Genomic DNA, 57,671 nt, shown 5'->3' with positions numbered 1-57,671 from the left:
ATGAACTGGACGAGCGGTCCCTGCGGCGGTTCATCGCCGTCCTGGCCGGCCGGGACGGCGAGGACCAGGTGGCGGTCCGCGCCTCGGGCGTGTTCGGCCGCAGGATGACGCCCGCACCCAGCACGGAGCGCCCCGGGGCCACCGAGGAGCGGTGGCAGCCGTCCGGCACCGTGCTCATCACCGGCGGTACGGGCGCGCTCGGCGCCCAGGTGGCACGTCGGCTGGCGGGCGAGGGCGTCCCGCATCTCGTACTGCTGAGCCGCCGTGGCCCCCAGGCGCCGGGCGCCGAGGAACTGCGGGCCGAACTGACCGCTCTCGGCGCGCGGGTCACCCTGACCGCCTGCGACGCCGCCGACAGGGACCAGCTGACGCGGGTCCTCGCCGCCGTCCCCGAGGACAACCCGTTGACGGGGGTGGTGCATACGGCGGGGGTCCTCGACGACGGGGTGCTCGGGGGGCTGACGGCCGAGCGGTTCGAGACGGTCTTCCGCGCCAAGGTCGCCTCGGCGCTGCTGCTCGACGAACTGACCCGTGACCTCGATCTCTCGGTGTTCGCGCTGTTCTCCTCGGTGGCGGGCGCCGTGGGCAACCCCGGCCAGGCCAACTACGCCGCCGCCAACACCGTTCTCGACGCACTGGCCGAGCGGCGCCGCTCGCTCGGTCTGGCGGCGACCTCGATCGCCTGGGGCGCGTGGGACGGCGGTGGCATGGCCGCGCACCCCGTCGCCGCCGCCCATCGGACAGGCCCTGGCGCGCTCGATCCCGCCCTCGCCGTCTCCGCACTGCTGCGCGTCGTGGTGGAGCCCGAACCGACCGTGGTCCTCGCCGACCTCCGGCAGCCGCGGCTGCTGAACGCCCTGCTGAGTCTGCGCCCCAGCCCGCTGCTCGCCGATCTGCCCGAGGCGCGCACGGCGCTGACGGCCGTACGGGCAGCGCGGCGTGAGAGCGAATCGGCCGCCTCCGGGCTCCGCGAGCGGCTGCGCGAAGCGGGCGGGGCCGACCGGACCGCCGCACTGCTCACCGTCGTCCGTGCCCAGGCGGCGGCCGTGCTCGGCCACACCGGGGCCGACGCGATCAGGGGCGACAGGGCCTTCCGCGATCTCGGCTTCGACTCGCTGACCGCCGTCGAACTGAGCAACCGGCTCTCGGAGATGACCGGTCTCGCCCTCCCCGCGAGCCTGGTCTTCGACTATCCGAACCCGCACGCGCTGGCCGGCCATCTCCACGCCGAACTGCTCGGCGGGGAGACCGGGGAGAGTGCGGAGACCGTGGCGTCGGCCGCCGCCACCGCCGCGGTCACCGACGACCCGGTCGTCATCGTCTCCATGGCCTGCCGCTTCCCCGGTGGGGTGCGCTCGCCCGAGGATCTGTGGCAGCTGCTCACCGAAGGCCGCGACGGCATCGCCGGGTTCCCCACGGACCGCGGCTGGAACCTCGACGTCCTCGCCGGCGACGGCCAGGGCCGCAGCGCGACACGCGTGGGCGGTTTCCTCTACGAGGCCGCCGACTTCGACCCGGGTTTCTTCGACATCTCGCCACGTGAGGCCCTTGCCATGGACCCCCAGCAGCGGCTGCTGCTGGAGACCGCCTGGGAGGCGTTCGAGCGCACCGGGACCGATCCGGCCTCGCTGCGCGGCAGCAGGACCGGGGTGTTCGTCGGCACGAACGGTCAGGACTACGCCCATCTGATCCTCCGGGCGAACGAGGACGTGGAGGGGCACGCGGGCACGGGTCTGGCGGCCAGTGTCATCTCCGGCAGGCTCTCCTACGCCTTCGGCTTCGAGGGCCCCGCCGTCACCGTGGACACCGCCTGCTCCTCCTCCCTGGTCGCGCTGCACTGGGCCGCCCAGGCGCTGCGCGCCGGCGAGTGCTCCATGGCGCTGGTCGGCGGGGTCACCGTCATGTCGACCTCGACCAGCTTCGCCGGGTTCACCCGCCAGGGCGGGCTGGCCCCCGACGGGCGCTGCAAGGCGTTCTCCGACTCGGCCGACGGCACCGGCTGGTCCGAGGGCGTCGGCGTGGTGCTCGTCGAGCGGCTGTCGGACGCCCGGCGGAACGGTCACGAGATCCTGGCCGTGCTGCGTGGTTCCGCCGTCAACCAGGACGGCGCGTCCAACGGACTCACCGCGCCCAACGGCCCCTCCCAGCAGCGGGTCATCCGCCAGGCCCTCGCCAGTGCCGGTCTGACCCCCGCCGACGTGGACGCGGTCGAGGCCCATGGCACGGGCACCACCCTGGGCGACCCCATCGAGGCGGGGGCCCTCCTCGCGACGTACGGACGTGACCGCGACCCCGAGCGGCCCCTGCTGCTGGGCTCGGTGAAGTCCAACCTCGGCCACACCCAGGCAGCCGCGGGCGTCGCGGGTGTGCTGAAGACGGTGCTGGCGCTCCGGCACGCCAGGCTGCCCAGGACGCTGCATGTCAGCGAGCCCTCGACCCGGGTCAACTGGGCTTCGGGCGCGGTGGAGTTGCTGACCGAGGAGCGGGAGTGGCCGGAGACCGGGCACGCCCGCAGGGCCGGTGTGTCGTCCTTCGGGATCAGCGGCACCAACGCGCATGTGGTCCTGGAACAGGCGCCGCCGGCCGAGCCGGTCGGGCCGGCCCCGGCCCCCGAGGTGGCACCGGCCTTCGTGCCCTGGCCCGTCTCCGCCAAGAGCGAAGCCGCGCTGGACGCACAACTGGACCGGCTGCGCTCCTTCGTGGCGGACCACCCCGGGCTCTCCTCGCTCGACCTCGGTCTCTCGCTGGCCCGGAGCCGGTCGGTCTTCGAACACCGGGCCGTGCTCATCGCCCCGGGCGGCGGCGCGGACGCGTCCGCGCCGCAGGTCGCCAGGGCAGTGGCGGTGGAGCGTCCGACGGCCGTCCTCTTCTCCGGCCAGGGCAGCCAGCGGCCGGGGACGGGCCGCGAGCTCTATGCGCGCTTCCCGGTCTTCGCCGACGCGCTGGACGCCGTACTCGCCCATCTGGAAGGGGAGTTGGACCGTCCGCTGCGCGAGGTGATCTGGGGCGACGACGCCGCGACGCTGAACCGCACCGCGTACACCCAGCCCGCGCTGTTCGCCATCGAGGTGGCGCTGTTCCGGCTGCTGGAGTCCTGGGGGGTGACCCCGGACTTCGTGGCCGGTCACTCGATCGGTGAGATCGCCGCGGCCCATGTGGCCGGGGTGTTCTCGCTGCCGGACGCGGCCCGGCTGGTCGCGGCCCGCGCCCGGCTGATGGAGGCGCTGCCCGAGGGCGGTGCCATGGTCGCCGTGGAGGCCGCCGAGGACGAGGTACGGCCGCTGCTCACCGCCGAGGTGGCGATCGCCGCCGTCAACGGCCCCACGGCGGTGGTGATCTCCGGCCCCGAGGAACAGGTCCTGACGACCGCCGGGATCCTGGCGGCAGGGGGACGCAGGACGACCCGGCTCCCGGTGAGCCACGCGTTCCACTCGCCCCTGATGGACCCGATGCTGGACGAATTCCGGGCGGTCGCCGCGCAACTCGCCTTCGAGGCACCCCGTATCCCGGTCGTCTCCCACCTGACCGGCGAGCCGGCCACGGCCGGTGAACTGTGCTCAGCCGACTACTGGGTACGGCACGTCCGCGAGGCGGTCCGCTTCGCCGACGGGGTACGGACCCTCCTCGGCGAGGGAGTCGGCACCTTCCTGGAACTGGGCCCGGACGGTGTCCTCTCCGCGCTGGTCCGCGCCTGCGCGCCGGACGACGCCGTGGTCGTACCCGTCCTGCGCCGGGACAGGCCCGAGGAGCTGACCGCCCTCACCGCGCTCGCCCAGGCGCACGCGCACGGTGTCACCACCGACTGGGCCGCGGTCTTCGCCGGTACGGGCGCCCGGCGGACGGAGCTGCCCACGTACGCCTTCCAGCGCGAGCGCTACTGGCCCTCGGTGTCCCCGGCCGCCCCGGGCGACCCCTCCGGCCTCGGTCTGGTGGCCGCCGGACATCCGTTGCTGGGCGCGGCGACGACGGTGGCGGGCTCCGACGATGTGGTGCTGACGGGCCGGCTGTCGCTGCCCGAGCAGCCCTGGCTGGCCGCGCACCGCGTCCCCGAGGGGCCCCTGCCGCTGCCCGCGGCGGCCTTCGCCGAACTGGCCGTACGCGCCGGTGACGAGGTGGGCTGTGAACGGGTCGAGGAACTGACCGTGGAGACCGGGCTGTTCGTGCCCGAGCGGGGCGCGGTACGGATCCAGGTGCGGGTGGGCGCCGCCGATGAGTCCGGCCGCCGCCCCCTGGACGTGCATGCCCGCCCCGAGGCGGGGGCGGAGCTGCCATGGACCCGGCACGCCACCGGCGTGCTGGCCGCCGCCGATGGGGCGGCGCCGGCGGACGGGGAGTTCGACACCTCCGTCTGGCCGCCCACGGGCGTCCAGACGCTGGACCTCGGGCAGGACGGCACCGGCCCGGGCACCGCCTGGCGGCGGGACGGCGTGGTGTTCGCGGAGATCGCGCTGGACGAAGAGACGGGTGGGGACGGCGCGTTCACGATCCATCCGACGCTGCTGGACACCGCCGTGCGCGCGGCGGCACTGCTGGCCGAGACCGAGACCGAGACCGAGACCGAGACCGAGACCGACACTGGCACCGACAGCACCGCCGCCGGGCACGTCGAAGCGTTCGCCTGGCACGGACTGACCCTGCACGCGAGCGCGGCCACGACCCTCCGGGTACGGCTGACCGCCACCGGCCAGGACACCGTCGCGCTGGCGGCCGTCGACGTGACCGGCGCACCGGTGATCTCCGTACGCTCGCTCGCCCTCCGCCCGGCCGTTGGCGCGGACTCCGTCCCGGCGCCCGCTGCGGCGGGCGCCACCGGAGAGCGGGACCCGCTGTTCGGGATCGTCTGGGAGGCGGCGTCCGCCCCGGTGGGCTCCGCGTCCCCGGCCGGGCTTCGCTGGGCGGTCGTCGGCGCGGACCCGGCGGGCCTGGCGGTCGTGCTGGACGCGGCGGCCCCGCTGGGCGCGGTGCCCGCCGTACGCGCGGCGTCGCTCGCCGAACTCCTCGACGGCGACGGGCCGTTGCCGGACCTCGTACTGGCCCCGGTCGGCGGCGACCCGTCCGGCACCGGGGACATCCCCGCGACCGCGCGTACCACCACGGCCACCGCCCTCGACCTGCTGCACACCTGGGCCGCCGATCGGCGGAGCGCGGGGTCACGGCTGGTGTTCGTCACCCGGCGCGCGGTCGCCGTCGGGACCGAGGACGTACGGGACCTGGCCGCCGCCCCGGTATGGGGCCTGGTCCGCACCGCCCAGTCGGAGGAGCCGGACAGCTTCCTGCTGCTCGACATCGACGGCGACGACCGCGCAGGTCCCGATGCCCTGGGCAGGGCCCTCGCCGCCCTGCCCGGGCTGCTGGACGCCGGTGAGACCCAGGCGGCGCTGCGCGACGGCGCCGTACGGGTCGCCCGGCTCGCCCGGCTGCCCGAGAGCGGTGTCACCGCGCCCCAGGACCGGGTCAGGTCCTGGGACCGCGACGGTACGGTGCTGATCACCGGCGGCACCGGCGGCCTCGGCAGCGCGCTCGCCAGGCATCTGGTGACCGCGCACGGCTTCAAACATCTGCTGCTCGCCGGGCGGCGCGGCCCCGAGGCGCCGGGCGCCGCGGCACTGCGGGCCGAACTGAGGGCCCACGGCGCCGAGGTGACCGTCGCCGCCTGCGATGTCGCCGACCGTACGGCGCTCGACGGGCTGCTCGCCGCCGTACCGGCCGGGCACCCGCTGACCGCCGTGGTGCACACCGCCGGAGTGCTCGCGGACGCCACGATCGGCTCGCTCACCCCCGAGCTGGTCGAGCGGACAGCGCGCCCGAAGGCGCACGCCGCCTGGCAGTTGCACGAGGCGACCCGTGAACTGGCCCCCGAACTGGCCGGGTTCGTCCTGTACTCCTCGGTCGCGGGCGTCACCGGGGGACCGGGACAGGGCAACTACGCCGCCGCCAACACGTTCCTGGACGCGCTGGCCGCGCACCGCACCGCCCTCGGCCTGCCCGCCGTATCGCTCGCCTGGGGCCCCTGGACCTCGGACACCGGGATGACGGGCACCCTGAGCGACGCCGATCTGCGGCGGATGGCCCGCTCGGATCTCGCCCCGCTGTCGGTGGAACAGGGCCTCGCGCTGTTCGACGCGGCGAGCGGCCGCGACGAGGCACTGGTCGTAGCGGCCAGGATCGCCGCCGTCGGCACGGGCCCGCGGACGGCGCACGCGGCGGCCGAGGTCCCCGCGCTGCTGCGCGCACTGCCGCGCGCCGGGCGCCGCACGGCCGCCCATCGGAGCCGGGCCACCGGAGCGACCCGGCGCCTGGACGGGCTCGACGCCCGGGAGCGGGAAGCGGCCCTGGTGGAGCTCGTAAGGACCGAGACCGCCGCCGTACTGGGACACACCACCCCGGACGCCGTCCCCGCCGACCGGGACTTCAGCCGACTGGGCTTCGACTCGCTGATGGCGGTCGAGCTGCGCACCAGGCTGACCGCGGCCACGGGCGTACGGCTCTCTGCCACCCTCGTCTTCGACCACCCCACCCCGCTCGCCGTCGCCCGGCATCTGATGTCGGCGCTGTTCGGCGCGGACACCCCCGGCACGGACGGCTCTCCGCTCGCGGTGCTCGACCAGTTGGAGGCCGCGCTCGCCGACGGCGAACTCGACGAGGTCACCAGGTCCGGCGTCGCCGGACGGCTGCACCGGCTCCTCGCGCGCTGGGACAAAGCCGCCCAGGAGACCGGCGCGGCCGTGGTCACCGAACGGATCGAGGCCGCGAGCACCGACGAGATCCTCGCCTTCATCGACAACGAACTCGGCAGGTCGACGGATTCCTGACAGGGGCCCACTCCCTTCGCACGCGACACATCTGAGGAAGGTTCACGGACGATGCCGGACGAACAGAAACTCGTCGAATACCTGAAGTGGGTCACGGCGGATCTGCACCAGACCCGCCGACGACTCGAAGAGGCCGAATCCGGCCGTCACGAACCGGTGGCGATCGTCGGGATGGGATGCAGGTTCCCCGGCGGGGTCCGCTCTCCCGAGGAGCTGTGGGAACTGCTCGCCGACGGCCGCGGCGCCCTCTCCGGATTCCCCGACGACCGCGGCTGGGACCTGGATGTGCTCGCCGGGGACGGCGAGGGACGCAGCGCCACCCAGGAAGGCGGCTTCGTCCACGACGCGCCGTGCTTCGACCCGGGATTCTTCGACATCTCGCCGCGCGAGGCCCTTGCCATGGACCCGCAGCAGCGATTGCTCCTTGAGGTGGCCTGGGAGGCCATCGAGCGCTCCGGCATCGACCCGGCCACCCTGCGCGGCAGCAGGACCGGCGTGTTCGTCGGCACCAACTCCCAGGACTACGCGCATCTCGTGCTCGCCGCGCGCGACGACATGGGCGGTTACGCGGGCAATGGCCTCGCGGCGAGCGTGATGTCCGGCCGGCTCTCCTTCGTCCTCGGACTCGAAGGCCCCGCGGTCACGCTCGACACCGCGTGCTCGTCCTCACTGGTGACCCTGCATCTCGCCGCGCAGGCCCTGCGCGACGGCGAATGCTCGCTGGCGCTGGCCGGCGGGGTGACCGTGATGGCGACGTCCGCCGGCTTCGCCGGGTTCAGCGTCCAGGGCGGACTGGCCGCCGACGGGCGCTGCAAGGCCTTCTCCGACGCGGCGGACGGCACCGCCTGGTCCGAGGGCGCGGGTCTGCTGGTCGTCGAGCGGCTGTCCGACGCCCAGCGCAACGGACACCCCGTCCTCGCGGTGCTGCGCGGCAGCGCGGTCAACCAGGACGGCGCGTCGAACGGTCTGAGCGCGCCCAACGGCCCCTCCCAGCAAAGGGTGATCCGCCAGGCGCTGGCCGGGGCCGGACTCTCCCCGTCCGACGTGGACGTGGTCGAGGCGCACGGTACGGGCACGACGCTGGGCGATCCGATCGAGGCGGGCGCCCTGCTCGCCACCTACGGCCAGGGCCGCGAGCCGGACCGTCCGCTGTGGCTCGGCACGGTCAAGTCGAACATCGGTCACACCCAGGCGGCGGCCGGTGTCGCGGGCGTGATGAAGATCGTGCTCGCGCTCCGCAACGGCATGCTGCCCCGGACGCTGCACGTGGACGCGCCCTCCTCGCATGTGGACTGGACGGCAGGTGACGTACGGCTGCTGACCGAGCCGGTGCCGTGGCCGGCGGGCGACCGGGTGCGCCGCGCCGGGGTGTCGTCGTTCGGCATCAGCGGCACCAACGCGCATGTGCTCATCGAGCAGGCGCCGCCCGCCGGGGCCGAGACCGAGGCCGGGACTACGGACGGGACCGCGCCCGCGCCCACGTCCGCGACCACGCCCGCGCCGCCCGTCGTGCCGAAGGCCGTGCCCTGGCCGGTTTCGGGCCGCGGCGGCGCCGCGCTCGACGCCCAGCTGGACCGGATCCGCGCCTTCGCGCACACGCGCGGCGCCGACCCGCTCGACCTCGGCTTCTCGCTCGCCACCACCCGCACGGCGTTCGAGCACCGCTCGGTACTGCTGGCCACCGCGGGCACCGAGGACGGGGCGCCCGTCGAGGTGGCGCGCGGGGTCCGCGGCAAGGGCGCGCTCGCCGTGCTCTTCTCCGGCCAGGGCTCGCAGCGCCTCGGGACGGGCCGCGAGCTGTACGCGCGCTTCCCCGTCTTCGCGGCCGCCCTGGACGCCGTACTGGCCCAGCTGGACGGGGAGTTGGACCGTCCGCTGCGCGAGGTGATCTGGGGCGACGACCCGGCGGCGCTGAACGACACGGGGTTCACCCAGCCCGCGCTGTTCGCCGTCGAGGTGGCGCTGTACCGGCTGATCGCCTCCTGGGGCGTCACGCCGGACTTCCTCGCCGGGCACTCCGTCGGCGAGATCACGGCCGCGCATGTGGCCGGGGTGTTCTCGCTGGAGGACGCCTGCCGGCTGGTCGCCGCGCGGGCCCGGCTGATGCGGGCGCTGCCCGCCGGTGGCGCGATGGTCGCCGTACGGGCCACCGAGGACGAGATCACGCCGTTGCTGACCGGTCGGATGTCCGTCGCCGCGGTCAACGGCCCCGACGCGGTGGTCGTCTCGGGCGACGAGACCGCGGTGCTCGACCTCGCCGCCCGGCTGGCGGCCGAGGGACGCAAGACCACCCGGCTCGCCGTCAGTAACGCGTTCCACTCGCCACTGATGGAGCCCATGCTCGACGCGTTCCGCGCGGTCGTGGCGGGCCTGGCCTTCCAAGAGCCGTCCCTGCCGGTCGTCTCCAACCTGACCGGCGAGGTGGCCACCACGGCCGAACTCACCGACCCCGGCTACTGGGTGCGCCATGTCCGCGAGCCCGTGCGGTTCGCCGACGGGGTGCGCACGCTCGCCGGGCGCGGCGTACGGACCTTCCTGGAACTGGGCCCGGACGCCGTGCTCAGCGCCCTCGTGCCGGAGTCCGTCCAGGACCCGGCCGTGACGGCGCTGCCGGTCCTGCGAAAGGGCCGGTCCGAGGAGATCACGGCCGTCACCGCGCTCGCCGGGCTGTACGCCCGCGGTGTCGCGGTGGACTGGGCCGGACTGTTCGCCGGTACGGGCGCCCGCCGGGTGGAGCTGCCGACGTACGCCTTCCAGCGCGAGCGGTACTGGCCCACGGCCCGCGCGGTCGCCGGCGACGCCTCGGGTCTGGGTCTGGTCGCCGCCGGGCATCCGCTGCTCGGCGCGGCGGTCACGATCGCCGGGTCGGACGAGATCGTGCTGACCGGCAGGCTGTCGGCGCGGTCGCATCCCTGGCTCGCCGACCACCGGATCTCCGGCCGGATCGTGCTGCCAGGCGCCGCCTTCGCGGAGCTGGCGATCCGGGCGGGCGACCAGGCGGGCCGGCACCGCGTCACGGAACTGACGCTGTCCGCCCCTCTCGTACTGACCGGTCGCGACGCGGTCACCGTGCAGGTACGGGTGGGCGCACCGGACGACGCGGGCAACCGGGCGCTGACGGTGCACTCCCGCCCCGCCGACCGCGACACGGACGGATGGACACCGCACGCCCGAGGCGTGCTGGCGGCGGCCGGGCAGACCGCGCGGGCCGAGGGAACCGGCGGATTCGACACCACCGTCTGGCCGCCGCGCGACGCCAAGCCGGTCGCCCTGGCGGGACTGTACGAACGGCTCACCGGCGCCGGCCTCGCCCACGGGCCCGTGTTCCAGGGCCTGTCGGGCGTCTGGCGGCGCGACGGCGAGGTCTACGCCGAGGTGGCGCTGCCCCCGGCGGCCGAGGACGCCGGCGCGTACGGCATCCACCCGGCGCTGCTGGACGCCGCCGCGCGCGCGGCGTGCTTCCTCGACCCCGACGGCGCGCCCGCCGTCGTCCCGGTGTCCTGGAACGGGCTGACCCTGCACGCCGCGGCGGCCCGCGCCCTGCGTGTCCGGATCACCGCGACCGGCCCCGACGAGGTGGCGCTGAGCGCGGTCGACACGACGGGCGCCGCGGTGCTCTCCGTCGATTCGCTGGTGCTCGGCCCGCCCTCCGGCGAGCCCCGGCAGGCCGCGCCGACGGGCGGCGGCACCGAGCGGGGCGCGCTCCTCACGCTCGACTGGGTGTCCGTGCCCGAGCCGGTGGCCGCCACCGGCACCCGCTGGGCGGTCGTCGGCGTCGACGAACTCGACCTGGGCTACGCGATGCACCGCGCCGACGAGATCGTCAGCGGCTACGCGGAGTCCCTGACCGGCGCGGTCGGCGACAGCGGTGTCGCCCCGGACGTCTTCCTGGTGCCCGCGGTCGGCGACCCGGCGATGCCAGGACCCGAGTCGGTGCGCGCCCTGACCACCCTCGTCCTCGGCCTCCTCCAGGAGTGGCTGAACGAACCGGCGCTGGCCGGCTCACGGCTGGTCTTCGTCACCCGGGGCGCCGTCGCCGTCGACGGCGAGGACGTCAAGGACGTGGCCGCCGCCGCCGTCTGGGGCCTCGTACGGTCCGCGCAGACCGAGAACCCCGGCAGCTTCCTGCTGGTCGACATGGACGACACGTTCCTGTCCGCGGGGGTCCTGCCCGGTCTGCTCGGCCTCGACGAACAGCAGTTGGTCGTGCGCTCCCACACGGTCAGGGCCGGCCGGCTCACCCGGCTGCCCGAGAGCGACGAGACCTCCTCGGCCGGCGGCGCGGCACGCCCCTGGGACCCCGAGGGCACCGTACTGATCACCGGCGGAACCGGCGGCCTCGGCAAGGAACTGGCGCGCCATCTGGTCGCCGAACACGGCGTACGGCATCTCCTGCTGGCCAGCAGGAGCGGCCAGGACGCCCCGGGCGTGCCGGAACTGCTCGGCGACCTGGCCGAGCGGGGCGCCGAGGTCCGCGTGGTCTCCTGCGACCTGGGCGACCGGGAGGCGGTGACCGCGCTGCTCGCCGCCGTACCGGCCGGACATCCGCTGACCGCCGTCGTGCACACCGCCGGTGTGCTGGGCGACGCGCTCACCGGCTCACTGACGCCGCGGCTGCTGGAGCGCGTACTGCGGCCGAAGGCGGACGCCGCCTGGTATCTGCACGAGGCCACCCGCGATCTCGATCTGGCCGCCTTCGTGCTGTACTCCTCCGTCTCCGGTGTGCTGGGCAGCCCCGGCCAGGGCAACTACGCCGCGGCCAACGCCTATCTGGACGCACTCGCCCGGCACCGCACGAGCCGGGGGTTGCCCGCGCTCTCCCTCGCCTGGGGCCCCTGGGGCCGGGGCAGCGGTATGACCAGCCATGTCAGCACCGCCGATCTGGCGCGGATGGCCCGGGGCGGTATGCCGCCGCTGGCCATCGAGCGGGGACTTGAGCTGTTCGACGCCGCGCTCGCCCGGGACCGGGCCACGGTGGTGGCGACCCGGATCAATGTCGCCGGACTCCAGGAGCAGCAGGCCCTGCCGGCGCTCTGGCGGGAGCTGGTGCCCCGTACCCGCCGCACCGCCGCCGCGGCCGACCGCTCGCCGGTCACCCTGCGCGAGCGGCTGCGGCACCTGGCCGCACCGGAGCAGGAGAGTCTGCTCACCGAGCTGGTGGTGGGTTACTCCGCCGCGCTCCTCGGCCACCCCGACCCGAGCGGTGTCGACCCCGAACGCGGCTTCCTGGAGCTGGGGTTCGACTCGCTCGTCTCCGTCGGGCTGCGCAATCAGCTCGCCGAGGCCCTCGGGCTGCGGCTGCCCAGCTCGGTGGTCTTCGACAACGCGACCCCGGTGAAGCTCGCCCGCCGGCTCCACGGGGAGCTGGCCGGGCAGCTCGCCCCCGGTACCCCGGGCACCGCCGCCCCCGCCGCCGCGCGCGGCACCCAGAACCCGGAAGAGACACTGGAGGGCCTGTTCTACGCGGCGGTACAGGCCGGAAAGATGGTCGAGGGCATGCGCATGCTCAAGGCCGTCGCCAATACTCGGCCGACCTTCGAGACCCCCGCCGACCTGGCGGAGCTGTCGGCTCCCGTCGTCCTCGCGGACGGTCCGAGCAGCCCCCGGCTGGTCTTCGTCAGCGCCCCGGGCGCCACCGGCGGCGTACACCAGTACGCCCGCATCGCGGCGCACTTCCGCGGCAAGCGGCATGTCTCCGCCCTGCCGCTCATGGGGTTCGCCCCCGGTGAGCTGCTGCCGGCCACGAGCGAGGCGGCGGCCCGTATCGTCGCGGAGAGCGCCCTGCACGCCAGCGACGGCGAACCCTTCGTCCTGGTGGGCCACTCGACCGGCGGCTCCCTCGCCTATCTCGCCGCGGGCGTACTGGAGGCGACCTGGGGCATCCGGCCCGAAGCGGTGATCCTGCTGGACACCGCGAGCATCAGGTACCAGCCGGGCGAGGGCAAGGACCTCGACAGGACCACCCGGTACTACCTGGCCGACATCGACTCGCCGTCGGTGACACTGAACAGCGCCAGGCTCTCCGCGATGGCGCACTGGTTCATGGCGATGACCGACATCGAGACGGTGCCCACCACCGCGCCGACGATGCTGGTCCGGTGCGTGGAGTCGCTGGACGGCTTCCTGTTCGACACCGACGGCGTCCCCGCGGACGACATCCGTGAGATTCAGGCCAACCATCTGTCCCTCGCCAAGGAGCACTCCGCGCTGACGGCGCGAACGATCGAGGAGTGGCTGGGCGGCCTGCCCGCCGGCGAGGCCTGAACCCGGGCGGGGCCGGGCGGGACGGCGGCCGTACGGCCCGGCCCCGCCCGGCCCCCTCCCGTCCCCCAGCGAGCGGGCCCCACGCGCAACGGCACCCGCGCACCACCGTCCGACCGTCCAGAGGAGAGACCCGCCCATGACCACATCCCACGAGCCGCCGTCGCTCAAGGGCGTACCGCCGACCGTGCTGCGGCTGAGCCCGCTGCTGCGCGAGCTCCAGACCCGGAGCCCCGTCTGCAAGGTGCGCACCCCCGCCGGCGACGAGGGATGGCTGGTGACCCGCCACGCCGAACTCAAGGAACTGCTCCGTGACGAGCGGCTGGCCCGCGCCCACCCCGATCCGGCGAACGCCCCCCGCTATGTCCACAACCCGTTCCTGGACATGCTCGTCACCGACGACGCCGAGCTGGCGCGGAAGCTGCACACCGAGACCCGCGCGATGCTCACCCCGAACTTCTCGGCCCGGCGCGTGCTCAATCTGATGCCGAAGGTCGAGGCCATCGCGGAAGGTCTGCTGGAGAGCTTCACCGCCCAGGGGCCGCCCGCCGATCTGCACGGCGGGTTCTCCCTGCCGTTCTCGCTGTCCGTGCTCGGTGAACTCATCGGTGTGCCCGCCGAGGACCGGGCTCTGCTCGTCACCCTGCTGTCCCGGATGGGCGGTCTGGACGACCCGAACACCGTCCAGGACGGGCAACAGGACCTGTTCGGCTATCTGGTGGGGCTGGCGGGCCGCAAGCGGGCCCGACCCGGCGACGATGTGATCTCCCGGCTGTGCGCGAACGAGCCGTCGGACGAGCGCATCGGGCCGATCGCGGCCGGTGTGCTCTTCGCCGGTCTGGAGGCCGTGGCCAGCCATATCGATCTCGGGGTGGTGCTGTTCACCCTCCACCCCGAGCAGCGCGACGCGGCGCTGGGGGACCCGAAGCTGATGTCGGGCGCGGTGGAGGAGATCCTGCGCTCGGCGAAGGCGGGCGGCTCGGTGCTGCCGCGGTACGCCACCGAGGACGTCACGATCGGCGGGGTCACCATCCGCTTCGGCGATCTGGTTCTGCTCGACTTCACCCTCTCCAACTTCGACACCCAGGTCTTCGACGACCCCGAACTCTTCGACATCACCCGTTCGCCCAACCCGCATCTGACGTTCGGTCACGGGATGTGGCACTGCATCGGCGCCCCGCTGGCCCGTACGCAGCTGAAGACGGCGTATACCCTGCTTTTCACCCGCCTGCCCGAGCTGCGCCTCGCGCTCCCGGTCGAGGAACTCCAGGTGCTGGGCGGCCGGCTCACGGCCGGCCTCACCGAACTGCCGGTCACCTGGTAGCACCGCCGGTCCGGGCGGACAGGACGGCCAACGGGCTCTGCCCCCACCGACGGTGGGGGCAGAGCCCGTTGTGAGCGACGCCTCGGTCCGCCGCTCAGCTCTCCCGCACGGTGATCGCCTGGGACGGGCAGATCAGCCCCGCCTGCCGCGCGGCCTCCCGCCCCGGCTCGTCCCCCGGTTCCGCCAGGACCAGGACGATCCCGGAGTCGTCCTGGTCGAAGACATCGGGAGCCGACAGGACGCACTGCCCCGCTCCCACACAGCGTTCGGTGTCCACGCTGATGCGCACCATCATTCCTCCGTCGGTTGCCTGCGGTCGTACGTGTGTCCTCGCCGGGGGCGCCGGTCTACCAGCGCACGGGCAGCGCGTGCAGCCCGTACAGCACCCCGTCGTACTTGAGCGGCAGCTCCTCCACCGGCACGGCCAGTTCCAGGGCCGGGATCCGCTCGAACAGCGTCCGGTAGGCGATGTCCATCTCGACCCGGACCAGGTTCTGGCCGAGGCACTGGTGCACTCCGTATCCGAACGCCACATGCGAACGGGCGGACCTGCTCGGGTCGAACTCGTTGGGGCGGTCGAAGACGGTCCCGTCGTGGTTGGCCGCGGCGACCAGCGGGATGATGCCCTCGCCCGCCCTGATGAGCTGTCCGCCGATCTCGACGTCCTCGACGGCCACCCGGAAGGCGACCAGGTCGGCGACCGAGTAGTAGCGCAGCAGTTCCTCCACCGCCCGCTCGTCACCGATCCACCGCGGGTTGGACAGCAGCGTGACCACACCGAGTCCGATGTTGTTCGCCGTCGTCTCGTGCCCGGCGATCAGCAGCAGCATGGACACACCGGACAGCTCCTGCTTGCTCAGCGTCCCCTCGGCCAGCAGCTGACTGATCAGATCGTTGCCCGGCCGCTTCTGCTTGATGGTGATCAGCCGGTTGAGATAGCGCAGCAGCGCCATGGACGCCGCCTGCCGCTGCTCGTCCGTGGAGGTGAGCGTCACCAGCACCCGGGTCTTGGTCTCGAAGAAGTCCCGGTCGGCGTTGGGCACCCCGAGCAGACTGGAGATCACCAGGGACGGCACGGACAGCGCGAAGTCCGCGATCAGATCGGCGGTGTTCCCCGCCGCGAGCATGGCGTCGATACGCTCGTCGACGATCTGCTGGATGGCCGGCCGCATCTCCCTGACCTTGCGGACGGTGAACTCGGGGATCAGCGTCTTGCGGAACCGTCCGTGCTCCGGCGGGTCCAGCGCCACGAACCAGCCGGGCACCTCGTCCTGGGACGGGACACCGCCGGTCTTCGCCGCCCTGGGGAAACCGGGATGCGAGGGATTGGAGCTGATCCGCGGATCGGTGAGGACCGTACGCACGTCTTCGTGCCGGGTCACCAGCCACACCTGGACGCCGGAGGGCAGCGTCGTGCGCACCAGCCCGTCCTGTTCGCGGAAGTCCCGGTACTCCGGCGGCGGAAAGGACTGGCCGGGCCGCCGCAGCGGGAAGGCGACCGGGCACCTGTCGGTAGTCGTCATCTTCTCGATTCCCCTGGGCCTAGGCGCCGTAGAACTTGCGGATCGTGCCCGTGATGAACTCCTGGTCCTCCTCGGTCAGCCCGGTGTGGGTCGGGAGGTAGAAGCCGTCCTCGCTGAAGCGGCTGGCCTTCAGCGAGGGCCAGTCGGGGTGGAGATAGCCGGGCTGCCGGCTCATCGGCTTGAAGAAGACCCGTGTCTCGATGCCCTCGTCGGCGAGGAAGTCCCGCAGCTCCTCGCGGCGTTCGGCGCGCAGGTCGTACATCCACAGCACATCGCGCGGCGGCATCAGCGTGATCCCGTCGATACCGCTCAGGCCCTCGTCGTAGCGCCGCTCGATCTTCCGGCGGGTCTCCAGGATCGTGTCGAGCCGCTCGGTCTGCGCCAGGGCGACGGCCGCCTGCATGCTCGTCATACGGAAGTTGTAGGCCAGCTTCTTGTGCAGGAAGCTGTGGTCCTTGGTGAAGGCCATCGCCCGCAGATGCGCCATCTGATCGGCGAGACGCTTGTCGTCGGTGAGGCAGATACCTCCCTCACCGGCGGTGATGATCTTGTTGGCGAAGAGCGAGAAACAGGCGATGTCGCCCACCGGCCGTACGCCGTGCGCCTCGGCGGAGTCCTCCACCACCCGCAGGTTGTACTCATGGGCCAGTTCCATGATCCGGTCCATGTCGCACCGGCGGCCGTAGATGTGCACCGGCATGATCACCTTGGTGCGGGGGGTGATCTTCTCCTCGATGAGCGAGACATCGATATTGAGATCGTCCCCGCAGTCCACGAAGACGGGCGTGGCACCGGTGTAGGTCACCGCCCACGCCGTCGCGATCATCGTGAACTCGGGGACGATCACCTCGTCGCCGGGGCCGACACCGAGGGCGCGCAGGGCCAGCGTGAGCGCCGTCGTACCGGACGAGCAGGCGACGCCGTGCGCGGTGCCGTGGTAGCCGGCGAACTCGCTCTCGAACCTGGCGACATACGGCCCCTGCGAGGAGATCCAGCCGTCACTGACGGCGTCCGTCACATAGTCGAGCTCACGCCCGCCGAGCCAGGGCCTGGACACAGGATGGGTGTATGACATGGAATGCCTCCTTCAGTCGGTGGCGGCAGCCGGAGCGGTGGCGGGAGCGGGCTCGCTGAGGGCCGGCAGGCCCAGAATCAGATCCGCGGCAGCGGACCGGCCGCCCGCGGCACGCAGCAACTCAGCGAAGTGCTCGGCGCGCTCACGGAACGCGCCGTCGTCGAGCACCCGGGTGAGCTTGTCGAACACGTCGTCCGGATCGACGGTCTCCGGACGGTCGAGGGTCAGACTGACCCCGAAGTCCTGGCCGCGGACCGCCTGGTCGTCGCAGTCGACCCAGAGCGGACGCACCACCAGCGGCTTACCGAAGTACAGCCCCTCGTGATAGCCGTTGCCGCCGGCATGGGTGAAGAAGACCTTGACCTTCGGATGGGCCAGCACATCCAGCTGGGACGGGACCCAGCTCTCGATCCGCAGATTGGCGGGCAGTTCGTCCCGAGGCGGCAGCAACTCCTGCTGCTCCTTGGGCAGTTTCCACAGCACCGCCGCGCGCTTGCTCGCCAGCCGTCGCGTCACATCCACCAGCGCCCCGACCTGCTCCCCGGTCAGCCGGGTGATCGTGCCGAACCCCATGTAGACCACGGACTCCTGCGCGTCGAGCCACCCGGAGAGACCGTCGTCGTCCGGCGCCTGCGGCAGCGGCGGCACCATCGCGCCGACCAGCCGCATCTTCTCCGGCATCGGGAACGGGTAGTCCAGCTCGGGCACCGAGTAGCAGAGCACCATCTCCGCATGGTCGATCCTGGCCATCATCTGACGTGCCTCGGGCGCGATCCCCAGCTCCTCGCGGATCCGGTTGTCCTCCTCGACCACCTTGCGCATCGAGGACGTCATGAACATCCCCAGCGTCCGCAGCCGGAAGAACTGGTTCTCCACCCGCTGCGCGAACGTCATGTCCAGCGGCAGCCCCGAGTGCGGCACCGGGAAGCCGCCCGGGGTGTAGGACTTGGCGAACGGCACATGCGAGGTGAGCACATTGCTCGGCACGAACGGCACGCCGAGCACGAAGGGGATCTTCTTCGTGATGGCCAGCTCGTGCCCGAACTGGCACATCGACTCGATGACCATCAGAGCCGGCTTCACCTCATCGACGACGGCTTCGAGGCGCTTGTACTTCTCCACCCGGGACTCCGGGGCGAAGGAATGCCTGATGACCGCGCGATGCGCCTTGAACCGCGAACGCTGGGTCACCTCCCGATACGTCTCGTCGTCCCAGGTGACGGCCGACATCTCGGACACCACATCGCCCAGTGACGCGAACTCCACGGGCGTTCCCGCTTTGGCCGCCCCGATATCGGAGCGACCCTTTTCGTCGGTCGCGAACCACAGATCCTCCACCCCGCGGCGGGACAATTCCTCCGCCAGTACGAGCAGCGGGTTGAGAAGACCGCTTTCGGCATAGCTGACGAACAGGATCGGCCGCCGAATCGAGCTCATGGACAACACCCTTCGGAAGTGGCAGCCGGAGCGTTCGGTGCCACAGGTACCCACACGGCCGGTCGCCGGGTGGCCGCGCCGCGCGAGGAAGCGGAACAGTTACTTGGTCTCACGCCACGCTCCGGAGAATCCCTAGTCTTCCGCCGGGGGCCGCTGAATTCCTTAGGGAAAAGTACAGCGTTGACGCCCATACGATCCGGCACGGAGAGGTGTCCGAGGCCCGACTTTCCCTAGGGGTGTGCAACGTCATGACGATCGGAGCCGACGAAGACCCGGTAGTGGTCGTCGGGATGGCATGCCGCTGTCCTGGCGGCGTGCGCTCCCCCGAGGAGCTGTGGGAGCTGGTCCGCACGGGCCGTGACGCGATCTCCGGCTTCCCGGCGGACCGCGGCTGGGACCTGGACGCGCTGGCCGGCGAGGGACCGGGCCGCAGTGTGACCCGCCACGGCGGATTCCTGTACGACGCGGTCGACTTCGACGCCGGATTCTTCGGCATGTCACCCCGCGAGGCGGTGTCCACGGACCCGCAGCAGCGGCTGGTGCTCGAAACCTCCTGGGAGGCCGTCGAACGGGCCGGGATCGACCCGCACGCGCTGCGCGGCAGCCGCACCGGTGTGTTCGTCGGCACCAACGGCCAGGACTACGCCACCGTCACCCAGCGGTCAGGGGACGACCTGGCGGGCCACGCCATGACCGGACTCTCCCCGAGCGTCGCGTCAGGACGGCTCGCCTACACCCTCGGTCTCGAAGGGCCGGCGGTCACCGTCGACACCGCTTCCTCCTCCTCGCTGGTCGCCCTGCACTGGGCGGCGCGCTCCCTGCGCGCGGGGGAGTGCGCGATGGCGCTGGCCGGCGGCGTCACCGTGATGTCCACCCCGGTCGGCTTCGTCGGCTACTCACGGCAGGGCGGGCTGGCCCCCGACGGACGCTGCAAGGTGTTCTCCGACGACGCGGACGGCACCGCCTGGGCCGAGGGCGTCGGCATCGTCGTACTGGAACGCCTCTCCGACGCCCGCGCCCAGGGGCACCCCGTACTCGCCGTCATCCGCGGCAGCGCCACCAACCAGGACGGCGCGTCCAACGGACTGACCTCCCCGAGCGGCCGGGCACAGGAGGACGTCATCCGCCGGGCGCTGGCCGACGCGGGCCTCACCGGAGCCGATGTCGATCTGGTCGAGGCACACGGCACCGGTACGAGGCTGGGCGACCCGATCGAGGCACAGGCGCTGCTCGCCACCTACGGCCGCGACCGTGCCCCCGGACGTCCGCTGCGGCTCGGCTCCCTCAAGTCGAACATCGGGCACGCCCAGGCCGCGGCCGGGGTCGCGGGCCTCATCAAGACGGTGATGGCCATGCGGCACGGACTGATGCCGCGCACCCTCCATGTGAACAAGCCGACCTCTCAGGTGGACTGGGCGGACGGCGCCATCGAGCTGCTGACCGAGCCGGTCCCGTGGCCCGCGGCCGGCCGGCCCCGGCGCGCGGGCGTGTCGTCGTTCGGGATCAGCGGTACCAACGCGCATCTGATCGTCGAAGAGGCCCCGGACGCGGACGAACCGGCCCAGGCCGCCTGCGTCCCGGACACCGCGCCCGCCGTGGTGCCCTGGCCGGTCTCGGGCAGGACCGAAGCCGCGCTGAAGGACCAACTGGCCAGGCTCACACAGTACGTGGCCGACACCCCCGGCGTCGCGCCGGCCGACATCGGCTACTCCCTGGCGACCGGCCGGGCCGCGCTGCGGCACCGAGCCGTGCTGCTCGCGGACGGCCGGGGCGTCACGGAGGCCGCCCGCGGCGAGGCGGGCGACGGCACCACCGCGATCCTCTTCCCCGGTCAGGGCAGCCAGCGCCTGGGCATGGGGCGCGAACTGTACGCGCGCTTCCCCGTCTTCGCCCGCGCCCTCGACGAGGTGCTGACCGAGCTGGACGGACATCTCGGCCGGCCGCTGCGCACGGTCATGTGGGGCGACGACCCGGAGACCCTGCACCTCACCTGCTGGACCCAGCCCGCGCTGTTCGCCATCGAGACGGCGCTGTTCCGGCTGGTGGAGTCCCTGGGCGTGCGCCCCGCCGTGGTCGGCGGCCACTCGATCGGCGAGATCACCGCCGCCCATGTGGCCGGGGTGTTCTCGCTGGCCGACGCCTGCCGGCTGGTCGCCGCGCGCGCCGCGCTGATGCAGGCGCTGCCCACGGGCGGCGCCATGATCGCCGTACAGGCCGCCGAGGACGAGATCCTGCCGCTGCTCGCGGGCCGCGCCGACCGGGTCGCCATCGCCGCCGTCAACGGGCCCGCGTCCGTCGTCGTCGCGGGCGAGGAGAGCGCGGTCCTGGAGATCGCCGGACACGTCACCGCCCTCGGGCGCAGGACGAACCGGCTGTCGGTGTCGCACGCCTTCCACTCGCCGCTGATGGACCCGATGCTCACGGACTTCCGGCGCGTCGTGGACACACTCACCTTCCACGAGCCGGCCGTACCGGTCGTCTCGAACCTCACCGGCGAGCCGGCCGACGCGCGGCTGCGCACGCCGGACTACTGGGTGCGGCATGTACGCGAGCCCGTGCGCTTCGCCGACGGCGTCAGGGCGCTGGGCGCGGAGAACGTGGACGTCCTGCTGGAGCTGGGTCCCGGAAGCGTGCTCTGCGCGATGGCCAAGGACAGCCTCGGCGAGGCCGCCCGGCCCATGACCGTCGTACCCGCGCTGCGCGAGGACCGTACGGAGGAAGCCGCCCTCGTCGCCACGCTGGGCCGGCTGCACACCGCCGGAGTCCCGGTCGACTGGGGGGCCTTCTTCGCGGACACGCCCGCCCGCCGGGTCGATCTGCCCACCTACGCCTTCCAGCGCGAGCGTTTCTGGCCGGCCCCGCCACCGGCCGACGCGGCCGGCCAGGGCGCGGGCGCCACCGGACATCCCCTGCTCGGCGTCACCCTGGAACTCGCGGGCGGCGAGGGCCTGGTGTTCACCGGACGGCTCTCCACCCGTACCCACCCCTGGCTGGCCCAGCACGCGATCGCCGGACGGATCACGCTGCCGGGAACCGCCCTGCTGGAGCTGGCGATCCGGGCCGGTGACGAGGCGGGCTGCGACCGGATAGAGGAACTGACCCTCACCGAACCGCTCGTCCTGCCCGAGCACGGCGCCGTACGGGTACAGGTACGCCTGAGCACGGCGGACGGCATCGGCTGGCGCACCGTCACCGTCCACTCCAGGCCGGAGGGCGCCGTCCACGCGCCATGGACCCGGCACGCGACCGGCGTCCTGACCCCCGTCCCCGGCGAGCCGCGTACCGCCGCCGACCTCGGTTTCGGTACGGGGGCCTGGCCACCCGCGGGCGCCGAGCCGGTGGACCTGGCGGACCACTACGAACACCTCGCCGACCGCGGCTTCGACTACGGCCCGGTGTTCCAGGGCCTGCGGGCGCTGTGGCGGCGCGGCGCCGAGACCTTCGCCGAGGTCGCCCTGCCCGCCGAGGTGGCCGACGCGGAGGCGTACGGACTGCACCCCGCCCTGCTGGACGCCGCACGGCACGCCGCCATGACGGCCGAGGGCAGTCTGCCCGACCGCTGGCGTGGCGTGTCCCTGCACGCCTTCGGGGCCCGCGCGCTGCGTGTCCGGCTCACCCCGCGCGGCGACGGCGGTGTCGACGACGGCGACGGCGCTGTGCTGGAGCTGATGGCGGCGGACTTCTCCGGGGCCCCGGTGCTCACGGTCGAGACGCTGCGCGTACGCCCGCTGACCGCCGAGGAGTCGCTGCCCACCCGGGCGGTGCCCCGGAACGGAGCCCGTACGCGGTCCTTCGCCACCCGCACCACCCGGCCGCCCGCCGCCAGGCCCGGCGTACGGGACGGCGATGTCCCCACCCTGGTCAAGCGGTTGGAGAAGATGCCCGAGGCCAAGCGGACGCGGTATCTGCTCGATCTCGTGCGGACCGAGGCCGCCGCGGTCCTCGGCCACAGCGGCGCGGACGCCATCGGTGCCCGGCACGCCTTCAAGGAGATGGGCTTCGACTCGCTCGCGGGCGTCGAGCTCTGCGACCGGCTCGGCGCACTGACCGGCCGGGCGCTGCCCAGCACGCTCGTCTTCAACTTCCCGACGCCCGTACGGATCGCCGACCATCTCGCGGCGGTCCTCACCGCGCCCGCCGACCGGGCGACGGGATCGGCGGACGACGAACTCACCAGATTCGAGACCGTCATCCACGCGGTGTCGTCGGAGGGTTCGCAACGCCAGGTGATCGCCGACCGCCTGGAGAAAATCATCTCCACCCTTCGACAATCCACGCCCCCCGCGCCGCGCGCTCCGGGCGAGGACATCGAGACGGTGTCGGTCGACAGACTGCTCGACATCATCGATGAAGAGTTCGAAACCACATAGGGAATTGTTGCTTTCGTTCGCGACCCGATGATGAGGACGGACCGGTGCCAGAAGATCAGCAGGACAAAGTCGTCGACTACTTGAGGCGGGTCACTTCCGATCTCCGCCGCGCGCGACAGCGCATCGGCGAACTGGAACTCAAGAACAATGAGCCCATCGCCATCGTCGGAATGAGCTGCCGGCTACCCGGAGGCGTACGTTCCCCGGAGGCACTCTGGGAACTCGTCGAGTCGGGCGGCGACGCCATATCGGCATTTCCCGCCGACCGGGGCTGGAATCTCGACCGGCTCACCGGCACCGGTGAGGGAAACAGCGCCACCCACGAAGGCGGCTTTCTCTACGAGGCGGCCGAATTCGACGCGGACTTCTTCGGAATCTCCCCGCGCGAGGCCATCGCCATGGACCCTCAGCAGCGACTGCTGCTGGAGGTGACCTGGGAGGCCCTGGAGCGCTCCGGGATCGCCCCGACCGCGCTGCGCGGCAGCCGGGCCGGGGTGTTCGTGGGCGCCTACCACTGGGGAGCGCCCTCGGCCGCCGCGGCCGGTGAACTCCACGGACACGCGCTGACCGGCACGGCGGCCAGTGTCCTCTCGGGACGGCTCGCCTACACCCTGGGGCTCGAAGGCCCCGCCATCACCGTCGACACCGCCTGCTCGTCCTCGTTGGTCGCCCTGCATGTGGCGGCGCAGTCGCTGCGCAACGGCGAGTCGTCGCTCGCCGTCATCGGCGGCGTCACCGTACTCACCGAACCCTCCGTCTTCGTGGAGTTCAGCAAACAGGGCGGACTGGCCCCCGACGGACGGTGCAAGGCGTTCTCCGACGACGCGGACGGTACGGGCTGGGGCGAAGGGGTCGGCGTACTCGTCGCGGAACGCCTCTGCGACGCCCGGCGCAACGGGCACCAGGTGCTGGCCGTGCTGCGCGCTTCCGCGGTCAATCAGGACGGCGCGTCCAACGGGCTCACCGCCCCCAACGGCCCCTCCCAGGAGCGGGTGGTGCGTCAGGCCCTGGCGACGGCCGGACTGACCGGCGCCGAGGTGGACGCGGTGGAGGCGCACGGTACGGGCACCAGGCTCGGTGACCCGATCGAGGCGCAGGCGCTGCTGGCCACCTACGGTCAGGACCGGGACCCGGAGCGTCCGCTGTGGCTCGGCTCGCTCAAGTCCAACATCGGTCACACACAGGCCGCCGCCGGAGTCGCGGGCGTCATCAAGATGGTGATGGCACTGCGCAACGGCGTACTGCCCAGAACACTCCACGCGGGGACCCCCTCGTCCCATGTCGACTGGTCCTCGGGCGCGGTACGGCTGCTGACGGAGGCGGTCCAGTGGCCGGAGACGGGACGGCCACGCCGGTGCGCGGTGTCCTCGTTCGGGATCAGCGGCACCAACGCCCACGCCCTGCTGGAGCAGCCGCCGGCCGAGGCGAAGGCGGAGTCGGAGTCGGAAGGGCGCACCGAAGGCGACGCGAACGCCCCGGCGCCCTTCGCGGGCCCCGCCGTGCCCTGGATCGTGTCCGGTCGCGGTGAGGCGGCGGTACGCGACCAGGCGAGCGCGCTCGTGGCCCGGCTGGAGACCGACCCGTCGCCGCGACCCGCCGACATCGCCCACTCCCTCCTCTGCTCCCGCTCGGTCTTCGAGAACCGCGCGGTCGTGGTCGGCGCGGACCGCGCCGAACTCCTCGCCGGAGCACGGGCCCTGGGCACCGGCGAGTCCTGGACGGATCTCGTCTCGGGCACGGCCGATGTCGAGGGCAAGACGGTGTTCGTCTTCCCCGGACAAGGGTCGCAGTGGGCCGGCATGGGCGCCCGACTGCTGGCGGAGTCACCGGTCTTCGCCCAGCGCGTCGGCGAATGCGCCGCCGCCCTCGGCGAGTTCGTGGACTGGTCGCTTGAGGACGTGCTGCGCGGGGCGCCGGACGCCCCGTCGCTGGAGCGGGTCGATGTGGTGCAGCCCGCGTCCTTCGCCGTGATGGTCTCCCTCGCCGCCCTCTGGCGCTCCCACGGCGTGGAGCCCGCCGCGGTCGTGGGCCACTCGCAGGGCGAGATCGCGGCGGCCGTGGTCGCCGGCGCGCTCTCGCTGGAGGACGGCGCCCGGGTCGTCGCGCTGCGCAGCCAGGCGATCCGGCGCACCTTGGCGGGCCATGGCGGAATGATGTCCGTCCCCCTGCCGGTCGACGAGGTGGAGCGGCTGCTGGAGTCCTGGTCGGGCCGGGTGTCGGTGGCCGCCGTCAACGGGCCGCACTCGGTCGTCGTCTCGGGGGAACCCGGCGCGCTGGACGAGCTGTCGGCGCGGCTGACGGCGAAGGACGTACGGGTCCGCCGGGTCGCGGTGGACTACGCCTCCCACTCCGCGCAGGTCGAGGACCTGCGTGACGAACTCCTCACCGTCCTGGCGCCGGTCACCCCGCGCGCCTGCGACGTCCCGTTCTTCTCCACGGTGACCGGTGACTGGCTGGACACCGAACAGCTGGACGCGGGCTACTGGTTCCGCAATCTGCGCGGGACCGTGCGGTTCGCGGAAGCGGTCGGCGATCTGCTGGCGACCGGACACCGCGCCTTCATCGAGGTCAGCTCGCACCCCGTACTGACCATGTCGGTCCAGGACATGACCGAGGCGCACGGCGAACCGGCCGTCGCCACCGGCACGCTGCGGCGTGACCGGGGCGGGCTCGGGCGCTTCCTGCTCTCCGCCGCCGAGGTGTTCGTACGCGGGGTCGAGGTCGACTGGGCCGCACTCTTCGCCGGCACCGATGTCCGCCGGGTCGAGCTGCCCACCTACGCCTTCCAGCACGAGCGTTTCTGGAACATCCCCGCCGTGCTCGACCGGGCCGACACCATCGACCCGCTGGACGCCGAGTTCTGGTCGGCCGTGGAGCGGGAAGATCTCCCCGCGCTCACCACCGCGCTGCGGACGGACGAGAACTCCGTGGCCGCCGTCCTGCCCGCGCTCTCCTCCTGGCGCAGGTCCCGCAACGACCGCTCCACCGTCGACTCCTGGCGCTACCGGGTGACCTGGACGCCGCTGAGCACGGTCCCGCGGCGGTCGCTGACCGGCGGCTGGCTCGTCGTCTCCGCCGCGGGCACCGACGACGCGGAGACCGTCGCCCTGCTGAGGGCCGCGGGCGCCGAGGTGACCCGGCTGGTCCTGGACGAGCCGTGCGTGGACCGCGCGGTCCTCGCCGAACGGCTCGCCGAAATCGGCGAGTTCACCGGAATCGGCGAGTTCACCGGGATCGTCTCGACGCTCGCCGCCGCCGAGGAGCCCGGCGAGCGCTTCCCGGGCCTCGCTCTCGGACTGGCGCTGACCGTCTCGCTGGTCCAGGCCCTGGGCGACGGCGGAAGCGAGGCACCCCTCTGGTTCCTCACCCGGGGCGCGGTCTCCACCGGCCGCTCGGACGCGCTCACCCACCCGGTACAGGCCCAGGTCGCCGGTGTCGGCTGGACCGCCGCGCTCGAACACCCCCGGCGCTGGGGCGGCGTCATCGATCTGCCACCGACGCTCGACCAGCGCACGGCCGGGCGCGTGATCTGCGCCCTCGCGGGCGCGCTGGGCGACGAGGACCAGCTCGCCATCCGCCCCTCGGGTGTCTTCACCCGCCGTATCGTCCGCGCCGGAGCCGACGGGCAGGACCCGTCCCGGCCCCGCTCCCGTACCTGGACACCCTGCGGTACGACACTGGTCACCGGCGGCTCGGGCACCCTCGCCCCCGATCTCGCCCGCTGGCTCGCCGGCCGGGGCGCGGAGCATGTGGTACTGGCCAGCCGCCGGGGCATCGAGGCCCCGGGCGCGGCCGAACTGGTCGCGGAACTCGCCGCGTCGGGCACCGAAGCCGACGCCGTCGTCTGCGATGTGACCGACCGCGAAGCCGTCGCCGCGCTCCTCGGGGACCTCAAGGCCCAGGGCCGTACCGTACGCACGGTCATCCACACCGCCGCCGTCATCGAACTCCACACCCTGGCCGAGACCACGATGGAGTCCTTCTCCGAGGTCGTGCACGCCAAGGTCACCGGCGCCCAGCACCTGGACGAACTGCTCGACGGCGAAGAACTCGACGACTTCATCCTCTACTCGTCCACCGCCGGCATGTGGGGGAGCGGCCACCACGCCGCCTATGTCGCGGGCAACGCCTATCTCTCCGCGCTGGCCGTCAGCCGCCGCGCCCGTGGCCTGCGTACCACCTCGGTGCACTGGGGCAAGTGGCCCGACGACATCGGACGCGAGCTGGCCGACCCGCACCACATCCGCCGCAGCGGCCTCGCATATCTCGACCCGCGGCTCGCGTTGAGCGGTCTCGGCACGGTCCTGGACGACGACGAGACCGTCATCGGGCTCATGGACATCGACTGGGACACGTACTACCCGGTCTTCACCGCCGGCCGTCCCACCCGGCTCTTCGACGAGGTCCCCGAGGTCGCGCGTCAGCTCACCGGCACCGCGGAACAGAGCGGCGGACGGCCGGAGACGGGCGATCTCGCGGCGCGGCTGCGTGAACTGCCGGGCCCCGAACAGGAACGACTGCTCCTCACCCTGGTCCGTGCGGAAGCCGCCGCCGTCCTGGGCCACGCCTCAGGCGAGTCCTTCCCCGAGCGGCGCGCCTTCCGCGACATCGGCTTCGACTCGGTCACCGCCGTGGATCTGCGCAACCGCGTCGTCGCGGCCACCGGGCTGACCCTGCCGTCGACCATGGTCTTCGACTACCCGAACGCGGTCGCGCTCGCGGGCTTCCTGAAGTCCGCCGCCCTGGGGGGCGGCGAGGAGCGGGCCGTGGTGGCCCGCACCGCGCCCGGCGGAACCGCCGCCGCCACCGACGACGACTCCGACCCCATCGCCATCATCGGCATGAGCTGCCGCTACCCCGGCGGCGCCGGCTCCCCCGAGGAACTGATCCGGCTCGCGCTGGACGGCGCCGACGTCATCTCCGAGTTCCCCGCCGACCGCGGCTGGGACGCCCAGGGGCTCTACGATCCCGACCCCGACCGACAGGGCAGGACCTACTCCACCCGGGGCGGCTTCCTGCACGAGGCCGCGGAGTTCGACCCCGGCTTCTTCGGCATCTCACCGCGAGAAGCCGTATCGATGGACCCCCAGCAGCGCCTGCTGCTGGAGACCTCCTGGGAAGCCTTCGAGCGCGCTGGGATCGATCTGGACTCACTGCGGGGCAGCGCCGCCGGCACCTTCATCGGCGCCAGCTACCAGGACTACTCCACCCGCGTGCAGAACGGCGCCGAGGGCTCCGAAGTACACATGGTCACCGGCACGGCGGCCAGTGTGCTGTCGGGCCGGGTGTCCTATCTGTACGGCTTCGAGGGCCCCGCCGTCACCGTCGACACCGCCTGCTCGTCCTCGCTCGTCGCGATCCATCTGGCCTGCCAGTCGCTGCGCGACGGCGAGAGCTCCCTCGCGCTGGCCGGCGGCGCGGCGGTGATGGCCACCCCGCACGCCTTCGTGGGCTTCAGCAGGCAGCGGGCGCTCGCGCTCGACGGCCGCTGCAAGCCGTTCTCCGATGCCGCCGACGGGATGACGCTGGCGGAGGGCGTCGGCGTCGTCCTGATGGAACGGCTGTCGGACGCCCGGCGCAACGGCCACCGCGTCCTCGCCGTCGTACGCGGCTCGGCGATCAACCAGGACGGCGCGTCCAACGGGCTCACCGCGCCCAACGGCCCCTCCCAGCAGCGCGTCATCCGCCAGGCACTCGCCAACGCCGGACTGACCGGCGCCGAGGTGGACGCGGTGGAGGCGCACGGTACGGGCACGAAGCTCGGTGACCCGATCGAGGCGCAGGCGCTGCTGGCCACCTACGGTCAGGACCGGGACCCGGAGCGTCCGCTGTGGCTCGGCTCGCTGAAGTCCAACATCGGTCACACGCAGGCCGCCGCCGGAGTCGCGGGCGTCATCAAGATGGTGATGGCCATGCGCGAGGGCGTCCTCCCCGGGACGCTGCACGCCGACATCCCGTCGTCCCACGTCGACTGGTCCTCCGGCGCGGTGGAACTGCTGACAGGACGGACCGCGTGGCCGGACACCGACCGGCCGCGGCGCGCGGGCGTGTCGTCCTTCGGGATCAGCGGCACCAACGCGCATCTGATCCTGGAACAGGCGCCGCCGGCCGAGGCCGCGCTCGAAGAGGCGCCCCCGGCCGAGGTCGGGGCGGACACCGAGACCGCGACGGCTGACGGGGCTCCGGTCTCCGGCAAGGCTTTGGTGCCCGGCGGGGCTTCGGCCTCCGGCGAGACCGAGGACGGGCGCGTCGTGCCATGGCTGGTCTCGGCCAAGTCCGAGCAGGCGCTGCGCGACCAGGCCGCCAGGCTGCTCGCCCTCGCCGACGCCGACCCCGCCCTCTCGCCCACCAGGGTGGGCTGGTCGCTGGCGACCACCCGCTCCGCCCTCACGCACCGCGCGGTACTGCTCGGCCGGAGCCGGAGCGACTTCCTGCACTCCCTCGAAGCGCTGGCCACCGCGCGGAGCTCGGCGGGCGTCGTCCACGGCACCGTCGGCGAGGGCTCGACGGGACCCGTGTTCGTCTTCCCCGGCCAGGGCTCGCAGTGGTGGGGCATGGGCCGCGAACTGCTCGCGCGCTCCGAAGTGTTCCGGGAGGCCGTGGACGCCTGCGCCGACGCGCTCGCCCCGTACATCGACTGGTCACCGCACGATGTCCTGGGCGGCGAGGGAGACCCCGCGCTGCTCGAACGCGTGGACGTCGTCCAGCCCGCGCTGTTCTCGATGATGGTCGCCCTCACCGCGCTGTGGCGCTCGTACGGAGTCGAGCCGTCCGCGGTCGTCGGCCACTCGCAGGGCGAGATCGCCGCCGCCCATGTGGCGGGCGCGCTCACCCTGGAGGACGCCGCCGCCGTCGTGGCCCTGCGCAGCCAGGTGCTGCCCCGGCTCTCCGGCCTCGGCGGCATGATGTCGGTGGCCGCACCGGTCGAGCGGGTGACCGCGCTGCTGGAGCCGTGGGGCGAACAGCTCTCGGTCGCGGCCGTCAACGGCCCCTCCTCGGTCGTCGTCTCCGGCGACGCCGGGGCGCTCGACGAACTGCTCGCCGACTGCGAACAGCGGGGCGTGCGCGCCCGCAAGGTGTCGGTGGACTACGCCTCGCACGGCCCGCACGTCGAGGCCGTACGCGACGAACTCTCCCGCCTGCTCGCACCCGTCCGCTCGGGGGCCCCGCGCGTGCCGTTCTACTCGACGGTGACCGGCGCCCGGCTGACGGACGCCGCCTTCGACGGCGCGTACTGGTACACCAACCTGCGCAGGACCGTACGGATGGAGGAGGCGACCCGGGCGCTGCTGGCCGACGGACACCGCGTCTTCATCGAGATGAGCCCGCACCCCGTGCTGGCCGCCCCCATCCAGGAGACCCAGGAGTCGGTGGCCGGGGTCGTCGCCGACTCGGCGGTGGTGCTCGGCACCCTGCGCCGGGACGAGGGCGACCTCAGGCGCTTCCTGGCCTCCCTCGCCGAGGCGTACACGCACGGCACCGCGGTGGACTGGCGCGCGGCGTTCCCCGCCGGCGGGGCCGCCCCGGTCGAGCTGCCCACCTACGCCTTCCAGCGCCGCCGGTACTGGCCGGAGCCCGGGCCCCTCGCCGGGACCGGTGCCGTCGGCAGTGGCGGCGCGGGCGGCGGCGGTACGGACGCGGACACGGCGTTCTGGAATCTCGTCGAGGGCGGGGACCTGGAGTCCCTGGCCGACGAACTCGGCGTCGGCGCCAACGGCGCGCGCTCCTCGCTCGGCGACGTCCTGCCCACGCTGTCCGCGTGGCGGGCCAGGTCACGTGAGCGCTCCACCGTCAACGCCTGGCGCTACCGCGTCGACTGGACCCGGCTGAACGAACCGGGCACCCCCGCACCCGCCGGCCGCTGGCTCGCGGTGGTCCCGGCCGGCCGCGCCGACGACGCCTGGATCTCCGGCACGCTGGCCGCGCTCGGCCCGGACACGGTCCGGTTCGAGGCGGAGGGCGCGACCGCCGACGGCACCGACCGGGCGGCCTGGGCCAAGCGGATCGCCGAACTGACCGCCGACGGCACGGAGTTCACCGGCGTACTGTCCCTGCTCGCGCCCGTCGAGGAGCGCCACCCGGACCACCCCTCCGTACCCGCCGGACTCGCCCAGACGCTCACCCTCGTCCAGGCACTGGGCGACGCGGAGCTCCGCGCCCCGCTGTGGTGCGCCACCCGCGGCGCCGTGTCGGTGGGCCGGGACGACCGGCTCACCCGGCCGGTGCAGGGCGCCCTGTGGGGTCTCGGCCGCGTGATCGCGCTGGAACACCCGGACCGCTGGGGAGGTCTCGTCGACCTTCCCGGGACGCCGGACGCGCGCGCCACGGCCCGGCTGACGGCCGTCCTGGCGGGCCTGGACGGCGAGGACCAGATCGCGATCCGCCCGTCCGGGGTCTACGGCCGCCGTATGACCCACGCGGCGCCCACCGCGGACCACCCCGAGCGCCGCTGGCGGGGCCGGGATACGGCGCTGATCACCGGCGGCACCGGCGGCATCGGCGGCCGGGTCGCCCGCTGGATGATCGAACGCGGCGCCGGACACGTGGTGCTGACCAGCCGTCGCGGCGAGGACGCGCCCGGCGCGGCGGCGCTGCGCGCCGAACTGGAGGGCCTGGGCGCCCGCGTCACCATCGCCGCCTGCGACGCCGCCGACCGCGACGCGCTGGCCGGTGTACTGGCCGCCATCCCCGAGGAGTTCCCGCTCGCCTCCGTGTTCCACGCGGCGGGCGTGGCCGACGGCGACGCCACCGTGGAGTCACTGACGCTGGACCAGTTGGACGCGCTGATGCGGTCCAAGCTGACCGCCGCCCTGCATCTGCACGAATTGACCCGCGGCCTCGACCTGGACGCCTTCGTGCTGTTCTCCTCGGGCGCGGCGACCTGGGGCAGCGGCGGCCAGCCCGGCTACGCGGCGGCCAACGCCTTCCTCGACGCCCTCGCGGAACACCGCAGGGCAGAGGGGCTGACCGCCGCGTCCGTCGCCTGGGGCACCTGGGCCGAGGTCGGCATGGCCACGGTCGACGAAGTCCACGAGCGGCTGCGCCGCCAGGGCGTCCTGCCCATGGCACCGCCGCTGGCCATCGCCGCGCTCCAGCGCATGCTGGAGGACGACGACACGGCGCTCACCGTGACGCTGATGGACTGGGAGCGGTTCACACCCAGCTTCACCGCGACCCGGCCCAGCCCGCTGCTCTCCGGGATCCCGGAGGCGGGCAGGGCGCTCGCCGCCTTCGACGAACCGCCCGCAGGCGAGGGTGGGCCCGCCGTCCCGCCGCTCAGGCAGCGGCTCGACACCCTGCCCACGGCCGAACGCGACCGCGCGCTGCTCGAAGCGGTACGCGCGGAGGCGTCCGCGACGCTCGGCCATGACGCGGCCGACGCCATCCCCGCCACCCGCGCCTTCCGCGACGTCGGCTTCGACTCCGTCACCGCGGTCGAACTGCGCAACCGGCTGCGGACGGCCCTGGGCCTGCCGCTGCCCGCGGCCCTGGTCTTCGACCACCCGACCCCGGCCGCCCTCGCCCAGCACATCGGCTCGCTGCTCTTCGGCACCGCCCCCGGACGGCCCGACGAGCACCGCGCCGACGATCCCGACGCGGAGATCCGCGAGGCCCTCGCCTCCGTTCCCATCAGCCGACTCCGTAAAGCGGGACTTCTGGACATGGTGCTCGAACTCGCCACCGCCGACGCCGCCGAGGCGACCGCCCCGGCCCCCGACGGCGAGGACTCGCTCGACGACATGGACGCCGAGAGCCTGCTGCGGCTCGCCACCGAGATGTAGCCCACCCGAGGCGACGTCCGGCCCCTGGCGCCTGGCGGATGTCGCCGGTCGTGCGGCACCTGCGAACCGAATGAGATCTGGAGAGTCCGATGAGCACGTCCACCAACAAGTACGTCGAGGCGCTGCGGTCCTCCCTGAAGGAGATCGAGCGGCTCCGTCAGCAGAACCAGCGGCTGGTGGCCGCTGCCGAGGAGCCCATCGCCGTCGTCGGGATCGGCTGTCGCTACCCCGGCGGGGTGACCTCCCCCGAGGAGCTGTGGGAGCTGGTCACCGAGGGCCGCGACGTCATGGCCGCCTTCCCCGCCGACCGCGGCTGGGACCTGGAGCGGCTCGCCGGGGACGGCCCCGGCCGCAGCCTCGCCCAGGAGGGCGGGTTCCTCTACGACATGGCGGACTTCGACCCCGGGTTCTTCGGGATCTCCCCGCGTGAGGCCGTCGCCATGGACCCCCAGCAGCGGCTGCTGCTGGAAGTCGCCTGGGAGGCCCTGGAGCGCGCCGGTATCGCCCCGGACACACTGCGCGGCAGCCGGGCCGGCGTGTTCGTCGGCACGGCCGGGCAGGACTACGCCACGGTCATCAAGGAGTCCGACGAGGACGCCGAGCTGTACTCGACCACCGGGCACGCCGCGAGCGTCATCTCGGGCCGGCTCTCCTACACGCTCGGCGCCGAGGGCCCCGCCGTCACCGTCGACACCGCCTGCTCCTCCTCGCTCGTCGCCCTGCACTGGGCGGCGCAGTCGCTGCGCAACGGCGAGTGCCACATGGCCCTGGCGGGCGGCGCCTCCGTGATGGCGACGCCCGGACCGTTCGTCTCCTTCACCGCCCAGAGCGGCATGGCCGCCGACGGCCGCTGCAAATCGTTCTCCCAGGACGCGGACGGCACCGGCTGGGGCGAGGGCGCCGCCGTCCTCGTACTGGAACGTCTCTCGGACGCCCGGCGGGCCGGCCACCCGGTGCTGGCGGTCCTGCGCGGCAGCGCGATCAACCAGGACGGCGCGTCCAACGGCCTGTCCGCACCGCACGGCCCCTCCCAGCGGCGTGTCATCCGCGCCGCCCTGGAGAACGCCCGGCTGTCGCCCGCCGAGGTGGACATCGTCGAGGCGCACGGTACGGGGACGACACTCGGTGACCCGATCGAGGCGCAGGCCCTGCTGGCCACCTACGGCCAGGACCGGGAACGGCCGCTGCGGCTGGGGTCGGTCAAGTCGAACATCGGGCATACCCAGGCGGCCTCGGGCGCCGCCGGTGTCATCAAGATGATCATGGCGATGCGGCATGGACTGATGCCGCGCAGCCTGCATGTCGGCGAGCCCTCCCACGACGTGGACTGGAGCACCGGCTCCATCGAACTGCTCGACCAGCCCATCGCCTGGCCGGAGACGGGCCGCGCGCGGCGCGCCGCCGTCTCCTCCTTCGGCGTCAGCGGCACCAACGCGCATGTGATCCTCGAACAGGCCCCGCCGGCCACCGACAGCGCCCCCGCCGAGGACTCGGCCGAAGGCTCCGCCGCCGACCCGGCCGCGGGCTCCGCCGCGCCCGGTGTCGTCCCCTGGGCCCTCTCCGGGCGGTCCGCCGCGGCCCTGGCCGACCAGCGCGCCCGGCTGCTCTCCTTCATCGAGCGCGCGCCCGGGACGCGGCCCGTCGACATCGGCCACTCCCTCGCCACGGGGCGCTCGGTCTTCGAACACCGGTCCGTACTGCTCGCCGACGCGACCGATGCCACCGAACCTCCCACCGTGCTCGCCGACGGCGTCGCCGACGAGGGCCTGCTCGCCGTACTCTTCTCCGGCCAGGGCTCCCAGCGCCTCGGCATGGGACGCGAACTCCACGCCCGGTTCCCGGTGTTCGCCGAAGCCTTCGACGCCGTCGCCGACACGCTCGCTCCCCATCTCGACCGCCCGCTGCGCGACATCGTCTGGGGAACCGACCCCGACCCGCTCGACGAGACCCGCTGGACACAGCCCGCGCTCTTCGCCGTCGAGGTCGCGCTCTACCGCCTCGTCGCCTCGCTCGGCGTCACCCCCGACTTCGTCGGCGGCCACTCCATCGGTGAGATCACGGCCGCCCATGTGGCGGGGGTTTTCTCGCTGGAGGACGCCTGCCGTCTCGTCGCCGCCCGCGCCTCGCTGATGGCGGCCCTGCCCGCCGGCGGCGTCATGGTCGCCGTACGGGCCACCGAGGACGAGATCGCCGCGCGGCTCACCGGGGTCACCGAACGGGTGTCGATCGCCGCCGTCAACGGCCCCACCTCCGTGGTGATCGCCGGTGACGAGAGCGCCGTACAGGCCATCGCCGCCCACTTCGAGGAGCAGGGCCGCAAGACCAGTCGGCTGCGCGTCTCGGGCGCCTTCCACTCGCCGCTCATGGAACCGATGCTGACCGAGTTCCGCGCCGTCGCGGAGAGCCTGACGTACGAGGATCCCACCATCCCCGTCGTGTCGAACGTGACCGGGCGGATCGCCGACGTCGCGGAACTCCGCTCCGCCGCCTACTGGGTACGGCATGTCCGCGAAGCCGTACGGTTCGCCGACGGCGTCCGCACCCTCACCGGACGCGGCGTCACCACCCTGCTGGAACTGGGCCCCGACGGCGTCCTCTCCGCCATGGCGCAGGACTCGCTGACGGAGCGGGCGGCGATGGTGCCGCTGCTGCGCAAGGACCGCCCGGAGGAACTGGCCGCCGTCACCGCCCTCGCACAGATCCATGTCCGGGGCGCCACCGTGCGCTGGGCCGGTCTCTACGACGGCTCCGACGCCCGCCGCGTCGACCTGCCCACCTACCCGTTCCAGCGGCGGCGCTACTGGCCGGCCGCCGGCCTCGACACAGCAGGCGACATGCGCGCCGCCGGACTCGGCTCCGCCGGACACCCGCTGCTCGGCGCGGCCGTCGAACTGGCCGACGGCGAGGGCGCGCTGTTCACCAGCCGGCTGTCCACACGATCCCACCCCTGGCTCGCCGACCACGGCGTGCGCGGCCGCGCCCTGCTGCCCGGAACGGCCTTCGTCGAACTGGCCGTCCGCGCCGGTGACGAGGTCGACTGCGGCCGGGTCGAGGAACTGGCACTCGCCGCGCCGCTGGCACTGCCCGAGCACGGCGCCGTCCAGCTCCAGGTACGCGTCGGCGCCGCCGACACCGCGGGACGCCGCCGACTGGGCATCTACTCACGCGTCGAGGACGGCTTCGACCTGCCCTGGTCGCAGCATGCCACCGGTGTCGTCGCCCCCGGCACGGGCGCCCCCGACCCCGGCTTCGACGCCACCGTATGGCCGCCCGCCGGCGCGGAACCCGTCGACCTCGACGGCTGCTACGAACGGCTCGCCGGACTCGGCTTCGACTACGGCCCCGTCTTCCAGGGACTGCGCGCCGCCTGGCGGCTCGGTGACGAGGTGTACGCCGACGTCACCCTCCCGGAGGGCGCGGGCACCGACGCGAGCGCCTTCGGCCTCCACCCGGCGCTGCTCGACGCCGCGCAGCACGCGGCGGCCTTCACCGACCTCGGCGCGATCAGCCGGGGCGGTCTGCCGTTCGCCTGGGAGGGCGTGTCACTGATCGCCTCGGGCGCCACGGCGGTACGCGCCCGGCTCTCCCCGGCGGGCGACGACACCGTCTCCATCGCGGTGTACGACGCGGCGGGCGGCCCGGTCCTCTCCGTGGACTCCCTCGTCTCCCGCACGGTCCCCACCGAGAGCCTCGACAACACCGGCGCGGTGCACCGGGACTCGCTGTTCCGCGTGGAGTGGACCGAGGTGAAGGGCACGGCCCCGGCCGGACCCGACGCGGTGGCGGTGATCGGCGCCGACCCGCTCGGCATGGCCGACGCCCTGCGTACGGCAGGCGCCCCGGTGGCCGCCCACCCCGACCTCGACGCGCTCGCGGCCTCGGACGTGCCGGTTCCCCGCGTGGTCCTGATCGCCGCCGTCGCCCCGGCCGACGGGGCACCCACCGGCGCGGACGAGGGCGTCGTGGCGGCGACCCACCGTCTCGGCGCCCGCGTCCTCGACGACGTACAGCGATGGCTGGACGAGGACCGGTTCGCCGACGCGCGCCTCGTGTTCGTCACCCACGGCGCGCTGACGGGCGACGACCTCGCCGCCGCCTCGGTCCACGGCCTCGTACGCACGGCCAGGACCGAGAACCCGGGCCGCTTCGGTCTCCTGGACCTGGCGCTTCCGTCGCACGCCTCCGACCCCGGCACGGCCTCACTCCCCCCGGAGGCCGTGCCGGCCATGCTCCTCCTCGCCCTCGCGGCCACGGCCGACGAACCCGACCTCGCGGTACGCGGCGGAGAACTGCTCGCCGCCCGGCTGACCCGCGTCCAACTCCCCGCCCTCCCCGCCGCTCTCCCCGCCGCCGTCCCCGAGGAACGGGCCGCCTGGAACAGCGAGGGCACCGTCCTCATCACCGGCGGCACGGGCGGACTCGGCGGCGTCCTCGCCCGGCACCTGGTCGCCGAGCACGGCGTACGGCACCTGCTGCTCGTCAGCCGCCGCGGCCCCGCCGCCGACGGCGCCGAGACGCTCAAGGCCGAACTCACCGCGCTGGGCGCCCAGGTGACCATCGCCCCCTGCGACGTCACCGACCGGACCGCCCTCGCGGAACTGCTGGCGACCGTCCCCGCCGCCCACCCGCTCACCGCCGTCGTCCACACCGCCGGTGTCGTCGACGACGGCGTCATCGGCTCACTGACCCCGGCGCGGCTCGACAGCGTGCTGCGCCCCAAGGCCGACGCCGCCTGGAACCTCCATGAACTGACCCGCGGACTCGACTTGGCCGCGTTCGTGCTCTTCTCCTCCGTCGCCGCCACCCTCGGCAGCCCCGGCCAGGCCAACTACGCGGCCGCGAACGCCTTCCTGGACGCGCTCGCCACCCACCGGCGCGCAGGCGGACTGCCCGGCCTCGCCCTCGCCTGGGGCCCCTGGACCCAGAGCGTCGGCATGACCAGGACCCTCACCGACATCGACGTGGAGCGCATCGCGCGCTCCGGCATGCCGCCGCTCACCGTCGACCAGGGCGTGGCGCTCTTCGACGCCGCCCTCGCCGCCGACGCGCCGGCCGTCGCCCCCGTACGTCTCGACCTGCCCGTCCTCCGTACCCAGGGCGAGATCCCGCCGCTGCTGCGCGGCCTCATCCGCACCCCCGGCAGGCGCGCCGCCGCCCAGGTCCCGCAGACGGCGGGCGGTCTCGCCCAGCGGCTCACCGCACTGAACGCCGCCGAACGCCGCGAGATCCTCCTCGACCTCGTACGCGGCCAGGTCGCCCAGGTGCTCGGCCACGCCGACGCCGCGGAGGTCGAGGAGTCCCGCCAGTTCCAGGACCTCGGCTTCGACTCGCTGACGGCGGTCGAACTGCGCAACGGCCTCAACGCCGTCACCGGCCTGCGGCTGCCCGCGACCATGGTCTTCGACTACCCGACCCCGAGCGCCCTCGCCGACCATATGCGCGACGAACTGCTCGGCACCGGGGCCGAAGCACCGGCCGCACCGGTCCCCGTGCCTTCGCCGCTCACCGACGACCCCATCGTGATCGTCGGCATGGCCTGCCGCTACCCCGGCGGGGTGACCTCGCCCGAGGACCTCTGGCGGCTCGTCACGGAAGGCGGCGACGCCATCTCCGGCTTCCCCACCAACCGCGGCTGGGACCTCGACGGCCTCTACGACCCGGACCCCGACCACCCCGGCAGGACCCATGTCCGCGAGGGCGGATTCCTGCACACGGCGGGCGAGTTCGACCCGGACTTCTTCGGGATGTCGCCGCGCGAGGCCATGGCCACCGACTCGCAGCAGCGCCTGCTGCTCGAACTCTCCTGGGAAGCGATCGAACGGGCCGGAATCGACCCCGTCTCGCTGCGCGACAGCCGGACCGGCGTGTTCGCCGGAGTCATGTACAACGACTACGGACCGCTGCTCACCGGCGAGGAGTACGAAGCCTTCCGCGGCAACGGCAGCGCGCCGAGCGTGGCCTCCGGCCGGGTCTCCTACACGCTGGGGCTCGAAGGCCCGGCGGTGACCGTGGACACCGCGTGCTCCTCCTCCCTGGTCGGCATGCATCTGGCCGCGCAGGCCCTGCGGAGCGGCGAATGCTCGCTGGCGCTGGCCGGCGGTGTCACCGTCATGTCCACCCCGAGCACCTTCGTCGAATTCTCCCGCGCCCGCGGCCTGGCCCCCGACGGCCGGTCCAAGGCGTTCTCCGAGTCGGCCGACGGCGTCGCCTGGTCGGAGGGCGTCGGCATGCTCGTACTGGAGCGGCTGTCGGACGCGCGCCGCAACGGCCACCAGGTGCTGGCGGTGCTGCGCGGCAGCGCCATCAACCAGGACGGCGCGTCGAACGGACTGACCGCCCCGAACGGTCCCTCGCAGCAGCGGGTGATCCGGCAAGCACTCGCCAGTGGCGGGCTGGCGGCGGACGACGTCGATGTGGTGGAGGCGCACGGTACGGGGACCACGCTCGGCGATCCGATCGAGGCGCAGGCACTGCTGGCCACGTACGGGCGCGACCGCGACCCGGAGCGTCCGCTGCTGCTCGGTTCCGTGAAGTCCAACATCGGTCACACGCAGGCGGCGGCCGGTGTGGCGGGTGTGATCAAGATGGTGCTGGCGATGCGGCACGGACTGCTGCCCCGCACGCTCCATGTGACGGAGCCTTCCACGCATGTCGACTGGTCGGCCGGCGCGGTCGAGCTGCTGACGGAACCGGTGGAGTGGCCGGAGGCCGGTCGCGCGCGTCGGGCGGGTGTCTCGTCGTTCGGCATCAGTGGAACGAACGCCCACGTCATCCTGGAGCAGCCGCCCACCGTCATCGGGGCGACGGCGCTCAACGGGTCCGAAGCCCCGGCCGAAACGCAGGCCGAAGCCCCGGCCGTGGAGCGGGGCGTCGAGCCGGGCGTGGTGCCATGGGTGCTCTCGGGCAGGACGCCCCAGGCGTTGGCGGACCAGGCACGACGGCTGCTGTCCCTCGTCGTCGGGTCCGACCCGGGAGCGCGGCCGGTGGACATCGGTTTCTCACTGGCGACGGGCCGTTCGGCGTTCGACCACCGCGCGGTGGTCCTGGCGGGCGACCCCGCCGACACGGAGCGCGCGCTGACGGCGCTGGCGGCGGCCGAACCGGACGCCGCGGCCGTATCGGGTGCGGTGGCGACCGGTAAGCGTGCCTTCCTCTTCTCGGGTCAGGGTTCGCAGCGGCTGGGGATGGGGCGTGAGCTGTACGGCCGGTTCCCGGTGTTCGCGCAGGCGCTGGATTCCGTACTCGTGCTGCTGGAAGCCGAGTTGGGGTGCTCGCTGCGTGAGGTGATGTGGGGTGAGGACGCGGAACTGCTGAATGACACGGGTTTCACGCAGCCCGCGTTGTTCGCCCTTGAGGTGGCGCTGTTCCGGCTGGTGGAGTCGTGGGGTGTGCGGCCGGACTTTGTCGCCGGTCATTCGATCGGTGAGCTCGCGGCGGCGTATGTGGCGGGAGTGTTCTCGCTGGAGGACGCCTGTGCGTTGGTGGTCGCGCGTGCGTCGTTGATGCGGGCGCTGCCGGCCGGTGGCGCGATGGTCGCCGTCCAGGCCACCGAGGACGAGGTGTCCGCCCTGCTGTCGGGCGAGGTGTCCATCGCCGCCGTCAACGGCCCGTCGTCCGTGGTGATTTCCGGCGCTGAGGACACCGTGCTGGCGGTCGCGGCGCGGCTCGGGGAGCGGGGCCGCAAGACGAGCCGGCTCCGGGTCTCCGGCGCTTTCCACTCGCCGCTGATGGACCCGATGCTGGAGGAGTTCCGGGCGGTGGCCGAGGGGCTGTCGTACGAGGCGCCGCGTATCCCGGTGGTGTCGAATCTGACCGGCGGCCTGGCGTCGGTGGAGGAGCTGTGCTCGGCCGAGTACTGGGTGCGGCATGTGCGCGAGGCCGTTCGCTTCGCCGATGGCGTACGCACCCTCGGCGCGCAGGGTGTGACCACGTTCCTGGAGTTGGGTCCCGACGGGGTGCTGTCGGCCATGGCCCAGGAGTCCGTACCGGACGGCGCCGCGACCGTACCCCTGCTCCGTGAGAACCGGGCCGGAGAGCCGGCCGCGCTCACCGCACTCGCGCGGCTGTACGTACGGGGCGTTCCCGTGGACTGGGCGGCCGTCTTCGCCGGAACCGGCGCGTCGCGGGTCGATGTGCCCACCTACCCCTTCCAGCACCAGTGGATCTGGCCGGCCGGCTCCCAGGCCGGTGCCACCGGTGATGTGCGCGCCGCCGGACTCGGCTCCGCCGCGCACCCGTTGCTGGGCGCGGCGGTCGAACTCGCCGAGGGCGAGGGCGCTTTGTTCACCGGTCGGCTGTCCGTCCAGTCGCACCCCTGGCTCGCCGATCACGCGGTCATGGGCCGGATCCTGCTGCCCGGCACCGCCCTGCTCGATCTGGCGTTCCGCGCCGGTGACGAGGTCGGCTGCGACCGGGTCGAGGAGCTGACGCTCGCCGCGCCGCTGGTGCTCCCGGAGCGGGGTGCCGTCCAGGTACAGGTGCGGGTCGGGGTCGCGGACGACACGGACCGGCGCTCGATCACCGTGCACTCCCGGCTCGACGGCGCCGACGAGCGGTCGTGGACACAGCACGCCTCGGGTGTGCTGACGGTCGGCGGCCCGACCCCCGTCGGCGGCTTCGACGCGACGGTATGGCCGCCGGAGGGCGCGGAGGCGCTGGAAGCGGAGGGGTGCTACGAGCGGTTCGCCGAGCTTGGCTTCGCGTACGGCCCGGTGTTCCAGGGTCTGCGCGCCGCCTGGCGGCGCGACGACGAGATCTTCGCGGAGGTGAGGCTTCCGGAGGGGGCGGAGGCCGACGCCGCCGCGTTCGGACTGCACCCCGCGCTGCTCGACGCCGCGCTGCACGCCTCGCTCCTCGCGGGCGACGGTGAAGAAGGCCACGGAGGACTGCCGTTCTCGTGGGAGGGCGCGTCGCTCCACGCCACGGGAGCCTCCGCGACAAGGGTCCGCATCGCCCCGGCCGCCGGCCGCGGCGCGGTGTCGATCGCGGTCGCCGACCTGTCCGGAGAGCCGGTCGCCTCGGTCGATTCGCTGCTCGTACGGGCCGTGTCGAGCGAGGAGTTGAACGAAGACGCGGCGCTGGCCAGGGACGCGCTGTTCGCTCTCGACTGGGTGCCGGTTCCCATGCCTGCCGCGTCCGACACAGAGGTGCCCGAGGCGGTCGCGCTGGTGGGGCCCGACGCGTTCGGGCTCGCCGACGCACTGGCGGCCGCGGGGTCGCACGTCGAGACGTACCCCGATCTGGCGACACTGACGGCGGGGGAGTCCCCGGTGCCGGACGTGGTGCTGGTCGCCGTGTCCGGGGACGGGGACGGGGTGGTGGAGTCCGCCCATACGTTGACCACCGACGCACTCGCGCTCGCGCAGGGATGGCAGGCCGCCGAGGAGCGGTTCGCCGGCTCGCGGCTGGTGTTCGTCACCAGGGGCGCGATGGCGGCAGGTGACGAGGAGGCCACCGATGTCGCGGCGGCCTCGGTGTGGGGCCTGGTGCGCTCCGCGCAGACGGAGAACCCCGGCAGCTTCGGCCTGGTGGACCTCGGTGTCACGGACGACGGCGCCGCGTCGCTCGCACGGTCCCTCACCACGGACGAGCCCCAGGTGGTGATCCGCGACGGTGCGATCCTGGCGGGTCGGCTGACGCGACTGGACTCGGGTACGGGCCTGGTGCCGCCGGCCGGAGTGCCCTGGCGGCTCGACAGCGAGACCCGGGGAAGCCTGGACGGGCTGACCCTGGCCCCGTTCCCCGAGGTCCTCGAACCGCTGACCGGCAGCGAGGTACGGATCGACGTACGGGCCGCCGGTGTCAACTTCCGCGATGTCCTCAAGGCACTCGACATGTACCCCGGCGACGCCGGACGCATGGGACGCGAGGCCGCGGGCGTGGTGACCGAAGTGGGTCCCGACGTGACCGGTCTGCGGCCCGGCGACCCGGTGACCGGACTGGTGTCCGGCGGCTTCGGCTCGCTGGTGGTCGGTGACGCACGGCTGCTCACCCGGCTGCCCGACAACTGGTCGTGGGAGACGGCGGCGTCGGTGCCGCTGGTCTTTCTGACCGCGTATTACGCGTTGGTGGAGTTGGGTGGTGTGGGGCGTGGTGAGCGGGTGTTGGTCCACGCGGGTGCGGGTGGTGTGGGTATGGCGGCGATTCAGGTGGCGAGGTATCTGGGTGCCGAGGTGTTCGCGACGGCGAGTGAGGGCAAGTGGGGTGTGCTGCGGTCGCTGGGGGTGGCGGAGGATCATATCGCGTCGTCTCGTACGACTGATTTCGAGGCGGCGTTCGCGGGGGTTGTGGGTGGTGGGGGTGTTGATGTCGTTCTGAACTCGTTGGCGGGTGAGTTCGTGGACGCGTCGTTGCGGTTGCTCGGTGCGGGGGGCCGGTTCCTGGAGATGGGCAAGACCGATGTCCGGGATGCCGCCGAACTGCCCGAGGGTCTGGACTACCAGGCTTTCGACCTCGGCTGGGTTGAGCCGGACGGTATCCAGCGGATGCTGGTCGCCGTCATGGACCTGTTCGAGCGCGGTGTGCTGGAGCCGCTGCCGGTGCGGTCGTGGGACGTGCGGCGGGCGCGTGACGCGTTCCGTTTCATGAGCATGGCCAGGCATGTCGGCAAGATCGTGCTCACCATGCCGCCGGTATGGAATCCCGGGGGTACGGTTCTGATCACCGGTGGGACGGGCGGTCTGGGCGGTGTGCTGGCACGGCATCTGGTGGCCGAACGCGGCGTACGGCACCTCGTCCTCACCAGCAGGCGCGGGCTCTCCGCCGAGGGAGCCACGGAGCTTGTCGCCGAACTGACGGCACAGGGCGCCGCGGTGTCCGTCGAGGCGTGTGATGTCGCGGACCGCGACGCCCTGGCGAGGCTGCTGAGCGCGATCCCGGACGAGCACCCGCTGACGGCGATCGTCCACACGGCCGGTGTGCTGGACGACGGCATCATCGGTTCACTGACCCCCGAACGACTGGCCCGGGTGCTGCGGCCGAAGGTCGACGCCGGCTGGCATCTGCACGAGCTGACCCGCGATCTCGACCTGGCCGCGTTCGTGGTCTTCTCCTCGGTCTCCGGCGTGATCGGCGGCGCGGGGCAGGGCAACTACGCGGCGGGCAACGCCTTCCTGGACGCGCTCGCCGGGCACCGCCAGGCGGCCGCCCTGCCGGGAGTCTCGCTCGCCTGGGGTGCCTGGAACCAGGGCGCGGGCATGACGAGCGGCCTCGGCGAGGCCGATCTGCGCCGCGCCGCCGAGGCAGGCATGCCCCTGCTCTCGGTCGACCAGGGCGTGTCGCTCTTCGACGCCGCACTCGCCACCGGCCAGGCGGCCGTGGCACCCGTACGGCTCGACCTGTCGGTGTTCCGCGCGCGGGGCGCCGTCCCGCCACTGCTGCGAGGACTCGTCCGCACCAACGCCCGGCGCACGGCGGTCGCGGGGCCCGGAGCGCGCACGGACGCCGGACTCGCCGAGCGCCTCGGCAGGCTGGAGCGCGCCGAACGGCACGCAACCCTGCTCACACTCGTACGCGGCCAGGCGGCGCTGGTGCTCGGCCACGCCGGCGGCGACGGCGTCGACCCGGCGCGGGCCTTCCGCGACCTGGGGTTCGACTCACTGACGGCGGTGGAGCTGCGCAACCGCCTCAACACGGCGACCGGACTGCGGCTGCCCGCCACGATGGTCTTCGACTACCCGACCGTCGAGGCACTGGCCGAGCATCTGCTCGATGAACTGGTCGGCCCCGAAGCGGACATGGCCCCGGACGCGGCGACGCCGGAACTCTCCCGGGCCCTGCTCGACGACGACCCGGTCGTGGTCGTCGGCATGAGCTGCCGCTTCCCCGGCGGCATCGGGTCGCCGGAGGATCTGTGGCGGGTGGTCACGGAAGGCGTCGATGTCGTCTCCGACTTCCCGCTGAACCGTGGCTGGGATGTCGACGCGCTCTACCACCCCGACCCGGAGCACATGGGCACCTCGTACACGCGACAGGGCGGATTCCTGCATGACGCGGGCGAGTTCGACCCGGCGTTCTTCGGGATGTCGCCGCGTGAGGCGATGGCGACGGACTCGCAGCAGCGGCTGCTGCTGGAGACATCGTGGGAGGCGATCGAGCGGGCCGGCATCGACCCGGTGTCACTGCGCGACAGCCAGACCGGGGTGTTCGCCGGTGTGATGTACGGCGGCTACAACACGACCCTGAGCGGCAAGGAGTTCGAAGGCTTCCAGGGCCAGGGCAGCGCGCTGAGCGTGGCCTCGGGCCGGGTCTCGTACACCTTCGGGTTCGAGGGCCCCGCCGTCACGGTGGACACGGCGTGCTCGTCGTCACTGGTGGCGATGCATCTGGCCGCGCAGGCGCTGCGGAGCGGTGAGTGCTCGCTGGCGCTGGCCGGCGGTGTGACCGTGATGTCGATCCCCGACACCTTCGTCGAATTCTCCCGGCAGCGGGGCCTGGCCCCCGACGGCCGGTCCAAGCCGTTCTCCGAGTCGGCCGATGGTGTGGGCTGGTCGGAGGGTGTGGGCATGCTGGTGCTTGAGCGGCTGTCCGACGCGCGGCGCAATGGTCACGAGATCCTGGCGGTGGTCCGTGGTTCGGCCGTCAACCAGGACGGCGCCTCGAACGGGTTGACCGCCCCGAACGGTCCTTCGCAGCAGCGGGTGATCCGTCAGGCTCTCGCGAGCGGTGGACTGTCGACGGCTGATGTGGACGTGGTGGAGGCGCATGGTACGGGTACGACGTTGGGTGACCCGATTGAGGCGCAGGCGCTGCTGGCGACGTACGGCCGTGATCGTGATCCGGAGCGTCCGCTGCTGCTCGGCTCGGTGAAGTCGAACCTGGGACACACCCAGGCCGCCGCGGGCGCCGCCGGTGTGATCAAGATGATCATGGCGATGCGTCACGGAATGCTGCCCCGGACGCTGCATGTGACCGAGCCGTCGTCGCATGTCGACTGGTCCGAGGGCGCGGTGGAACTGCTGACGGAGTCCGCACCGTGGCCGGAGACCGATCGGGCGCGTCGGGCGGGTGTCTCGTCGTTCGGGATCAGCGGGACGAACGCCCACGTCATCCTGGAGCAGCCGGTGACGGTGCTGCGGGGAACGGTGGTGACAGGAGCCGAGGCACCTGAGGCACCCGGGGCATCCGGGGCATCCGGGGCTTCCGGGGCATCCGAAGCTTCCGGGACTCCCGTCGTGGAGCCGAGTGTGGTGCCGTGGGTGCTCTCGGGCAAGACGCCGGAGGCGTTGCGCGGCCAGGCGGGGCGACTGCTCTCCCACATCCAGGCACGGCCCGAACTGCGGCCGGTGGACATCGGGTTCTCGCTGGCTACGGGCCGGTCGAAGTTCGACCACCGAGCGGTGGTGTCAGCCGGCGAGCGCGCGGAGACGGTGCGCGCGCTGGCGGGCCTGGCGGTCGGCGAGCCGGACGCCCTGGCGGTGTCGGGGGTGGTTGTCGGTGCGAAGTCGGCGGTGCTGTTCTCGGGTCAGGGCAGTCAGAGGTTGGGGATGGGGCGTGAGTTGTATGGCCGGTTCCCGGTGTTCGCGGAGGCGCTGGATTCGGTACTGGAGCTGCTGGATGGTGAGTTGGGGTGCTCGCTGCGTGAGGTGATGTGGGGTGAGGACGCGGATCTATTGAATGACACGGGATTTACGCAGCCGGCGTTGTTCGCGGTGGAGGTGGCGCTGTTCCGGTTGGTGGAGTCGTGGGGTGTGCGGCCGGACTTCGTTGCTGGTCATTCGATTGGTGAGATCGCGGCGGCGTTTGTGGCGGGGGTGTTCTCGCTGGAGGATGCCTGTGCGTTGGTGGTGGCGCGGGCGAAGCTGATGCGGGCGTTGCCGGCCGGTGGCGCGATGGTCGCGGTGCGCGCGACGGAGGAGGAGGTTCTTCCGCTGCTGTTCGGGCGAGAGGACCAGGTGTCGATCGCCGCGATCAACGGTCCCTCGTCGGTGGTGATCTCCGGTCAGGAGGATGTGGTCCTGGAGGTCGCGGCGCGTCTGGAGGAGCAGGGTCGCAAGACCACCTTGCTGCGGGTGTCGCACGCGTTCCATTCGCCGCTGATGGACCCGATGCTGGACGGGTTCCGCGCGGTGGCGGAGGGTCTGTCGTACGGGGCTCCGCGCATCGCGGTCGTATCGAATCTGACGGGTGGTCTGGCGTCGGTGGAGGAGCTGTGCTCGGCGGAGTACTGGGTGCGGCATGTCCGGGAGGCCGTGCGCTTCGAGGACGGGGTACGGACGCTCGGTGAGCAGGGTGTGACCACCTTCCTGGAGCTGGGTCCTGACGGCGTGCTTTCCGCGATGGCGCGGGAGTCGGTACCTGACGACGCCCTCACGGTGCCCGTCCTCCGTAAGAACCGCGCCGAGGAGTTGTCGGCGCTGGCTGCGGTCGCTCAGCTGTATGTGCGGGGCGTTGTCGTGGACTGGGCCGGGTTGTTCGCTGGTACGGGGGCGTCGCGGGTGGATGTGCCGACGTACGCGTTCGAGCATCAGGTGTTCTGGCCGCGGGGTCGGCGGGGTGGTGCTGAGGATGCGGCGGCGATCGGGCTGGTGTCGGCGGGGCATCCGCTGCTTAGTGGTGTGGTGGAGTTGGCGGAGGGGGAGGGCGTGCTGCTCACCGGCCGGCTTTCCGCCGAGACGCATCCGTGGCTGGCCGATCATGCGGTGATGGGCCGGATTCTGGTGCCGGGTACGGCGCTGCTTGAGCTGGCGATCCGGGCCGGGGACGAGGTGGGCTGCGACCGGGTCGAAGAGCTGACGCTCGCTGCGCCGCTGGTGCTTCCGGAGCGGGGTGCGGTGCGGACGCAGGTGCGGGTGGGTGTGGCGGATGAGTCGGGGCGGCGTGCGGTGGCGATTCATTCGCGTGTTGAGGGTGGGGTGGAGTTGCCGTGGATGTTGCATGCGTCGGGTGTGCTGGTGGTGGGCGGTGGTGTTGGGGCCGGGTTTGATTTTGATGCGTCGGTCTGGCCGCCGGTGGGTGCGGAGGCGGTGGATCTGGCTGGTTTCTATGATGCGCGGGCTGTTGAGGGCTTTGCGTATGGTCCGGTCTTTCAGGGGTTGAGGGCTGTGTGGTGTCGGGGTGGTGAGGTCTTTGCTGAGGTGAGTTTGCCGGAGGACGCGCTGGGTGATGCGGGGGTGTTCGGTCTGCATCCGGCGTTGTTGGATGCGGGGCTTCATGCGGCGTGGTTTGTGGGTTCGTCTGCGGGTGGGGCTGGTGGGGTTGGTGGGGTTGGTGGGGTGAGTGGTGGTGTCCCGTTCTCGTGGGGCGGGGTGTCGTTGCAGGCGTCGGGGGCTTCTTCGGTGCGGGTGAGGTTGACGCGCGAGGTCGATGGTGGGGTGTCGATCGCGGTGGCTGATGTGACGGGTGCGCCGGTGGCGTGCGTGGAGTCGTTGGCGATGCGGGCGCTGTCGGCGGAGGCTCTGAGCGACGAGGGGGCGTCGGCGAGGGATGCGCTGTTCCGGCTGGACTGGACGCCGGTGGCTGTCTCGTCCACCAGGATCTCTCAGACGGTCGCCGTGGTGGGCCGGGACGGCCTGGGCCTGGTGGAGGCGTTGCGTGATGCGGGTGCTGAGGCCGAACTCGTCGCGGATCTGTCTGAGTTGGGTGTCGAAGGGGCTGTGGTGCCGGGTGTGGTGCTGATTCCGGTGGTTGGGGGGTCTGGTGCGGATGTGGCGGGTTCGGTGCGGGCGTTGACGCATCGGGTGCTTGGGCAGCTTCAGGAGCGGTTGGCTGAGGAGCGGTTCGCGGAGTGCCGGTTTGTCTTTGTGACGCGGGGTGCCGTGGGTGGCGTTGATGTGGCGGCTGCTGCGGTGCGGGGGCTTGTCCGGTCTGCGCAGTCGGAGAGTCCGGGGTGCTTCGGTCTGGTTGATCTTGATCCGGCTGGGCCGGTTGTACTGCCGATGTCGGCGTTGGGCGGGGATGAGCCGCAGGTGATCGTGAGGGACGGCGAAGTGCTGGCCGGGCGGCTGGTGCGCGGTTCGGTTGCTGAGCCTGCGGCGCATCCGGTCTGGGACGGCGATGGCAGCGTGCTGATCACGGGTGGTACGGGTGGACTGGGCGCGGTCGTGGCGCGGCATCTGGTGGCCGAGCATGGAGTGCGTCGGCTGCTGCTGGTGAGCCGCCGGGGCCCGGCCGCCGACGGAGCAGAGGAACTGGTCGCACAGCTGGAGTTGCACGGGACCGAAGTCCGGGTTGAGGCGTGCGATGTCGCGGACCGTGGCGCGCTCGCCGAACTGTTGGCTCGGCACAGGGTGTCGGGTGTGGTGCATGCGGCGGGTGTGCTGGATGACGGTGTGGTGGGGTCGTTGACGCCGGAGCGGCTGGACAAGGTTCTGCGGCCGAAGGTGGACGCGGCGTGGAACCTGCATGAACTGACGCGCGGCCAAGAGCTTTCGGCGTTTGTGGTCTTCTCCTCGGCCGCTGCTCTGTTCGGGAGTGCGGGTCAGGGTAATTATGCGGCGGGTAACGCGTTCTTGGATGCGTTGATGGAGCACCGGCGGGTCGAGGGTCTGCCGGGTGTGTCGCTTGCGTGGGGTCCGTGGGATCAGTCGGGTGGGATGACGGGGACGTTGTCGGGGGCGGACGCGGAGCGGATGGCTCGTGCGGGTGTGCCGGCGTTGTCGGTGGAGCTGGGTGTGGCCCTGTTCGACGCGGCTATGTGTACTGGTGATGCGGTGGTGGCGCCGGTGCGGCTGGATCTGGCGGTGCTGCGTGCGCGGGGTGAGGTTCCGTCGCTGCTGCGGTCATTGATCCGTTCGCGGTCGCGTCGGGCCGCTGCGCCGGCCGGTTCGGCGGCGGCCGGTCTGGTGGAGCGGTTGGCGGGGTTGACGGTGGTTGAGCGTGAGGAGGTGCTGTTGGACTTGGTGCGTGGACAGGTCGCTCTCGTCCTCGGCCATGCCGACGGCAACGCGGTCAACCCGGGACGTGCCTTCCGCGACCTGGGCTTCGACTCGCTCACGGCGGTGGAGTTGCGTAACCGGCTGAACACCGCCAGTGGGCTGCGGCTGCCCGCGACGATGGCCTTCGACTATCCGACGGTTCAGACGCTGGTCGACCATCTTCTTGATGAATTGCTGGGCTCCGAAGCCGCGGTGGCCGTGCCGGCCGGCACGCGTACGGCGGCGGTGGCCGACGATCCGATCGTGGTTGTGGGCATGAGTTGCCGTTACCCGGGCGGGGTGGCCTCGCCGGAGGATCTGTGGCGGCTGGTGACCGAGGGTGCCGACGCGATCTCGGGCTTCCCGACGAACCGTGGCTGGGACGTGGACGGGCTGTTCAACCCGGACCCCGACCACATGGGGACGTCGTACACGCGGGAAGGCGGATTCCTGCACACCGCCGACGAGTTCGACCCGGCGTTCTTCGGAATGTCACCGCGTGAGGCACTGGCCACCGACTCGCAGCAGCGGCTGCTGCTCGAAGCGTCCTGGGAGGCGATCGAGCGGGCCGGCATCGACCCGGTGTCGCTGAAGGGCAGTACGACCGGCGTGTTCGCCGGAGTGATGTACAGCGACTACACCACCCTGCTGGGCGGCCCGGAATTCGAGGGCTTCCAGGGAGGCGGAAGCACGAGTCTGGCCTCCGGCCGGGTCTCGTACACGCTGGGCCTGGAGGGTCCGGCGGTGACGGTGGACACGGCGTGTTCGTCGTCGCTGGTGGCGATGCACTGGGCGATGCAGGCGCTGCGGAGCGGCGAATGCTCGCTGGCGCTGGCCGGCGGTGTGACCGTAATGTCCACGCCGACCGTGTTCGTCGATTTCTCCCGGCAGCGTGGGCTGTCGCCTGACGGCCGGTGCAAGGCGTTCTCCGAGTCGGCCGATGGTGTGGGCTGGTCGGAGGGTGTGGGCATGCTGGTGCTTGAGCGGCTGTCGGACGCGCGGCGCAATGGTCACCAGGTGCTGGCGGTGGTCCGTGGTTCGGCTGTCAACCAGGACGGGGCGTCGAACGGGTTGACAGCGCCGAACGGTCCTTCGCAGCAGCGGGTGATCCGTCAGGCGCTGGCGAGCGGTGGACTGTCGACGGCTGATGTGGACGTGGTGGAGGCGCATGGTACGGGTACGACGCTGGGTGACCCGATCGAGGCGCAGGCGCTGCTGGCGACGTATGGCCGTGATCGTGACGCAGAGCGTCCGCTGCTGCTCGGCTCGGTGAAGTCGAATATCGGTCATACGCAGGCCGCGGCGGGTGTGGCGGGTGTGATCAAGATGGTCATGGCGATGCGTCATGGTGTGCTGCCGCGGACGTTGCACGTGGATGCTCCGTCGTCGCATGTGGACTGGTCCGAGGGCGCGGTGGAGCTGCTGACCGAGCAGACGCGGTGGCCGGAGGTCGGCCGTGCGCGTCGGGCGGGTGTGTCGTCGTTCGGGATCAGCGGGACGAACGCGCACATCATTCTGGAACAGCCGGCCACGGTGATCCGGGGAACGGTGGTCGCGGGGCCGGAGGCTCCCGTCGTGGAGCCGGGTGTGGTGCCGTGGGTGCTCTCGGGCAAGTCGCCGGAGGCGCTGCGCGGCCAGGCGGCCAAGCTGTTGTCGTCGATGGAGTCGCGGCCGGAGTTGCGGCCGGTGGATGTCGGGTTCTCGCTGGTGATGGGCCGGTCGGTGTTCGATCATCGGGCTGTGGTGCTGGCGGGTGACCGTGCGGATGCGGTGCGGGCTCTTGCCGCTCTGGCGTCTGGTGATGTGGATCGTTCGGCGGTGTCGGGGGCCGTTGTCGGCGGGAAGTCGGCGGTGCTGTTCTCGGGTCAGGGTTCGCAGAGGTTGGGGATGGGGCGTGAGCTGTATGGCCGGTTCCCGGTGTTCGCGCAGGCACTGGATTCCGTACTCGCGCTGCTGGAAGCCGAATTGGGGCGGTCGCTGCGTGAGGTGATGTGGGGCGGTGACGCGGCACTGTTGAATGACACCGGTTTCACCCAGCCTGCCTTGTTCGCCATCGAGGTGGCGCTGTTCCGGTTGGTGGAGTCGTGGGGTGTGCGGCCCGAGTTCGTCGCTGGTCATTCGATTGGTGAGATCGCGGCGGCGTATGTGGCGGGGGTGTTCTCGCTGGAGGACGCCTGCACGCTGGTCGTGGCGCGGGCGAAGCTGATGCGGGCGTTGCCGGTGGGTGGTTCGATGATGGCGGTGCAGGCGACGGAGGAGGAAGTCACCCCGCTGCTGTCGGAGGCGGTGTCGATCGCTGCGGTCAATGGTCCCGCGTCGGTGGTGGTCTCGGGTGATGAGGACGGGGTCCTCGCGGTGGCGGCGGAGTTGGCGGGGCGGGGGCGTAAGACCACGCGTCTGCGGGTGTCGCACGCGTTCCATTCGCCGCTGATGGACCCGATGCTGGATGATTTCCGTTCGGTCGTTGAGGGGTTGTCGTTCGCTGTTCCGCGCATGCCGGTCGTATCGAATCTGACCGGTGGTCTGGCGTCGGTGGAGGAGCTGTGCTCGGCCGAGTACTGGGTACGGCATGTCCGCGAGGCGGTCCGCTTCGCCGATGGCATGCGGACGCTCGGTGAGCAGGGTGTGACCACCTTCCTGGAGCTGGGACCGGACGGTGTGCTGTCGGCCATGGCGCAGGAAACGGCGCCGGAAGAGGCGGCGATCGTCCCGATCCTCCGAAAGGACCGGCCCGAGGAGTCGACGGCGCTTGCCGCATTGGCCCAGCTGCATGTGCGGGGAGTTCCGGCAGACTGGTCGGTGCTCTTCGCGGGGACGGGGGCGTCGCGGGTGGATGTGCCGACGTACGCCTTCGAGCATCAGGCGTTCTGGCCGCGGAGTCGGCGGGGCGGTGCTGATGACGCGGCGGCGATCGGGCTGGTGTCGGCGGGGCATCCGCTGCTCAGTGGTGTGGTGGAGCTGGCGGAGGGGGAGGGCGTGCTGCTCACCGGCCGGCTCTCCACCCAGACGCATCCGTGGCTGGCCGATCACGCGGTGATGGGCCGCGTTCTTCTCCCCGGCACCGCGCTGCTTGAGCTGGCGACCCGGGCCGGGGACGAGGTGGGCTGCGACCGGGTGGAGGAGCTGACGCTCGCCGCGCCCCTCATCCTGCCCGACTCCGGCGCCGTACAGATGCAGGTGCGGGTGGGTGTGGCGGATGAGTTGGGGCGGCGTGCGGTGGCGATTCATTCGCGTGTTGAGGGTGGGGTGGAGTTGCCGTGGATGTTGCATGCGTCGGGTGTGCTGGTGGTCGGAGGTGGTGTTGGGGCCGGGGCTGATTTTGATGCGTCGGTCTGGCCGCCGGTGGGTGCGGAATCGGTGGATCTGGCTGGTTTCTATGATGCGCGGGCTGTTGAGGGCTTTGCGTATGGTCCGGTCTTTCAGGGGTTGAGGGCTGTGTGGTGTCGGGGTGGTGAGGTCTTTGCTGAGGTGAGTTTGCCGGAGGACGCGCTGGGTGATGCGGGGGTGTTCGGTCTGCATCCGGCGTTGTTGGATGCGGGGCTTCATGCGGCGTGGTTTGTGGGTTCGTCTGCGGGTGGGGTTGGTGGGGTTGGTGGGGTGAGTGGTGGTGTCCCGTTCTCGTGGGGCGGGGTGTCGTTGCAGGCGTCGGGGGCTTCTTCGGTGCGGGTGAGGTTGACGCGCGAGGTCGATGGTGGGGTGTCGATCGCGGTGGCTGATGTGACGGGTGCGCCGGTGGCGTGCGTGGAGTCGTTGGCGATGCGGGCGCTGTCGGCGGAGGCTCTGAGCGACGAGGGGGCGCCGACGAAGGACGCGCTGTTCCGGCTGGACTGGACACCTGTGTCCACTCCGGCTGCCACCACTCCGCAGACGATCGCGGTGGTGGGCCAGGACTGCCTGGGGCTTGCCGAGACCCTGCATGATGCGGGAGCCGCCCCCGAACTCGTCGCGGATCTGGCTGCGTTGGGTGCCGAAGGGGCCTTGGTGCCGGGTGTGGTGCTGATTCCGGTGGTTGGGGAGTCTGGTGCGGATGTGGCGGGTTCGGTGCGGGCGTTGACGCATGGGGTGCTTGGGCAGCTTCAGGAGCGGTTGGCTGAGGAGCGGTTCGCGGAGTGCCGGTTTGTCTTTGTGACGCGGGGAGCTGTTGGAGGCCACGACGTGGCGGCTGCTGCGGTGCGGGGGCTTGTCCGGTCTGCGCAGTCGGAGAGTCCGGGCTGCTTCGGTCTGGTTGATCTCGATCCGGCCGGGCCGGTTGTGCTGCCGTTGTCGGCGTTGGGCGGGGATGAGCCGCAGGTGATCGTGAGGGGTGGTGAGGTGCTGGCCGGGCGTGTGGTCCGCGCGGCGGTGGCTGAGCGTGCGGCGGGTCCGGTCTGGGACGGCGATGGCAGCGTGCTGATCACGGGTGGTACGGGTGGTCTGGGCGCGGTGGTGGCGCGGCATCTGGTGGCCGAGCACGGTGTGCGTCGGCTGCTGCTGGTGAGCCGCCGGGGCCTGGCCGCCGACGGAGCCGAAGCACTGACCGATGAACTGACCGAGCGCGGCGCCGAAGTGTCGATCGAGGCGTGCGATGTCGCGGACCGTGGCGCGCTCGCCGAACTGTTGGCTCGGCACAGGGTGTCGAGTGTGGTGCATGCGGCGGGTGTGCTGGATGACGGTGTGGTGGGTTCGTTGACGCCGGAGCGGCTGGACAAGGTCCTGCGGCCGAAGGTGGACGCGGCGTGGAACCTGCATGAACTGACGCGCGGGCAAGACCTCTCCGCCTTCGTCGTGTTCTCTTCCATGGCTGCTCTGTTCGGGAGTGCGGGTCAGGGTAATTACGCGGCGGGTAACGCGTTCCTGGATGCGTTGATGGAGCGTCGGCGGGTCGAGGGTCTGCCGGGTGTGTCGCTTGCGTGGGGTCCGTGGGATCAGTCGGGTGGGATGACGGGGACGTTGTCGGAGGCGGATGCGGAGCGGATGGCTCGTGCGGGTGTGCCGGCGTTGTCGGTGGAGCTGGGTGTGGCCCTGTTCGACGCGGCTATGAGCAGTGGCGATGCGGTGGTGGCGCCGGTGCGGCTGGATCTGGCGGTGCTGCGTGCGCGGGGTGAGGTTCCGCCGCTGATGCGGTCGTTGATCCGTTCGCGGTCGCGTCGGGCCGCTGCGGCTGCCGGTTCGGCGGCGGCCGGTCTGGTGGAGCGGTTGGCGGGGTTGACGGTGGTTGAGCGTCAGGAGGTGCTGTTGGACTTGGTGCGTGGACAGGTCGCACTCGTCCTCGGCCACGCCGACGGCAACGCGGTCAACCCGGGACGCGCCTTCCGCGACCTGGGCTTCGACTCATTGACCTCGGTCGAACTCCGCAACCGTCTCAACACCGTGACCGGGCTGCGACTGTCGGCCACGATGGTCTTCGACTACCCCACGGTCGAGACCCTGGTCGACCATCTGCTCGATGAACTGCTCGGCTCCGAAGCCGTCGTGGCTCCAGCGGCGGCCGGCCGTACGGTTGGGATGGTCGACGATCCGATCGTGGTCGTGGGCATGAGTTGCCGTTACCCGGGCGGGGTGGCCTCGCCGGAGGATCTGTGGCGGCTGGTGACCGAGGGTGCCGACGCGATCTCGGGCTTCCCGACGAACCGTGGCTGGGACATGGACGGGCTCTTCAACCCGGACCCCGACCACAAGGGCACCACGTACACCCGCTCGGGCGGATTCCTGCACGAGGCGGGCGAGTTCGATCCAGCGTTCTTCGGGATGTCGCCGCGTGAGGCACTGGCGACGGACTCGCAGCAGCGGCTGCTGCTGGAGACATCGTGGGAGGCGATCGAGCGGGCCGGCATCGACCCGGTGTCGCTGAAGGGCAGTACCACCGGCGTGTTCGCCGGTGTGATGTACAACGACTACAGCGCCGTCCTGGGCGGTCCGGAGTTCGAGGGCTTCCAGGGGAGTGGCAGCTCGCCGAGCCTCGCGTCGGGCCGGGTGTCGTACACGCTGGGTCTGGAGGGTCCGGCGGTGACGGTGGACACGGCGTGTTCGTCGTCGCTGGTGGCGATGCACTGGGCGATGCAGGCGCTGCGGAGCGGCGAATGCTCGCTGGCGCTGGCCGGCGGTGTGACCGTGATGTCGACCCCGTCGGTGTTCGTGGACTTCGCGCGTCAGCGGGGGCTGTCGCCCGACGGCCGGTGCAAGGCGTTCTCGGATGCTGCGGACGGTGTGGGCTGGTCCGAGGGTGTCGGCATGCTGGTGCTTGAGCGGCTGTCGGACGCGCGGCGCAATGGTCACGAGGTCCTGGCGGTGGTCCGTGGTTCGGCTGTCAACCAGGACGGGGCTTCGAACGGTTTGACGGCGCCGAACGGTCCTTCGCAGCAGCGGGTGATCCGTCAGGCACTGGCCGACGGGGGACTCGCGGCCGACGACATCGATGTGGTGGAAGCGCACGGTACGGGCACCACGCTCGGCGACCCGATCGAGGCACAGGCGCTCCTTGCCGAGTACGGCCGTGATCGTGACGCGGAGCGTCCGCTGCTGCTCGGTTCGGTGAAGTCGAATATCGGTCATACGCAGGCCGCGGCGGGTGTGGCGGGTGTGATCAAGATGGTCATGGCGATGCGCCATGGTGTGCTGCCGCGGACGTTGCACGTGGATGCTCCGTCGTCGCATGTGGACTGGTCCGAGGGCGCGGTGGAGCTGCTGACCGAGCAGACGCGGTGGCCGGAGGTCGGCCGTGCGCGTCGGGCGGGTGTGTCGTCGTTCGGGATCAGCGGTACGAACGCGCACATCATTCTGGAACAGCCGGCCACGGTGATCCGGGGAACGGTGGTCGCCGGGCCGGAGGCTCCCGTCGTGGAGCCGGGTGTGGTGCCGTGGGTGCTCTCGGGCAAGTCGCCGGAGGCGCTGCGCGGCCAGGCGGGGCGACTGCTCTCCCACGTCCGGTCCGGTCCGGAGTTGCGGCCGGTGGATGTCGGGTTCTCGCTGGTGATGGGCCGGTCGGTGTTCGATCATCGGGCTGTGGTGCTGGCGGGTGACCGTGCGGATGCGGTGCGGGCTCTTGCCGCTCTGGCGTCTGGTGATGTGGATCGTTCGGCGGTGTCGGGGGTGGTTGTCGGCGGGAAGTCGGCGGTGCTGTTCTCGGGTCAGGGTTCGCAGAGGTTGGGGATGGGGCGTGAGTTGTATGGCCGGTTCCCGGTGTTCGCGGAGGCGCTGGATTCCGTACTCGTGCTGCTGGAAGCCGAGTTGGGGCGGTCGCTGCGTGAGGTGATGTGGGGTGAGGACGCCGAACTGTTGAACGACACGGGTTTTACGCAGCCGGCGTTGTTCGCCATTGAGGTGGCGCTGTTCCGGTTGGTGGAGTCGTGGGGTGTGCGGCCCGAGTTCGTCGCTGGTCATTCGATTGGTGAGATTGCGGCTGCGTTTGTGGCGGGGGTGTTCTCGCTGGAGGATGCCTGTGCGTTGGTGGTGGCGCGGGCGAAGCTGATGCGGGCGTTGCCGGTGGGTGGTTCGATGATGGCGGTGCAGGCGACGGAGGACGAGGTTCTTCCGCTGCTGTCGGAGGCGGTGTCGATCGCTGCGGTCAATGGTCCCGCGTCGGTGGTGGTCTCGGGTGATGAGGACGGGGTCCTCGCGGTGGCGGCGGAGTTGGCGGGGCGGGGTCGTAAGACCACGCGTCTGCGGGTGTCCCACGCGTTCCATTCGCCGCTGATGGACCCGATGCTGGACGGGTTCCGTGCCGTGGCGGAGGGCCTGTCGTACGGGGCTCCGCGCATCGCGGTCGTATCGAATCTGACCGGTGGTCTGGCGTCGGCGGAGGAGCTGCGCTCGGCGGAGTACTGGGTGCGGCATGTCCGCGAGGCGGTCCGCTTCGCCGATGGCATGCGGACGCTCGGTGAGCAGGGTGTGACCACCTTCCTGGAGCTGGGACCGGACGGTGTGCTGTCGGCCATGGCGCAGGACTCCGTACCCGACGGGGTATCCACCGTACCGATCCTCCGCAAGGACCGGCCCGAGGAGTCGACGGCGCTCGCCGCATTGGCTCAGCTGCATGTGCGGGGAGTCCCGGCAGACTGGTCGGTGCTGTTCGCGGGGACGGGGGCGCGGCGGGTGGAGTTGCCCACGTATGCCTTCCAGCGCACGTGGTTCTGGCCGGCGGGTCCCCTGGGTGGTGTGGGGGATGTGCGTGCGGCGGGTCTTGGTTCGGCTGGGCATCCGTTGCTGGGTGCGGCTGTTGAGTTGGCTGCTGGTCAGGGTGTGTTGGTGACTGGTCG

Annotated in this window: 10 protein-coding genes and 1 pseudogene (1 of these 11 running past the window's edge); 7 read left to right on the top strand and 4 right to left on the bottom strand. The window is 72.2% G+C overall.

Annotation, left to right across the window (positions count from 1 at the left end; all coding sequences use genetic code 11):
* The 3 genes from ABTZ59_RS21655 to ABTZ59_RS21645 all read left to right on the top strand — a co-directional run.
* Positions 1–6,812: the 3' portion of a type I polyketide synthase gene (locus ABTZ59_RS21655; RefSeq protein WP_503003336.1), read on the top strand. The gene continues 9,628 nt to the left of window position 1, outside the view; only the last 6,812 of its 16,440 coding nucleotides appear in the window; its start codon lies beyond the left edge, outside the window; it ends in the stop codon at positions 6,810–6,812.
* A gap of 51 nt (positions 6,813–6,863) precedes the next feature.
* Positions 6,864–13,076, top strand: a complete 6,213-nt coding sequence (locus ABTZ59_RS21650; RefSeq protein ID WP_351408684.1) for a type I polyketide synthase — start codon at positions 6,864–6,866, stop codon at positions 13,074–13,076.
* Positions 13,077–13,212: 136 nt separating this feature from the next.
* Positions 13,213–14,397 carry a cytochrome P450 gene (locus ABTZ59_RS21645; protein ID WP_351408666.1) on the top strand — a complete coding sequence of 395 codons (1,185 nt, stop codon included), beginning with the start codon at positions 13,213–13,215 and terminating at the stop codon, positions 14,395–14,397.
* Between the two features lie 94 nt (positions 14,398–14,491).
* Here the strand turns inward: ABTZ59_RS21645 and ABTZ59_RS21640 are convergent, their stop codons facing one another.
* From ABTZ59_RS21640 to ABTZ59_RS21625, 4 genes are read right to left on the bottom strand one after another with little or no spacing between them, the layout of a single operon-like run.
* Positions 14,492–14,686 (bottom strand): ferredoxin, encoded by a 195-nt coding sequence (locus ABTZ59_RS21640; RefSeq protein WP_351408922.1) that lies wholly within the window; start codon positions 14,684–14,686, stop codon positions 14,492–14,494.
* Between the two features lie 58 nt (positions 14,687–14,744).
* Positions 14,745–15,920, bottom strand: a complete 1,176-nt coding sequence (locus tag ABTZ59_RS21635) for a cytochrome P450 (protein ID WP_351408645.1) — start codon at positions 15,918–15,920, stop codon at positions 14,745–14,747.
* A 19-nt stretch (positions 15,921–15,939) separates the two neighbouring features.
* A complete protein-coding gene (locus ABTZ59_RS21630) occupies positions 15,940–16,995 on the bottom strand; it encodes a DegT/DnrJ/EryC1/StrS family aminotransferase (RefSeq protein WP_351408642.1) in 1,056 nt (351 codons plus the stop codon).
* A 12-nt stretch (positions 16,996–17,007) separates the two neighbouring features.
* Positions 17,008–18,432, bottom strand: a complete 1,425-nt coding sequence (locus ABTZ59_RS21625; protein ID WP_351408629.1) for a glycosyltransferase — start codon at positions 18,430–18,432, stop codon at positions 17,008–17,010.
* A gap of 194 nt (positions 18,433–18,626) precedes the next feature.
* Between ABTZ59_RS21625 and ABTZ59_RS21620 the strand changes: the two are divergent.
* The 4 genes and pseudogenes from ABTZ59_RS21620 to ABTZ59_RS21610 all read left to right on the top strand — a co-directional run.
* Positions 18,627–22,181, top strand: a pseudogene (locus tag ABTZ59_RS21620) (type I polyketide synthase); the annotation flags it as partial.
* A 129-nt stretch (positions 22,182–22,310) separates the two neighbouring features.
* A complete protein-coding gene (locus ABTZ59_RS37415; RefSeq protein ID WP_503003353.1) occupies positions 22,311–22,802 on the top strand; it encodes an acyl carrier protein in 492 nt (163 codons plus the stop codon).
* Positions 22,803–22,846: 44 nt separating this feature from the next.
* Positions 22,847–32,584, top strand: coding sequence for a type I polyketide synthase (locus ABTZ59_RS21615; RefSeq protein ID WP_351408618.1), 9,738 nt, complete (start codon positions 22,847–22,849; stop codon positions 32,582–32,584).
* Between the two features lie 89 nt (positions 32,585–32,673).
* A partial coding sequence (locus tag ABTZ59_RS21610) for an SDR family NAD(P)-dependent oxidoreductase (protein ID WP_351408609.1) occupies positions 32,674–57,671 on the top strand: 24,998 nt, incomplete at its 3' end.

The organism is Streptomyces sp. NPDC094034 (assembly GCF_040303865.1).
Classification (GTDB): Bacteria; Actinomycetota; Actinomycetes; order Streptomycetales; family Streptomycetaceae; genus Streptomyces.
The sequence above is the reverse complement of the archived record's forward strand: the minus strand, read 5'-3'. Positions and strand labels throughout refer to the sequence as shown.

Bases quoted from the DNA above. Each gene is read 5' to 3' on its own strand.
- ABTZ59_RS21635 (WP_351408645.1), bottom strand. From the start codon at position 15,920: ATGACGACTACCGACAGGTGCCCGGTCGCCTTCCCGCTGCGGCGGCCC.
- ABTZ59_RS21645 (WP_351408666.1), top strand. From the start codon at position 13,213: ATGACCACATCCCACGAGCCGCCGTCGCTCAAGGGCGTACCGCCGACC.
- ABTZ59_RS37415 (WP_503003353.1), top strand. From the start codon at position 22,311: ATGCCCGAGGCCAAGCGGACGCGGTATCTGCTCGATCTCGTGCGGACC.
- ABTZ59_RS21650 (WP_351408684.1), top strand. From the start codon at position 6,864: ATGCCGGACGAACAGAAACTCGTCGAATACCTGAAGTGGGTCACGGCG.
- ABTZ59_RS21625 (WP_351408629.1), bottom strand. From the start codon at position 18,432: ATGAGCTCGATTCGGCGGCCGATCCTGTTCGTCAGCTATGCCGAAAGC.
- ABTZ59_RS21630 (WP_351408642.1), bottom strand. From the start codon at position 16,995: ATGTCATACACCCATCCTGTGTCCAGGCCCTGGCTCGGCGGGCGTGAG.